The organism is Rhodococcus sp. YL-1 (assembly GCF_001942025.1).
In the GTDB taxonomy this organism is placed as follows: Bacteria; Actinomycetota; Actinomycetes; order Mycobacteriales; family Mycobacteriaceae; genus Rhodococcus_F; species Rhodococcus_F qingshengii.
Genome location: NZ_CP017299.1, coordinates 937,993 through 994,536, shown reverse-complemented (window position 1 = coordinate 994,536; position 56,544 = coordinate 937,993). Strand labels below are relative to the sequence as shown.

Below are 56,544 nucleotides of genomic sequence, written 5' to 3'. Positions count from 1 at the left end.
ACCCGATCCGTCACGGCCAGCAAGGCGGGGCTGCTGGTGATCAATACCGTCGTGTGGATGCCACTGGCACCCTCGTGCCGCAGTTCTGCGATTCCTTCGGCGATCGACGCCTCGGTCACCGCGTCCACCGCCGTCGTCGGATCGTGCAGGACCATCACGGGTGCCTGTGCCACCAAGGCGCGCGCGAGGGCGACGCGTTGCCGCTGGCCTCCCGACAAACTGGCGCCCCGATCGGTCACTTCGAGGTCGAGACCGTCCGGATGTGCATCGACGACATCCGCCGCTGCCGACGCCACCAGAGCGCTCTGGATGTCGAGAGCAGCGCCATCACCGGCGCCCGCGGTGACGTTCGACGCAAGCGACCCGGAGAACAGATCGGTGATGTGCGGCTCCACCAACACCGTCCGACGTGCCAATCGCAAGTCCATGTCGGACAGGCTGATTCCGCCAACCCTCACCACTCCGCGATACGCGTCCTGCGCCAGCTGACCGGACAGGACCGCGACAAGAGCATCGGCGTCCTGCGGCTGGTAAGCCACGACGCCCAGCAGTTCTCCGGCAGGCAGATGCAGATCGATGCCCTTGAGCGACTTGTACTCGACTCCGTCGAGAGTCAGGTCGGTGCCTTCGAGTTCGGTCTGCGAACCCGCGCCACGCAGTGGCTCCGCGTCCAAGACCAGTGCCAGTCGATCCGACGACGCTCGCGCCACCGCGAAGTATCCGGGAATGGACGCAAGCAAGCCGAGCGGTTCGATGATGAACTGCGCAAGCCCCACCACGGTGATCAGTTCACCGACCGTGATCCGGCCCTGCAACGCGAAGTATCCCGCGAAGCCCGCAACACCGACCGCGAGCAACGCACTGACGGTCGCGGCAACGCCGGTGTAGATACCGGTCGCCTTGGCCGTGCCGATCGTCGATGCGAGCGCTTGACGGCTGACCGTGCGGTAGCGCGCCGACGCGGTCTTCTCGCCGCCGATACCGCGCAGCGGACGCAATCCGCTGACCAGATCCGTAGCCATCGCCGACGCCCGAGCGATCGACGCCTGCTGGCCGGTGGCCCTCGACGTGATGAGAGGCGCCGCCAACTGCAGCAGACCGAGAATGACCGGCGTTCCGATCAGAACGGCCAGCCCCAGCCAGAGGTCGATCCACACCAACGCCACCGCCGACGCCACCGCAGCTGTCAGGGCCGCAGCGGCGCGCGGGACGATGTCCGCGATCCACGAAGTCTGCTCGGCATCGGATGTCGAGACTGTCAGCAATTCACCCGAACGCAGATCGGTGCGCACCCCACGCGGATCGAGGACGCGGTGCGCCACCTCGAGCCGGAGGCGATGAGCCTCCTGCTGCATCGCGGTGACGATGAAGCGTGCGCCGAAGCGCCACGCGGCCGTCAGAACGAGAAACAGAGCCGCGAGACCGACGATGGAGACGATCAGGGCCGTGGTGTCCGAAGTCTCCACCGCACGGTCGATGATCACACCGATGGAGATCGGCACCGCCGTCTCGGTCAGTTGGTGCAGACAGACCAGAACCGTGCCGATGGCGAGCGGGCCACGGTTACGGACGAGGACACGTCGCAAAATCGCAGCACCGCTGTGATTGCCACTATCCGGCTCGTCCGAGTCGACGGTCACACTCGAGGGGGTCGAACTCATGGAACTCCAAGCATCGATGGAAGCGATAAAGTTGAGTACAGGGATAAGTAAGTCGACCCTAATACATGAGCAACTAGCGTCGACACGCCCAGTTCTCATAGAGTCGCGAGTAAGAACCATTGCTTGCGCCGTGCAGGCAAGCACGAGAGGAACATGATGGCTGAGAACACGACCGTCGAAACCGAGATCGCGGACGAGGACCTCGAGCCCGTAGCGGACGAAACTGCTCGTCAGGCACAGCGCGTCGTCGCTGCCTACGCGGAAGATGCCGACGAGTGCAGGATGCTGCTCTCGATGCTCGGTATCTCCCCCGCCGCCAAGCTCGACTGAATCTTTCCCTCACCGACCGAGAAGGAACCACGTGCCTGTCAGTCCGGATTCGACCAGTTCAACCCTTTCTGACAGCGCACCTGCTTCTTCGACCGGTGAAGCCGTGTCCGGGCAGGCTGAGTTCGTTGTCGTAGCGAACCGCCTGCCCGTCGACTTGGAACGGCTTCCCGACGGCACCACCCGCTGGAAGCGAAGCCCCGGCGGACTGGTCACCGCTCTCGAGCCGATCCTGCGCAGCAATCAGGGCGCGTGGGTGGGCTGGGCGGGGGTGGCGGACGCCGAGCTCGACCCCATCGTCGAAGACGGACTCGAGCTCTACCCCGTGCCGCTGAGCGCCGAGGAGATCAACGAGTACTACGAGGGATTCTCCAACGCCACCCTCTGGCCGCTCTATCACGACGTCATCGTCAAACCCGAGTACCACCGCGAATGGTGGAACGCCTACGTCGAGGTGAACCGGCGATTCGCCGAAGCCACCTCCAAGGCAGCGGCACAGGGCGCGACAGTCTGGATCCAGGACTACCAGCTGCAGTTGGTACCGAAGATGCTGCGGATGCTGCGCCCCGACCTGACCATCGGCTTCTTCCTGCACATTCCGTTTCCCCCGGTCGAGCTGTTCATGCAGATGCCGTGGCGCACCGAGATCGTCGAAGGCCTCCTCGGCGCCGACCTCATCGGCTTCCACCTTCCGGGTGGCGCACAGAACTTCCTGTACCTGGCCAGACGCCTTGCCGGGCAACAGACTTCACGTGGAACCGTCGGCGTCCGCTCCAAACTCGGTGTGGTGCAAGTAGGTTTCCGTAGCGTCCGCGTCGGCGCCTTCCCTATCTCCATCGACTCCGGCAAGCTCGACGAGCTCTCGCGCACCAAGGCAATTCGAGACCGCGCCAAGCAGATTCGCAAAGAACTCGGAAACCCCAAGCACATCATGCTGGGCGTCGACCGCCTCGACTACACCAAAGGCATCGACGTCAGGCTCGCTGCGCTCCACGAACTTCTCATGGAGAAGCGCATCGACCCCGCCGACACCGTCATGGTGCAGTTGGCGACCCCGAGCCGCGAACGCGTCGAAAGCTACGTACAGATGCGCGGAGACATCGAGCAGAAGGTCTCCCGAATCAACGGCGAGTTCAGCGAAGTCGGCCGCCCCGTCGTCCATTACATCCATCGGCCGATCCCACGCGACGAACTGGTCGCGTTCTTCGTCGCCGCCGATCTCATGCTCGTCACGCCGCTGCGTGACGGCATGAACCTCGTCGCCAAGGAGTACGTCGCCTGCCGAAGCGATCTGGGTGGTGCATTGCTGCTCAGCGAATTCACCGGTGCCGCAGCAGAACTCCGCCAGGCATTTCTGTGCAATCCCCACGACCTCGACGACGTCAAGGATTCGATGGAGAAGGCCCTCAATCAACCGCGCGAGGACGGCCGGCGCCACATGCGTGCGCTACGTCGTCAGGTCCTGACGCACGACGTCGACCGCTGGGCGCGCTCGTTCCTCGACGCGCTCGCACACGGCGGTGCCGCAGGCCCGGCGCTGATCGCCCCGGCCGAAGCACAAGACCACTGAGGACAGTGCACAAAGGCTGGGGCCGCGGAGAGTGAATCTCCGCGGCCCCAGCCTCTTTCGTACCCGGCTCCAGCCTTCGTGTGTTTGATCAGAAGGGTTGGACGTTGTTCACGAGCCAACGTCCGTCCTGCTTCTCCAGACTCATCTTCACGCGACTGCCACTGGCAACGGCTTCGGGCGATTCCGAAGACGTGGTGATCTGATTGAGGAACAGCATCGTCGTCGCGCTGTCCGCCTCCGCGTCGAGAACCGCGGCGCCCTGGACGACGACCTGAACGGTCAGCGACTTTTCCTTGGCTCCCGGAATGATCACCGATTCGATCAGATTGGTGAACGTGCCTTGAAAATCGCCCGTCAAACCGTCTGTGGCTGCATGCAACTGCTGGTCGACGTTGTTGTAGTCGTACTGGAACATCGCTACCGCCTGATCGGAAGAGGCCTGTGCCACTTCGTCTCTGGTCTGATCGATCGCTGCGGTGTCACGCGTTCCGTCCGGACCGAAGTAGAGATACGCCGACACTGCCGCCAACGCGATGGCCACTGCACTGATGACGCACAGGATGATGGCGAGCGGTGAGGCGCGCTTCGGCTTCGGCGAAACTTGCTTGGACGTCTCGGGGTTCACTTCTGGGGTCATGGCACAAACTCCACATTCGAGGCAAGCAACTGCCCGTCGACGTCGCACATGGTGATTCGGAGTCGGTAGTTGCGTTCGGCGGGCGCTTCGTCGCCGTTCTTCTGCATCGCGCGCACCGCGACAAGAGAAGTCCCGCAATCACCGTCCGACTTCTCGAACCCGGCTTCGAGCACCTCGCCGTCGGTTTGAACTCCGGCCTGCCCGAGGACGTTGACGAACGAATCCTTGCGTCCGTCGAACTGCGACTTGAACTCGTCGGTGGTGCCGGCGAGGAACTTGTCGAGGTCGGCAGCCGCTGTATCCGCGTGCAGTGTCGTCAGATTCAGTGCGGTGGTCCGGGCACCGGCCACGTAGCGGGCTCGGTCCTCGTCGGCATTGGACGCCTTGTTCCGGTCGACGAGAAGAAACACCGTCAGGGCCGCAAGAGCAACAGCGATCACCGAAGCAATGGCGATCCCGACTACCAACCCGGCCTTGGGCTTCGAACGAACAGGGGTGTCCACAGCAGTTTCTGCGGGGGTTTCGGCGGTACCGGTCGGCTCAGCCTCGGTCGTGACCTGATCACCGCTGACGACCTTCTCAGGTGGAGTATCGGGCTTGCCCAAAGCAACTGGCGCCGCCGCCTTCTGCTCAGCCACCTTCTGCTCAGCCGCATTCTGCTCGGCTGGCTTCTGTTCGGCCGACTTCTTTTCGGTGGGCACTACTACCGCGGCAGCGTCTGCATCCGCACCCGTGGGTCCGGCGCTGCGGGACGCGCGACGGCGCACCCGCTGCCCGGCCTGTGGATCTTCGTCTGTCATCAACCCTGCTGACCCTTCATGAACTGTTCGAGACTGACGTCGCCGCCACCGAGGTTCGGTTGCGAGTACGTCCTTCCGTCCGGCCCGATGTACGTGCCTGTAATCGGATCGTACCGACGAGCCGAGACCGAAGGCGTCGACGTGTACGAGCTCGGGGTCGCGGTAATCGGTTCCGGAGGCCCGGATTGCGGGTTCGTGCCCATCGGTACGTAGCCGGAACGGCACTGTTCGACCGTCGGCGCACGACGTCCCGGATACTCCTCGCAGGGAAGGTTTCTCGCGCCGCGCACGGCGATCGGCGAATCCTGGGCAACCTGACAGAAGAGATCCGACGGCGTCTCGATTGGTGATTCGTCCTTCGGACTGCGCCACTGCTCTGCGGGCAGGAATCCTGTAGTGCACGGCGGCGGGTCGTTGACCTCCATGTGGAAGTCCACCAGTGCACCATCCGCAGCCGGGCCGGAGCCTGCCACCGTGACCAGCGCCGCGGCCAGCGGCGGGTAGATGACCAGAATCTGCTCGATCGCGTTGTTGTAGATCACGCCGACCTGTCCGACGGACACGAGGTTCGCCAGAAGAATCGGCAATGTCGGCTGCATGTCTTGCAGAAGAGCATTCGCCTCCGCCGCTGCGGCCGGACCCTTCTGGATGACGGCACGCAGATCAGGGTCGCTGGCGCGGAGCTGGTCGGTGAACGTCACCAGATTGCTTGTCCAGGAACGGATGGCGTCGCTGCTGACCACCTGGGTGTCCAGGAGTGGACCGGCCTGCTCGATCAGGGTCTTGGTCGCGTCGGAGTTGTTGTTCGCCTCTTCGACGAACAGCCGAGCCGAGTCGATCAGCTTCTGCAGATCCGGGCCGGCACCGTTGAACGCCTTGAAGGATTCGTCGATGACGGTCTTGAGCTTGGTGTCGGAAATGCTCTGCAGCAACAGATCTGCCTGATCGAGCATCGCGCCGACATCCTGGGGAATGCTGGTTCGGTCTTCGGGAATCACCGATCCGTTTTCCAGATGCCCGTCGACCACGATCGCTCCGGAGCTGTCGGTGTGCGGAATCAGATCGACGAACTGCTCGCCGATCGCCGACACACTCTTGACCGCAGCGTTGACGTCCGAGGGCACCTTGACGCCGCTCTCGAGAGACAGTCGCGCATTCACGCCCGTTTCCGACAACTCCACCGCGTTCACGACACCGATGGTCTGACCGCGGTAGGTGACGTTCGAGTTCTTGTACAGCCCACCGGTGGCGGGCAATTCGACAGTGACGTCGTAACGGCCGATACCGACCATCGCCGGAACACGCACGTACTGAGTGGCCATCACGATCAAACCGACAACCGTCAAGACGGCGAAGATGATGAGCTGGATACGGACGAACTTTGTGAGCATCATGGTGCCGGTGCCCCCTGAGGAAGTCCTGGAATGTTGATCGGCGGAAGTCCCGGAATCTGAATGGTATTCGGATCCGCTGCCGGGGCCTGCGCAGCGGGAGCCTGTCCGGCGGGAGCTTGTGCCGGCGGTGCGGCAGGCTTGAGCGGATCGCTCAACGGGTTGCCTGTCTGTCCGGCGAGCCCCGCCTGCTTACCCAACACGCCTTCTGGTCCGGAGAGTGTTCCGGCCAACGGAGTTCCGGTGAGGAAGTTCGCGTCGAGTCGGGGCAGCGAGATGTCGATGGTCATCGCCAGGTTGGCGTAGTCACCGCGGATGACGTTGTCGATTCCGTTCTGCGGGAACGGGAACGTCAAGAGGACTCCGAGAACCTGAGTGAGAGCGTTACCCGAATCCGCCAAGGCCTTCAGAGTCGGCGAAAGAGCCCGAACATTGGTCGCGAAATCGTCGCCGCTCTCCTGGATGACGCGACTGGCCACCTCGCTGAGACCACCGAGGGAGGTCAAGGCGTTGGTGATGTCCTGACGCTGAGCGACAAGAACCTCGAGTGCCGGCGGAATACCTTCGAGTGCTTTGTTCAGGGTGTCGTGCTGGGCCTGGACCGTCGAGGACAGTCGATCGAGTCCCTCCATCGCCGAAACGATGTCGCCCCGTTGCTTGTCCAGACTGCCGACCAGCTGATCGAGCTGAGGCAGGAGGTCGCGAACCGAATCTTCACGCCCACCGAGAGCGGCGTTGAGTTCCTTCGTGATGTCCTGAACCTGAGCGAGACCGCCGCCGTTCAGTACCACCGACAGCGACGACAGCGTCTGTTCCGTCGTCGGGTAAGCGCCCGCCCGCTCGATCGGAATCAGGTCACCGGCTTCGAGTCGGCCCTCGGGCTCCTCCCCTACCGGCGGCGCCAACTCGATGTGCTGAGAGCCGAGCAAGCTGGTCTGACCGATTTTTGCCGTCGCGTTGGCCGGCAACTGAACCTCGGGATTCAGCGACACCGTCACCAGAGCGTGCCAGCCTTGAACCTCGATGTTCGAAACGCTTCCCACTGCCACGTCATCCACCCGGACGGGCGAATTCTGCGACAGCGTAGTCACGTTCGGCATCTCGATCTGAACCTCGTATGCGCCTTCGCCCCGGCCTTGAGTGCCTGGCATCGGCACCGAGTTGAGACCGTTCCATTCACAACCGCTGGCGCCGAGTGCCACTGCCGTGGCCAACACGGCAACCGTGGTCTTGCGAGCTACCCGCATCAGTTCCCTCCGCCCATGTTGAAGAGTTCGGCGAGATCCTTGGGCACACTCGTCATGGGAGCACCCGACATCGGTCCTGCGACGGTTTCCGGCTGATTCTGACTTGCCGCTTCCAATCCCGGTTCGGTGTAGACGATCTGATCCGGGAAAGCCTGCACGCCCGCGACCGGGTTGAACAGGAATCCGGGGTAGTTGCCGATCATCGTGCTGAGCACCGGCCCGAGGTACTGCTTACACAGGTCGGCACTGTTCTGGGAGTTACCACTCTCGATACCTTCGATGGAACCACAGATCCACTGGATCGGATTCTTGAAGTTACTCAGTGCAATTGCGCCGGTCATACTGCCCTGAGCCGGCTTGTAGATCTGATAGAAGTTGGCAAGCGACGTCGGTCCGGAGTGCAGAACCTGCTCGATCTCCGGGCGCTTGTCAGTCAGTACCTGAGTGGCATCGGCGAGACGCGCAACCGATTCGCTCAGTCCCTCGCTGTTGTCCTTGACGAACCGCTGGACGTCGCCGACGGCCAGGTCGAGATCACTGAGGGCGGTACCCAACTCGTCGGAGCTGCTTGCGAGAACGCTTGTCACCGAAGCGAGGTGACCGCTGAACTGCACGATCTGCTCGTTACTCGAGGACAACGCAGTGACAAATGCCTGCAGGTTCCGAATGGTGGAGAACAAATCGGTCCGGCCTTCGGACAGCGTGTGCATCGTGGCCGAGAGTTCGCGCAGCGTCGACCGAATCGACTCACCGTTACCGTCGAGGTTCGTTCCCACGGTGTCGATGAATCGACCGAGGGAACCCTGATCGTCCAGACCCTCCGGTCCGAGTGCGTCCGACAGTTTGGTCAGTTCGGTCTTGATCTCGTCCCACTCCACCGGAACGGCGGTGCGCTCGATCGGGATTTCGCCGCCGTTGGGCATCTGTTCCCCGCCGGAGTACACGGGGGTCAATTGCACGAAGCGTGCGGACACGAGGCTTTGAGCAACGATGAGCGCCTTGGCATCTGCCGGAACGTCGACGCTCGAATCGATCTTCATCTCGACGTAGGTGTCCCGATCACGCGGTTCGATCTTGGTCACCTTGCCGACGTTGACACCGAGCACTCGCACGACATCGCCCTCGTAGAGACCGGTGGTCGAGACGAAGTGCGCGGAGATCTTGGTCTTGCCCAGGCCTGGGATGAAGAGGTAGGCCGCACCGGCGACGAGCAGCGCGACCAGCACACCCGCTCCGATCAGCACCCACTTCTTGCGTGGGTTGGTGGAGCCCTGTGGATCCTGTGAAGTCATGGTCTCGGTCATTCTCCCGGCCCCCTGATCGTCGGTGGAATACCGGGGAAGAAGTCTTCCAGGTCGCCCGGAACCTGCTCGGGCGCGACGCTGGTGTCCACCAGGGTCTTCCACCAGTTGCTCGGCAGAATGTTGATGATGAAGGCGTCGAAGAACGGGCCGCTGGCCACGGTCTCACCGAGCGCGGTGATGTACGGTCCGAGTCCGTCGAGCGCTCCCGCGATGTTGTCCTTGTTCTGCTGGAGAACCTCGGCGACCGAATTCAGCTTCTCGAGGGTCGGCCCCATCTGGGCCTCGTTCTCCTGCACCAGCGCTGACAGTTGACGTGAGACTGCGCCGGTGTTGACGATCAGTTCGCTGATCGCGTCACGCCGCAAGCTCAGCTCGGCAAACAACTTGTTGCCGTCGACCAGCAACGAATCGATCTGACCGCTTCTGTCGGAAAGGATCTTGGTGACATCTTCGGCCCGCGAGAGCAATTGGAGCAGGCTCTCGTCGCGTGAGTTGATGCTCTGCGAAAGCCGCGTCATTCCGTCCAATGCGGTGCGAAGTTCTGGCGGAGTATCGGCCAGGGTGTCCGAGATCGCGTTGAGCGAATCGTTGATCTGTTCCGTGTCGAGTTCGGACACCGTTGTCCCGAGGTCACCCAGAGCGTCGTTGAGCGAGTACGGGGAGTTGGTGCGTTCGACCGGAATCGGCGTGTCCGTCCGCAACAGTCCGGATCCTTCCGGCCGTACCGCCAACGACTTTCGCCCGAGAACCGTGTTGGTCTTGATATCAGCCGCTGTCTGCTCGCCCAGGGCGACACCGTCCTGAACGGTGAAGGTGACCAACACCTTCTGGTCGTCGAGTTCGACGTCGCTGACCTTGCCGACCTTCACGCCGGCCATGGTCACGTCGTCGCCGGTGACCAGGCCGCCGGCATCTTGGAAGTACGCCGAGTAGCGAATGCCACCGTTGATGAACTGGAGTTGATCGTATTGAAGCGCGGCACCGACGGTTGCCACCGCCAGGACGAGACCGATGACACCGATCTGTACCGGATTACGTTCACGGGTTGGGGTCATGAGACTTTTGCGCACCTTCCCGTGTCCTGAACTGCCGTGGGCAAGATGATCGTCGTCCCGTCGGGTCCGGAGAACTTGAAAGTGTTGGCGCACAGATAGAACTGGAAGAACGCTCCGTACGTGCCCACTCGGATCAGCTTCCGGTAGTCGGACGGCAGACGATCGAGAGCGGTGTTGATGTCGTCCTTGCCCAGGTCCAGCTGCGTCATCGTTCGGTTGGTCTCCCCGATCAGCGTCTGGATGTCCGGACGTGTCGCCTGCAGCAACGACGCGAGATCTCCCGTGGCACCGGCGATCTCGGTGATCGAATTACCGATCGGGCCACTGTCCTTCGCCAATCCACTGACCAACTGCTGGAGCTGATCGATCGTGGTGGAGAACTGATCGCCCTTGTCGTTGATGGTGCCGAGTACGTCGTTGAGATTGGTGATGACGTCCCCGATCAGCTGGTCTCGGTCCGCCAACGTGCTGGTGAACGAACTGGTGTTTCCCAGCAACGAAACCAGCGTTCCGCCCTGGCCCTGGAGTACCTGCAGCAGGGCCCCGGAGAGGTCGTTGACCTGCTGCGGGTCGAGCGAACGAAGCAGCGGCTTGAATCCGCCGAGCAGCAGATCCAGATCGAGAGCGGGCGACGTCTGATCGACCGGAATGGATCCTCCCGACGGAAGCGTCTCGGTGGAACCGGCGCCCTCGAGCAGTTCCATGTAGCGATCGCCCACCAGGTTCTCGTAGCGCACAGTCGCTTTGGTGCTCTTCATCAGCGAGTACTTGGTGTCGACGTCGAACTCGACCTCGGCCTGGTTGGAGTCACCGATGGACACTCCGGTGACCGACCCGACCGGAACACCGGCGATGCGGACCTTGTCGCCGGACTTGAGTCCCGAGACGTCCGAGAAGGTGGCGTGAAATCCGTTGCTGCTGCTGAAGCGCACCTGACTGAAGACGATCGCCAGTCCGGCGAAGATGACCGCCATGACGACGGTGAAAATCAGCAGCTTGACCGTGGTCGGTCTCATCACTTCCCGTCTTCCTGCTCGTAGGAGTCACCGAAGAGATACTGGAAAATGGTCGGCACGGTAACGCGCAGTTCGGTGTTGGGAACGAAGGGCACGTTGCCGGTGTTGGTGACTGCGAACGGTGCATGCCCGTCGACCTTCGGATCGAATTCGGGCAGACCATAACAATTGGGTCCGCCGGAGGCCGCGACCTTGGGGAGAGATTGCGGATTCTGGTACGCCTCGGCGCCGTACATGAAGCTCGCACTCAGCATCAGCGCCGCTTTGTCCCCGGTGCCTGCCAGTGGCTCGAACTTGATCCGACCGTCGTTCAACCCGACGATGAAGCACGTCAGACCCGACGAGTACTTGTCGAGCAGGGTCGTCGTCGCGGTCAGAGTGTCGAGGGCGGTGGTCAGGTTCTGCTCGTTGTCGGTCAACAACGCGTTGCCGGTGTCCGCGAGGCCGGTGACGTTGAGCAACAGCAAGTCGAGGTTTGCCTGCTCGGCCACGATCGATCCGCTTGTCGCGGTGGCATTGTCGAGGATGCGCATCAGATCCGGTGCCACGTCGGCGTACAGATTGGTGACATCGGCGGCGCCGACCAAGTCTTCCTGGAGCTGCGGTAGAACCGGATTCATCTTCTTCAGATAGGTGTCACCGAGCTCGAGAACCTCACCCAGCGACTCGCCGCGCCCGTTGAGTGCGGTGGAGATCGCGCCGAGTGTGGCGTTGAGCTTTTCCGGTTCGATCTTCGCGAGCACGTCCGAAAGATGTTCGAAGACACTGTTGAACTCGACGGTGACGCTGTCCGAAGCGATGACAGCACCCTCCTGGATCGGTTGGGTCGACGGATCGTCGGGAATCACGATGTTGACGTACTTCGCACCGAACACCGTGGTGGTCTTGATCTCCACCCGGGCGTTCGACGGAATCTTCGACATCTGGCCCGGATCCATCGCCAACTTCAGGTTTGCCTGGTCCCCGACGAGGGAGATCGACTCGACGCGGCCGACCTGCACTCCGCGCAACTTCACCTTGGCATTGGGTTCCATGACGAGGCCGGCACGCGTGGACGTCACGGTGATGGGCGTGCTCTTGGTGAACCCACCCGAGAACATGGTGAGAGCAACGGCGACGATCGCCACGAGTCCGAGGACCAGGCCGGCTGCGGCCAACTTCTTGTGCCATCTGGGTACGGTCATCGCTTGCCCGCCTATCCCGACAGGTTGAAGTTGCCGGACCCGCCGTAGATGGCGAGTGAGATGAGCAGGGTGACCGTGACGACCGCGATCAACGAGGCGCGCACTGCGTTACCCACCGCGACACCGACGCCGACCGGGCCACCGGTTGCGTTGAAGCCGTAGTAGGTGTGGATGAGCATGACGGCCAGCGCCATGACTATCGCCTGGGCGAACGACCACAGTATGTCCGTGGGTATCAGGAAGGTCGTGAAGTAGTGGTCGTACACGCCGCCGGACTGGTTGTAGAGGAACACCGTCGCAAAGCGGCTGGCGACGAACGACGCGATCACCGCCAGTGAGTACAGCGGGATGATCGCGATCATGCCGGCCATGACGCGGGTGCTGACCAGATACGGAATCGACGGGATCGCCATCGTCTCCAGCGCGTCGATCTCTTCGGAGACGCGCATCGCACCGAGCTGCGCGGTGGAGCCGGCGCCGATGGTCGCGGCGAGGCCGATTCCGGCGATGACCGGCGCTGCGATGCGAACGTTGATGAAGGCGGCGAAGAAGCCCGTCAGTGCCTCGACGCCGATGTTGCCCAGCGAGCTGTAGCCCTGAACGGCGATGGTGCCACCGGTGAACAGTGTCAGGAATCCGACGATCACGACGGTGCCACCGATGACGGCGAGCGCACCGGTGCCCATGCTGATCTCGGCGATCAGTCGCAGAGTTTCACGTGGATAGCGCATCAGCGCTTTGGGAGCGTGACCGAGAGCCTTCGCGAAGAACAGCGCTTGATCACCGATGCTGTCGATACTGCGAGAGAGCGAACCGATCTGTCGACGTGTGCGCGGGAAGCGTCCCGCTGCGGCCAACGCCATCAGATCTCCTCCCGTCTGTCGTTTGTCGTTCTGTCCACTTCGATCTCTCCGACTGCCGTGGGCCTCATCCGGCCGTCAACTTGATACCGATGGTCGTGATGAGCACGTTGACGACGAAGAGCGCCATGAACGCGAACACGACGGTCTGGTTGACCGCGTCACCGACGCTCTTGGCGCCGCCTTTGACGTTGAGTCCGAGGTAGGCCGCAACCAGGCCGGCGATCATGCCGAACAGCCCTGCTTTGACCATGGAGAGCATGAGCTCACCGAATCCGGTGAGCAGTGTGATGCCGTTGACGAAGGCGCCGGGGTTCACGTCCTGGATGAACACGGAGAAGACGAAACCGCCGAGGATGCCGATGGTGCAGACCAGTCCGTTGAGGAGCAGCGCCACACCTGTCGACGCGAGCACTCGGGGAACGACCAACCGGTGGATGGGATTGATCCCGAGCACCTTCATGGCGTCGATCTCTTCGCGGATGGTTCGGGCCGAAAGATCCGCGCAGATGGCGGTTGCGCCGGCGCCGGCGACGATCAGCACGGTGACGATGGGGCCGACCTGCGTGACGGTGCCGAGGGCAGCTCCGGCACCACTGAGGTCGGCTGCACCGATCTCGCGCAAGAGAATGTTGATGGTGAAGCTGACCAGCACCGTGAACGGGATTGCGACCAGCACCGTCGGCACCATCGAGACTCGGGCCACGAACCAGGCCTGATCGATGAACTCTTGCCGCTGGAAAGGGCGGGAGAAGACTGCCCTCAAGGTTTGGGCGGACATCTGAAAGAAGCCACCGACCGCTCGTAATGGCACCTCGACGAGGTCTACCATTCGCCCTCCTCGTCCTTGGTTGCCGCAGTACTGTCTGTTCTCATAGTCCAGCCCCCGACAGCTTGTGACTCAGGTCATATTAACTAGAACGTGTTCACCTGTCAAAAACAAGTGTCCAACTCTAAGGAGTAGCCTCACGGCGCCGATCCGAAACCGGAAGATCGGAGACATGGGAAGCATCCCTTTTCGATGCGATTTTCGCCGAAATATCCTGGAAATTAATACTTTTGAATGATCGGCGCCTTTCGGCGCCAGGTTCGAAATTCAGCCATGCGAGAGCCTTGACTGGGCACGCCGATCGAATATCGCATCGTTCGCAGGAATGCAAAATTGGAACACAGTCCAGTTTTTTCGAGACCGTTGGTCTCGTTACAGAACGCAGGCAAACTGCCGCGCCCACCGACTCGTGAACACGCTATTTCTACCAGGAAGTGGACACGTAGACCGTCTGAGTGTGAACAACGGTTCTACGTGTCGCGCACCCGAGAATCAGCGCCGTCGATCAGCCCAACGCGCGCAGGGCCGCCGATGCCGAGAACATCTTTGCCGGGTCACGGTCAGCGAAGTAGTCACCCATCACTGCGGACAGCGTTTCCGGCGACCAGGAATCTCCCTCGGCGTCGAACCTCTGCTCGACGACGGGCGCCGCCATCAGCGCAACCATCGGTCCGTACACCACGAATACCTGACCGTTGACGGCGTCGGCCGCTGGTGATGCCAGGTACGAGACGAGCGAAGCCACGTGCTCGGGCGAGAGCGGATCCATGCCGTCGGCCGGCGCGTCGCCGAACACGCCTTCGGTCATCGACGTCCGTGCCCGCGGGCAGATCGCGTTGGCCCGTACGCCGTAGCGCGAGAGCCCACGTGCGGCCGACAACGTCAGCGCCGTGATTCCGGCTTTTGCAGCGCCATAGTTGGGCTGCCCTTCCGGTCCGAGGAGACCCGCCTCCGAAGAAGTGTTGACGATGCGCCCGTACACCGGCGCCCCGGCTTCCTTGGATTTCGCCCGCCAGTAGGCAGCGGCGTTGCGGCACAAGAGGAAATGGCCGCGAAGGTGCACTTCGAGTACGAGATCCCAGTCTTCGTCGGACATGTTGAACAGCATCCGGTCGCGTACGACCCCTGCATTGTTGACGACGATGTCGACACTGCCGAACTGACCCTGCGCTGCTTCCATCAGTGCGTCGGCAGTAGAACGCTCACCGACGTTGCCTGCCACGAATTCGACCTTGGCACCGAGACCACGGATTTCCTCGAGCGTCGCTTCGACGGCCTCGTTCGGGGCCAGATCGTTGACGACCAACGAAGCACCGGCCTTCGCCAGACCGATGGCCTCGAACTTTCCAAGCCCCGATCCGGCACCGGTCACGATGGCGACCTTGCCTTCGAGACTGGTTTCTGGGCTGTTCACAGCATTCATCGAAGCGCTCTCCCGGTTCTCTGCGGTCGTGTGTCGAGTTACCCGGCTCGATTGCCGTGACCCACGAGTTCGCAACTTTAGAACGTGTTCTTGTTTTGGGCAACCATCGTCACGGATGTTCGGTCAGTGCCGCGCGCGGGCACTGAGCGATCGCGGAACGGACATCCTCCCAGCGATCCTCCGGTGGGCGCACAGAACTGATCACGAGCTCCTCGTTGTCGTCGAGGTCGAAAATATCGGGCGCGATCCCGACGCACACACCGTTTGCCTCGCAACGGTCCAGATCAACCCTGACCTCCATGGCGATTCCTCTTCTCTACTCACAACTGCTCACACGAACACGGATACGAAACGAGTGCCGCAGGGCTGTGCCGCACACCGTTCCTGGCGATAACACTAGAACCTGTTTCAGTCGTGTGCAATGATTCGAAAAAGTACCGAGAACGGACGTCGAACGATCCGCCGGAGACGGCGAGGGCGCCCCTTGTCGCCGATGAACGCATCGATAGAACCTGTGTCAATCGAATGGTTGACGCTTTGATTCGTATCTCTATGGAGAGGTAACCATGCACATCACCTACACCCCTGAGCAGCAACAGCTCCAGGAGGAGTTGCGTGCCTACTTCGCACAACTGATGACTCCCGAGCGGCGTGAAGCGCTCGCCGCCACGACGGGTGAGTACGGCGAAGGCAATGTGTACCGCGAAGTCGTCGCGCAGATGGGCCAGGACGGCTGGCTCACCCTGGGTTGGCCGAAAGAGTACGGCGGACAGGAACGCTCCGCGATGGACCAGCTGATCTTCACCGACGAAGCCGCCATCGCCGGTGCGCCGGTGCCTTTCCTGACGATCAATTCGGTAGCGCCGACAATCATGCATTTCGGTACGGACGAGCAGAAGGCCTTCTTCCTGCCCAAGATCTCTCGCGGTGAGCTCCACTTCGCGATCGGCTACTCCGAGCCCGAGGCCGGCACCGACCTGGCCTCTCTGCGCACGTCGGCGGTCCGTGACGGTGACGATTACGTCATCAACGGGCAGAAGATGTGGACCAGCCTGATCCAGTACGCCGACTACGTGTGGTTGGCGTGCCGCACCGATCCGGAAGCCAAGAAGCACAAGGGAATCAGCATGCTGATCGTCCCCACCACGGCAGAAGGCTTCTCCTACACACCGGTTCACACCATGGCCGGCCCCGACACCAGCGCCACCTACTACCAGGACGTACGGGTCCCGGCGTCGTCGATCGTGGGTCAGGAACACGGCGGCTGGGCACTGATCACCAATCAGCTCAACCACGAGCGCGTTGCCCTCACCTCGGCCGGACCGATTCTGACCGCGCAGCGTGAGGTCCGTGAGTGGGCACAGAACACCAAGCTGCCCGACGGCCGACGCATGATCGACCAGGAATGGGTGCAGATCAATCTGGCTCGCGTGCATGCCAAAGCCGAGTACCTGAAGTTGATGAACTGGGAAATCGCCTCCGCAACCGATCACGCTCCCGGCCCCGAAGCTGCGTCCGCCAACAAGGTGTTCGGTACCGAATTCGCCACCGAGGCTTACCGCTTGCTGATGGAAATCCTCGGATCCTCCGCCACGATCAGGCAGAACTCCCCCGGCGCCCTTCTGCGCGGCCGCATCGAACGTATGCATCGTTCTTCGCTGATCCTGACGTTCGGCGGCGGTACCAACGAAGTGCAACGCGACATCATCGGAATGACAGCTCTGCGGCTTCCCGCATCGAAGCGATAAGGACCCACGATCATGGAATTCACCCTTACCGAGGCCCAGCAGGACCTGTCCGGCCTGACACGATCCGTAGTCACCGAACTGGTCACCAACGATCGCCTTCGTGAACTCGACGCCGCGGAAGACCGCTTCGACGCCATCTTGTGGAACGCTCTGGCCTCGGCCGGCGTCCTCGGTGCGGCCCTTCCGGAGTCGGTCGGCGGAGACGGATTCGGGGTCCTCGAGCAGTGCAGCATCCTGGCCGAACTCGGACGCGGTGTTGCAGCCGTTCCGTTCCTGACGTCCATCGTCGGATCCGCCGCAGCGATAGCGGAATTCGGCTCGGACAAGCAGCGAGACGAATGGGCGAGCGCCGCCGCCGCCGGCGAGAAGATACTCACCGCGGCCCTCGCCGAGGAATACAACGACGACCCGGCCCACCCCGTCACGCGTGCCGAGAAGACCGCCGAAGGTTGGCGCATCGACGGAGCCAAGATCACCGTCGACAGTGCACCGCTCGCAGATCTGTTCCTCGTCCCCGCCATCACCGAGGACGGCGTCGCGGTCTTCCTCGTCGAACCGTCGGACGCGGGCGTGAGCATTACCAGGCAATCGACCACAGATTTCTCGAGCGCGGGTCTCGTCGAATTCGATTCGGTGCAGATCCCGGCCGATCGTGTTCTCGGCTCGGTTGCCCAGGGATCGGACATCGCGGCGTGGATCGTCGAGCGAATTCAGCTCGGTTCGACCGCCTACCAGTACGGAGTGCTCGATCAAGCGTTGAAGCTGACCGCCGAATATGCCACCGAGCGTGTGCAGTTCGGTCGACCGATCGGTAGTTTCCAGGCAGTGGCCCAGCGCCTCGCAGACGGATACATCGACGTCAAGGGTGTTCGTCTGACTCTGTGGGCTGCCGCGTGGCGTCTGAGCGAAGGACTTCCTTCCGACGGCGCTGTACAGACGGCCAAGTTCTGGGCTGCAGATGCGGGACACCGTGTCGGGCACACCGCTGTTCACGTTCACGGCGGTGTCGGTCTGGACGAGGACCATCCGGTTCACCGCTACTTCCTCGCGGCCAAGCATCACGAGTTCCTGCTCGGCAACGCAACGGATCAGCTTCGCGCGCTCGGCAAGGTACTTGCCGCAGTCCCTGCCTGAGTGCGTCCCACCGAGTGGAAATCCATGACCTGGTCCGAGACGAATCGATGATGATGCAGCTATGAGTCAGAGCCCCACTGTTTCCGATCTACTCCTCGGAGTCAGCGAGATCGACGACCGCGGTATCCGTTTCGAGGACCAGGTCATCACCTGGCGCGAGCACGTTCAAGGCTCGTTCGATCGAGCAGCGCTGCTGGACACGCTGCTCGATCGAACGCGCCCCAGGCATTTCGGACTTCTGATGGAGAACGTCCCCGAGTTCTCGCTGCTGCTCGGAGCGGCATCGTTCTCGGGTTCGGTCGCCGCCGGGCTGAACACGACCAGGCGCGGCCCGGCATTGGCGCGAGACATTGCGCTCTCCGACTGCCAGGTCATCTTCACCGAGAACAACCAGGCACATCTACTCGACGACATCGATCTCGGCGACGTCCGGGTGATCAACGTGGATTCTCCGGCCTGGGCGGAATTGTTGGCGCCCTTCGCCGATACGCCGGCCTACGCGTCGACGGCGCAGCCCGACGATCTGTTGATGCTCATCTTCACTTCCGGAACCAGCGGTGATCCCAAAGCGGTTCGGTGCACGCACCACAAGTTGGCCTCTCCCGGGGTCATGCTTGCCGATCGTTTCGGGCTCGGCGCCGACGACGTCGTCTACATGGCGATGCCCATGTTCCATTCCAACGCGATGATGGCGGCGTGGACGGTCGCGCTGCACGCTCGTGCGGGAATTGCCATGCGACGCAAGTTCTCCGCTTCGGGTTTTCTACCCGACGTTCACAAGTACGGAATCACGTACTCCAACTACGTCGGAAAGCCGTTGTCCTTCATCGCTTCCACCCCCGAGGTGCCGAACGAGCGGGACAACACCTTGAAGATCATGTACGGCAACGAGGGTTCGGCGCCCGCCGTCGCCACCTTCGTCCGGCGCTTCGACGCTCGCGTCATCGACGGCTTCGGTTCCACCGAGGGCGGCATTTCGATCTCCGCGGCACCGGTTCCCCGGCCCGGCGCCCTCGGACTGCTCCCGGACGGCGTCAAGATCCTCGATCCCGAGACCGGAGCGCCATGCCCGCCTGCAGTCTTCGATGCCGACGGCCGGATCACCAACGCCGACCAGGCAACTGGTGAACTGGTCAATGTCACCGGCCCAGGCACGTTCGCCGGGTACTACAAGAACCCGGAAGCCGACGCCGAGCGAATGCGCAACGGCCAGTACTGGAGTGGCGATCTGGCGTACACCGACGTCGACGGTTACGTCTACTTCGCGGGACGCAGTTCCGGTTGGCTGCGAGTGGACGGCGAGAACATCGGTGCCGCACCCATCGAACGCTCCCTGGTCGGTTACCCGGGCTTCGCGCAGGTGTCCGTGTACGCAGTCCCCGACAGCGACGTCGGCGACCGCGTCATGGCGTCGGTGATTCCGGTCGGCGATGTCGACAACTTCGACCCGGCAGCCGTAGCCGAATACATCGATTCCCGGCCGGAACTCGGGCCGAAGCAGAAGCCGACCTTGATCCGAGTGTGCAGTGAGTTCCCGAGAACGGCGACGTTCAAGGTGGTCACTCGAACGCAGAGCGCCGAACGCTGGAACACCTCCGATCCGGTGTGGATCCGACGGCGTGGAGAATCCGACTTCCAATTACTCACTCCCGAAATGGCACTCGGCCTCGAGAAGACGCGAGAGCGCGTCTAGCCCGATATCTCAGTAGTGCTGAGCAAGCGGTTTGTGCGCCGACACCGTTTTGTAGAACTCGGTGAGCCGAAGCTGTGATGCCGCTGCATCGTCGATCACCACCGTCGCGTGTGGATGCAGTTGGAGGACCGATGCCGGGCACACCGCGGCCAGCGGCCCCTCGACGGCAGCGGCAATCGCAGCGGCCTTGTGCTCGCCGGTCGCGATCATCACCAGATGCTTTGCTTCGCAGATAGTTCCGAGGCCCTGGGTGATCACGTGCCGTGGTACGTCGTCCGGACTCTCGAAGAATCGGGCGTTGTCGGTTCGAGTCTGTTCCGTCAGCGTCTTGACCCTGGTCCTCGAATTCAGTGAGGACGTCGGTTCGTTGAAACCGATGTGACCGTTGCCGCCGATGCCCAGAAGTTGAACGTCCACCGGACCATTCGACGCAATCGCCCGGTCGTAGGCCGCCGCGGCGGCAAATGGATCCGGCGCGGTTCCGTCGGGGCTGAATACCCTTGCCGCGTCCAGGTCCAGGTGATTCACCAGCTCCGTTCGGATAACCTGGGCATACGACTCAGGGTGGCCTTCCGGCAGGCCGACGTATTCGTCCAACAGGAACGCCTGCACGCCGGCAAAACTCAACCCTTCCTCGCGGTGACGGCGCGCGAGTTCGCGGTACACCGAGAGCGGTGAAGATCCTGTCGCCAGGCCCAAAGTCCGTGCACCTGAATGCACCGCGTGTTCGAAGATGTCGGCAACAACGGTGCCGGCCGCCTCCGCACTGTCGACAATGACAATTTCCATCGGTTGATTCCTCAGCTTTCGGTGTAGTTCATGAGCCAGTTCCCAGCGGTCATGACGGCGCGGGTTTCGAGTTCTGGACCGGTGACGATCAGATCGGCGCGGCAACCCGGCACGAGATCGCCGACCATTCCGGCCAGCCCCATCAGCGAAGCAGGCGTTGCCGTCGCTGCGATGACAGCCGAAAGCAGATCGACGCCGGCGTGATTAACAGCCCGGCGGACTATGTCCATCAACCGACTCGTCCCGCCGGCAATGGCCGTTTCCCCCTGGCCGGCCAATCGCGCCACGCCACCGACCACGTCTACGTCGAGAGGCCCGAGTGGGTAACGGCCGTCGGGCATTCCGGCGGCAGCCATCGCGTCGGAGACCAACGCGATCTGATGCGGACCGACCAGATCGAACACCGTCGCCACCGTCTCGTCGGCGAGATGTACTCCGTCCCCGACCAACTCGACCACCATCTGTCCTTTCGCAGCCGCGGCAAGACATGCCGCCACTGCGCCGGGAGCACGGTGATGCATCGGAGCCATACCGTTGAACAGGTGAGTGGCACTGAGCGGTGCATGCGCCGAGTGTGCGATCGAACGTGTCGCAATCGGGTTGGACGCATCGGTGTGTCCGATACTCACGACGGCACCGTGACGCTCCAGCAATGAGGCAAGTTCGCCGAAGTGTGCTGTCTCCGGAGCGATCGTCATCGAGCGGATGTGCCCGCGGCCGGCTTCGAGCAGCGACTCGAGCAGAGCCGGGTCGCCGTCGAGAATGCTGTCGGGATCCTGGGCGCCACAACGGAGTACCGACAGGAATGGACCTTCCAGGTGAATTCCGGCCAGCGTGCCCTCGTCCACCAGTCCTGCCAGGAGCTCGATGCGACTGCGCAGGATCTGCGGCGGCGCGGAGACGAGCGAGCCGATCACCGAGGTCGTGCCGTTCGTCCGGTGGTGATCGGCAGCCACGGTGGATCCGAACTCGTCTGCCTCGGGGAAACCGAATCCGCCGGCGCCGTGGCAGTGAACGTCCACCAACCCCGGGATGATCGTTGTCCCCGCAGCTGCCCGTTCGGGTAACGGGTCGGTTCGCTGCGACGCGGGCCCGGCCCACACCACACGATCACCGGAGATCTCGACGACCCCGTCCGGAAGCAGTTGCCCACCGGTCACCAGTTGTCCACGAAGAATTTGTCCACGATGTATCACGACATCACCTGCGGTACAACGGGAACTTCGGTATCCGCGATCGACAACTCACGGAGCACGGCGTCCGCGAGCACGTAGTGCCCTTGTTCGTTCGGATGGAATGCGTCAGCCAGGAGAGCCGGCGGTGGGCCCTCGGGAGAATGGGCCGTCCACTGCGCGTAGTGGTCGACGAACACCACGCGCGTCGAGGCGGCAACCTGCCGCACGACCTCGACGTACTGAACCAATCCCGCTCTGGTGGGCGCATTCTCGACGTCGATCGGTGGCGGCGTCTGCAGGATCGGCACCGCACCGATCGCTCGTGTCCGGAAGATCGTGTCCAAGAGGTCGTCTCGAAACCGCTCCAGTCCTTCTTCGCCATCCAATGCGTCATTCGTACCGAGCATGATCAACACCACCGAGGGTTCGAACACCTCGATGCGGTGTGCGAAACCCGCACGCACATCGGAGGATCGATTGCCGCTCACCCCGGTGTTGACAAGGACGTGGTTGAACAAGGAAAGCTCACCACGGATGCGCTCGGCGCAGTGTTCGACGTAACTTCGATGACCGTCGGTGTGCGTCAATCCCTGAGTGATGCTGTCGCCGGTGAAGACCCACCGTATCGGCGTCGAGGAGTCTACGAGCAAAGGCTCCAGTCGAATCCGTTCAGCAGTGCTGGACTTCAAAGCCTTCGACGTCGGGGTCACACCCTCGACCTTTCGGCGCCCGATACTGCGGCTGCGAATTTCGACGTGATGAACGCCGGATCCGTGATTGCGGTTCCGACAACCACCGAGTCTGCACCCAGGGCGATGGCGCGTGCCGCATCCTCCGGGCTGTGGTACCGCCCCTCGGCGATGAGGACTGCATCTGGAAGTGCCTGCCGCAGTTCCGAGATCAGTTCCAGGTCCGGGCCGGCCAGCCGTCGGCTGTTCTCGGTGTATCCCGCCAGTGTGCTGGAGATGACGTCGGCGCCCGCCGCGGCGGCAGCGACGCCGTCCTCGAGTGTTCCACAGTCGGCCATGACGAGGCCGCCGCGATCATGGACCGCGTCGACGGTGTCGGCAAAGGTCAGCCCATCCGGACGAGGTCGCAGCGTGGCGTCGGCAGCCACGATCTGCGCACCCGAATCCACGACTTCGAGGGCTGATTCCCTTGTCGGCGTGATGAACACGCCCTCCGAGCCGATCTTCGTCAAACCGATCACCGGTACCTTCACTGCCGACACGACTGCTGCGACATCCGGGGTTCCGCCCACACCGCCGCAGCGGATAGCCACCGCTCCCCCGTCGACCGCAGCGCGGGCCATCCTCTCGATGGTCCCGGTGTCGCGCAGGGCATGGCCGTGTCCGGCCTGACAGGACACGATCAGCTTCCCGCTGATGATCGTGAGCAATTCTTCGACAGTCACGGTGTTACCTCGATTCGTGTTGCGGCGGCCAGGAGCGCAGCGCCGACGAGCGGCGCATCGGTGCCCAAACGAGCAGGAAGAATGGCGGTTTCGGCAATGGGGCCCATCGCTTCCACCCGGAAAGCGGACGTCAGCGGAGACAGGAGGTCGGCTCCGATCTGGGCTGCGCCGCCGCCGATGACGATCACCTCGGGATCGAATGCAGTCGCGATGCCGGCCAGGACGCGGCCCAGCAGAGTACCGGCGTCGGAAACCACGGCACGGGCGATCGGATCGCCCGAGTGCATGAGCGCCACCACTGCCTGTAACGGTTGAGTGGGCACACCCGCCCGCGCTGCGTACTCGGCTGCCATCGCCGGGCCAGACGCGACTGCCTCGAGGTGATCGGTTCTGCCGCAACCGCAACCTATCGCCCCGGAGACCGGAACCAACAGATGCGCGAGCTCGCCGGCTGTTCCGTGGGCACCGTGGTACAGCTGACCGCCCACGGTCAACGCGCCACCGATTCCGGTACCGATCGAGACGAACAGTGCAGAGGTTCGACCGCGACCGGCGCCGATCATGTTCTCGCCGTGAGCCATCGCGCGCACGTCGTTGTCCACCGTCACCGGTAGGCCTGAGTGTGCCTCGAGTTCTCCGCGAACCTCGGCGCCACTCCATCCAGACAGAATGTCGGAGGCGAAGACGACGCGGCCACGCACCCGATCGATGATTCCCGGTGCACCGACTCCGATTCCGGCTACCGTGTGATTCGCCCTCAGACGGTCGATCAACGCGGTAGCGGTCCCGAGAACGGCTTCCCTACCCGCCGTCGGTGTTGCCGCACGAACGGTGTCGATCACGTCTCCGTCGGACGTCACCACCGCGGCAGCCACTTTGGTGCCGCCGATGTCGATACCGATCCATCGCTTCTGCCCAGATGTCATGTCAGAGGAGCCCGGCCTGTTCCAGAACGACCTTGATCGTTGCGGTCTCGGACTCGTCGAGCGAGAGCATCGGCGCGCACATCGTGTTGCCGGTGATGACGCCGCGCAGGGCCAGAGCCGTCTTGAACGCGCCCAGACCCGCGGCACCGGCACTGACGCGACCCGGTGTCGGCGCCTCGACGATGGAGAACAGATCGGTGAGTCGATCCTGCTCGGCCTTCGCTGCGGCCCAGTCTCCTGCCTGCGCAGCGCGCCACAGTCGTACGTAGCCGTGCGGGTCCACGTTGGCCAGGCCGGGCACTGCGCCCGAAGCACCCATCAGCAGGCATCCGTCGACGACTACCTCGTGCCCGGTGAAGACGGCGAAGTTTTCGAGCCCGGCCGACTGACGGAGCAACATACGGAAACTGACGTCGTCGCCGCTCGAATCCTTCACGCCGGCGATGACTCCCTCGCGACCGAGCTCGACCAGCATTGCCGGGCTGAGCTTGCTGTGGACACGAACCGGGACGTCGTAGGCGAACAACGGAAGATCCACTGCGGCGTGGATGGAGCGGAAATGCGTTGCCGTCTCGGCTGCATCGGTGATCGCGTAGAACGGCGCCGTCGCGACGATGGCATCCGCACCAGCCTCGCGCGCCTGCTCGGCGACGGCGATGACCCGGTTGGTGGTCATGTCGTTCACTCCGACGAGGACCGGTACCTGGCCGCCGACGTGACCGATGGCCGTCTGCACCACCTGGGCGCGCTGAGCGTCGGTGAGGTAACCGACCTCACCCGAGGAACCGAGGACGAACAAGCCGTCGACTCCGGCTTCGATCTGCAGTGAGAGCAGGCGTTCGAGCGACGTGGTGTCGACCTCGCCCTCGAGCGTCAGTGGTGTGACGATCGGCGGGACGATTCCGCTGAAGGTGGTGGTTTCCGTGCTCATGGGGTCTCCATATGTTGGTTGTCGGATTGAGTTGTGGGTGCGGCTGTCAGGGAGAAACGGAGACCGGCTGACCGCTCGAGGCGGACAGATAGGCAGCATCGATCACGCGCATCGACGCGCGGGCGTCTGCCACGGTGTAGTCGGGTTCGGTCCGTGTGGGAAGTCGATCGAGCACGTGAGAGAGAAAGCTCGACACCGCGTTGTCCGAACCGAAGCCGCCGATGGGTAGTGCGGTCACGTCTCCCGAGGCCGCGAAGTGGGTCACCGCGGGTTTGTCGTCGTCGGAACTCGCGTATCCGTGGGATCCGAGGACGCGAACCGTCGCGGTATTCGCGCCGAAACCCGGTGCTGCGGGGATTCTTCCGACGGTCACCGTCGCGGTGACGCCGTTTTCCAGGGCGAGCGAGATCAACGCCGTGTCTTCGACTCCGAACTGCTGGTGGGCCCCGCCGTAGAGTGTGCTCGTCTCGGCGTACACCTCGGTGACGTCCAGGCCGGTGAGGTATCGGAGGTAGTCGGCGGCGTAACCGGCGAAGTTCACTACTTCTCCCCCGCCGGAAAGCGCGGGATCCACCACCAGTTCGGGACGCTCGACGGACGTCGCGAAATGTGTTCCGCTTGCGAGGAACTCGATGTCCATGTGGCGCGGCAGTCCGAGATTTCCGGCGTCGATCCATCGGCGCAGTCGCCGGAGCGCAGGTGAATGAGTGCGGTTCACCACCGTGCAGATTCGCCCGTTCGACCGTGCGGCTTGCTGAACCGCCGCGGCCTCCGCCTCGTCGACGCCCACCGGCTTGTCCACCAGGACGTCGAGTCCCGCGTTCAGTGCGGAAATCGCAAGCCGTGCATGCCTGGTCGGCTCACTGCAGATGATCGCCAGGTCTATCCGTTCGGGGTCGAGCAGCTCGCCGAGTTCGTCGATCCACTCGATGTCTGCGGCCTTTGCCATCGCGATTCCGTCCTCACGAATCCAATCGGGGACCGAGGATTCGTCGGAGGCCCCGACCAGGCTCACTCGAGGATCGGAACGCAACAGGTCTGCATAGGAGCCGGCATGCCTTACGCCGCTGACAAATCCGACGCGGATCGAAGCGGTGCCGGTCATTGGTGTTCTCCGATCGAGATCGCGCGGCCGGTGTCGAGTGATTGCTGTGCAGCGATGGCCGTAGCGAGAGCTGCACGCACCTGCCAGTTCTCGACTATCGGGGTCGCTGAACCGTCGAGAGTGGCGATCCAGTGGCGCATCTGATGCGACATCGCGTCCTCGATCGACGACGGCGGCGCGTTGGTCGTGTCCGTCATCAGTCCCGGGTCGTCGCCGGTGTCGTGCGCGAGCGTGCCGGAAGTCCCCGACACCACGATCCGGCGTACCATCTTTCCCGATTGTGGTAGCGCGTAGGCCAATTCGATGAGAGCCAGCGATCCGTCCTCGAAGCGAACGGTCAGATGGAAGCTGTCGTGCACGGGCATTCCCGCCGCGAAGGTGGGGAAACTACGAGCGAACACACGGGTCGGACGACGACCGATCAGCCACGTCACCAGATCGAGTGCGTGGGTTCCGTTGTGAACGGGGTGACCACCCGAACGTTCCTTGTCGTGTTGCCAGCCTCGCCAGCCCCCTGGCCAGACATGGCCGGTGTACCAACTGAGATGGATCAACCGGGGGTCGCCGATGGCACCTTGTGCAACCGAGTTTCCGATCGAGGTGATCGACGGCTGGAATCGTACGGTCTGTCCGACCATCAGTGAGGTGCCGCCACCTTCGGTGGCCTCGACCATGGCGTCGAAGTCCGCGACTGTCAGCGCGGCCGGCTTCTCCACGTGCACATGCTTTCCCGCGCGGCCCGCGGCTATCGTCACGGGTGCGTGGTCGGGAGTGGCCCCGACGACGTTGACCGCCTGCACGCTCGGGTCGGCGAGAATCTTCGCCAGATCGGTACTGGCCTTCGCGCCCGGCGCCAACGCCGCAACCGATGCGGCCCGGTCCAAGTCACTGCCGAATACGTAGGCGACTTCGACCGACGGGATGCGCGCCAAGGCGCTGACGTGGTCCCGCGCGATTCCGCCGCTACCGATGACGGCTACACGCACCGTCACTTGGCACTTCCCGAGAGCACTGCCGGTTCGCCGCCACCGAGTCGCACCTGTTCGGCGACGACGAGTGCGCGTTCACGTGCGTACGTCAACGGCGAGTCGGGATCAGCCTTGCCGTCGAGAACTGCTGCCATCTCGTCGATTTCGTGACGAATCGCAGCCTGCATCCACAGCGAGGATCCTCCGTTGCCCGAGTTGTACTTCTGCGTCCTGCTCGCAGCGTCGATCAACGATTGGTTCTCGGCGTCGACGTCGAAGATCGGCCACGACTCTACGACCTGTCCCCCGCGCAGTCGGCTGACCCGGCCGGTGTGGAAGTCCGCGTGGACCGAACCTTCGGTGGCATCGACGGTCAGCTGCCACGACGAAGTGTGTGACCGCGTCGAAATGGTGTGTCTGCCGATCGCGCCGCCGGCGAACGACACCACTGTATTGCGGAAGCCGTCGTCCGCGGTGGCGATGCTCGACACGGCAGTCACCTCGCCGCCGAGCCAGCACATCAGGTCCAGTTCGTGAATCTCGTGAGTCAGTTCTCCACCCGTTCGGCTCTTGTCGAGCTTCCACCACTGTGGATCTGCGCCGTCGGTGTCGATCCAGCGTGAGCGAGACGTTTCGATCGCAGCGACCTCGCCGAGCTCCCCCGACGCCAGCAGGTCCGCCAGACGTCGTACACCCGGCATCATCCGCATGATGTGCCCGACCATCAACGGCGAACCGCTCGCGTCGGCGCTCGCGATCATGTTCTGCGCATCGACCAGTTCGACGGCGAGTGGCTTCTCGACAAAAACTGCCTTGCCGTGTTCGAGCGCCGCGATGGCAGGTTCGGCGTGCGCGTGATTGGGCGTCGCGACGACGACGAGGGCCAACTCCGGGTGAGCGGCCACCGCGTCGTGATCGTCTGTCGGGGTTGCCGAGAACTCTGCGGCGACGTCCTTGGCCCGCTCGAAGTCACGGTCGCACAGCATCGTCAGTTCGAAACGTGGATGGGCAGCCAGCTCGCGAGCGAGGGAACTACCGAAGAATCCGCAACCGACCACACCGACTTTGTATCGGGTCATGAAGTCTCCAAAGATTGGATGAGGGATGTCCTATGTTATACGGCCGGCGTCATCGCTCGTCAATTCGACGCCGGTAACACAGTCTTCATCTATGCAGGTGAGCGCACTATTTTTGGCTCGAATCCGGCGAAACGTCGAAGTTCGGCGCCGCCAGTTCCGAAGATTCTCTAGACGCTTTCTGATCCACAATGTAAGTTACGCAACATCGGACGTCGAACATAGGACATCCCCTATCCACTCCCTTGATGTCCCGCTCCCCGCCTTGGAGGCCGCCTTGAAGAACGAACGACCGCTGAGCTCCGCGTTCACCCGCCGAGACCTGTTCCGGTACACCGGGCTACTGGGAGCTGCAGCAGGTATCACCGCGACTCTCGCGGCCTGTGGCGGCGGGCCGTCGTCGACCTCGGTTGTCGGCGGTTCCGCGAGCACCGGCGATCTGACCACCGCCATCGGATACGGAAACGACCAGAGCTTCGACCCGATGCAGACTGCATCCGGTTTCCTCATGGCAGCGGTCAACCACGTCTACGAGGGACTGCTCGAAAACGATCCAGGCACCGGTGAGACGTATGCGGCGCTCGCACAGGCCGTCCCGACCGACGCCACCGCCTCGAGCTGGACCATGAAAATCCGCGAGGGAGCAACCTGGCACGACGGCACTCCGGTCACCTCGGACGACGTCGTCTTCACCTTCGATCGCATCCTCGATCCACAGCAGAACGTACTGATCCGCTCCTTCTTCTCCTCCTGGCTGCAGTCCGTCACCAAGGTCGACGACCAAACGGTGACCCTGAACTTCAACTACCCGTTCAGCGCTGCCGCACAGCGTCTCTCGATCGCCAAGATCATGCCCAAGCACGTCTTCGACGGCCACTGGGACGAGGCCAAGTCCGGAGCGCTGGTCGTCGGTTCCGGTCCGTACAAGCTCAAGAGCCACACCCCCAAGAGCAACACAGCTTTCGAGGCCTTCGAGGCGTACAACGGGCCGCGTCCGGCCAACTTCGCGACCATGAACTGGCTCTCCATCGTCGACACCTCCTCACGCATCGCGCGCGTCTCGGGCAACAATGCCGGTGCACAACTCGCCGACAACATCCCCGTCGCCAACGTCCCCACTCTGACCTCCGGTGGGCGCACCGTCGAGGGCAACCCGGGCATGAACCTCATGTACCTGCTCTTCGACACCACTCAGGCACCGTTCGACGACGTTCGTGTTCGCCAGGCGATGTTCTACGCGATCAACACCCCGAAGATGATCGAGATCGCCCTCGGCGGCAAGGCAGCACCGGCCACGAGCTACCTGTACGAGCGCAACCCCGACTACGCGCGAGCGTCCACCGTCTACTCGTACGATCCGGACAAGGCCCGCTCACTCCTTGCTGCCGCCGGCGTCAGTGGCCTCGACCTGACACTGCTCTCCACCAACGTCAGCTGGCTGGGCGACTGCTTGCCGACCATCAAAGAGTCTTGGGACGCAGTCGGATTCAACACGACGCTCGAACCGCAGGACACCAGCGCCATGGTGAGCAAGCTCAACAGCGGCCAGAAGTTCCAGATCGCCGCCGGTACGTCCAACCCGCAGGCATTCGGCAGCGACGTCGACCTTCTCGTCCGCTACACGTACAGCAAGGGCGGCTTGTGGACGAAGACCTACGCCAAGTGGGACGACACCCCCGAAGCGCAGAAGATCTACGCCACCATGGACGAAGCCACCCGAGAGACCGACCCGGCAAAGCGCAGCACCCTCGTGCAGTCGTACCTGAACCAGATCGCCGAAAATGCTGTCTACTACCCGGTTCTCCATCAGGAGCTCCTGACTGCGTGGGATCCGAAGAAGATCGCCGACGTCACTCCGCTGCCGTACCCCGGCGTCAACCTGCTTCAGGCGAAGCCGGCCTGATACCCGCCCGCTCGGCCGTTTCCCACAACTGAGAGATCCCCCGATGGCAAGAGTCCTCCCCATGCTGATCAGGCGATTACTGATACTGATCCCCCTGATCCTCGGCATCATCGCGTTCGTCTTCATCGTGATGCAGTTCGCGCCCACCGATCCCGCAACCGCGGCGTTCAACGGTGGCAACCCGACTGCGGAACAGCTGCAGCAGTTCAAGGAAGAGAACGGACTGCTCGATCCGCTTCCGCTGCAATACGTTCACTTCGTGACCGATCTGGTCAGCGGCAACATGGGTGACAGTCTGATTTCCGGTACCCCGGTGTTGGATTCGATCTCCACCGCTCTGCCACTGACCATTCAGCTCACGGTTCTCGGACTGGTGATCGCCATCGTGCTCTCGCTGATCTTCGGCGTCACCAGCGCACTGTTCCGCGATCGCTGGCCGGATCAGGTCATCCGAGTGATCTCCCTCGGTGGTGTGGCGGCACCGTCATTCTGGTTGGCACTGCTGATGATTCAGTATCTGGCTGTTCAACTCGGATGGTTCCCTACCGGTGGCTACGTCAATCCGAGCGACTCCGTCAGCGACTGGCTCTGGTACATGGCGCTCCCGGCGCTGTCCCTGTCACTGCCCGTCGCAGCACAACTCACGCGCATCATCCGCACGTCGATGGTCGAGGAGTTGGACAAGGACTACGTCCGGACCGCGATCGGCAGCGGCCTGCCCTATCACGTGGTGATCGGACGGAATGTGTTGCGTAACGCGCTGATCAACCCGCTCACCGTCCTGGGCCTCCGTGTCGGTTACCTCCTCGGTGGCGCTGTGGTCATCGAGCAGATCTTCGGCCTGCCCGGCATGGGTCAGCTCATGATCAACGGCGTCACCAACGGTGACCCCGCAGTCGTTCAGGGAGTTGTCATCGTCATCGCGGTCGGCTTCGTCGTCGTCAACCTCGCCGTCGACATCCTCTACCTGCTCGTCAATCCACGACTTCGGAGCGCAGCATGATGAGAAGAAAACTCACCGAGAAGCTTTCGCGACCCGGCATCACCTTTTCTCGCTTCCCCCTCTCGGCCTGGCTGTCGATGGCGGTTCTCGCGATCATCGTGCTCGCCTGCCTCTTCGCGCCGCTGATCACGCAGTACACCCCGCTCGAACAGGCGGTGGGTACCGCGGGCCCCAGCGCCGACCACTGGTTCGGTCAGGACAGTCTCGGTCGAGATCTGTTCAGCCGCTTGCTCTACGGCGGACGCTGGTCGCTGACCATCGGTCTCGGTTCCACCTTCCTCGCACTGTGCGCCGGCGCTCTCATCGGATCGGTGGCCGCAACGAGCCGAAAAGGCGTCGACGAGACCATCATGCGTGTGCTCGACGTGGTCATGGCGTTCCCGGGCATCGCGCTCGCTGCCGTACTCGTCGCAGCCTTCGGTGGTTCGATTCCAGTTCTGATCGTCACTATCGCGTTCCTCTACACACCGATGGTGGCTCGCGTCGTTCGCGCGAACGTTCTCGCTCAGTACGGCGAGGACTACGTCGCGGCCGAAAAGGTTATCGGCGCAAGAACTTCACACATCGTCGTCAAGCACGTCGTAGCCAACTGTGCTGCGCCCGTTCTCGTCTTCTGCACTGTCATGGTCGCCGACGCCATCGTGCTCGAGGCCAGCCTGTCGTTCATCGGCGCCGGTGTGCGTCCCCCGGATCCGTCGTGGGGATCGGTGATCGCCGACGGCAAGAACATGGTGCTTCTCGGTGGTTGGTGGGCAACGGTGTTCCCCGGCCTGCTCATTCTGCTGACGGTGCTCTCCCTCAACGTGCTCGCCGAGGGCCTGACGGACGCGATGGCAGATCCGAGTCTGAAGAAGACCAAGAAGACGCCCTCCGCGCTCCAAGCAGCGCAGACCGCTGCAGCGGAGGAGACCTCCAACGAACTCATTCTGGAGGACGAAGCCGCATCGGTCACCGACACTCCGGAGTTGATAGACGACTTCGCCGATCCGAGCGTCGTGAAAGATGTTCTCGAGCCGGCCGCCGAGCCGACTCCTCTCGAAACGCACCTGAAGATCCTGGCGGAAACCGAGCGGTCCCGCTCCGATCGTCTTGTGTACGAGGGCGATGCCGCGCCACTCCTCGAGGTCCGCAATCTCACGATCCGGTTCCCGGAACGCTACGGAGACACGGCGATTGTCGACAACGTGAGCTTCACCGTCCGCCCGAACGAGACGATGGCACTCGTCGGCGAGTCCGGTTGCGGAAAGTCGCTCACCTCGCTGGCGATCATGGGTCTGCTACCCAAGACGGCAGTGGTGACCGGCGAGATCCTGTTCGACGGAGTCAACGTCCTCGAGCTGAACAACCGGGAGCGAAACAAGCTGCGCGGGCACGACATGGCCATGATCTACCAGGATGCGCTGAGTTCACTGAATCCGGCGATGCTGATCCGCGCGCAGTTCAAGCAGCTCACCAAGCGCGGCGGTACCCGCACAGCCGAGGAACTGCTCGAACTCGTCGGACTCGATCCGGTGCGCACTCTCTCCAGCTACCCACACGAGCTTTCCGGTGGTCAGCGTCAGCGCGTTCTGATCGCCATGTCGCTCACCCGCAGTCCGCGGTTGATCGTCGCGGACGAGCCCACCACCGCTCTCGACGTCACCGTCCAGGCCCAGGTCGTGGACTTGCTCAACGACCTTCGGGAAAAGCTGGGGTTTGCCATGGTTTTCGTGAGCCACGATCTTGCACTCGTTGCTTCACTCGCTCACAAGATCACGGTGATGTACGCCGGTCAGGTCGTCGAGTCGGCGCCCACGAGTGATCTGCTCGTCGATCCCCGCCACGAATACACCCAGGGCCTTCTCGGGGCCGTTCTCTCGATCGAGGACGAAGCGCCGCGGCTGCATCAGATTCAGGGAACTGTTCCCTCGCCCGGAAACTTCGCGCCGGGTGACCGTTTCGCCGAGCGTTCCACTCGCCCGGACTCCGACCCCCTCCGCAAGCCGGAGATGGTCCGGGTCGACGGGACCGAGCATTGGTTCGCCAGCCAGTCCGCGACTCCCGTACGTACAGAATCGGAATTGGAGAGCGTGCGATGACTACAGCTGAAGCACCCATCCTGGAACTGAAGAACATTCACGTCGTCCACAAGACCCGTTCGGGATCACTGTTCAAACCGGGCACGGTTCACGCGGTCAACGATGTCAGTATCGACGTACGACGAGGGACGACGATCGGCATCGTGGGCGAGTCGGGTTGTGGCAAGTCCACTCTGGCCAAAGTCATGGTCGGACTGCAGAAGCCGACGTCGGGCGACGTGGTCTTTCGCGGCCGAAGCGCTCTGACCCGGTCGGCCGGCGTGCGCAAGGAGTTCGGCCGAGCGATCTCGATCGTCTTCCAGGATCCGGCTACCGCGCTCAATCCCCGAATGACGGTGGCCGACATCCTCACCGATCCACTCGACGTCCACGGCATCGGCAACCGCGCGAGCCGAACCGCCCGAGTTCGCGAGCTGGTCGGTTTGGTCGGACTCCCCCAATCTGCGCTCGAAGTCATCCCGAGCCAGATCTCCGGCGGTCAGCGGCAACGTGTCGCGATCGCGCGTGCACTCGCGCTCGAACCTGACGTCATCGTGGCCGACGAGCCGACGTCGGCGCTCGACGTCTCGGTGCGAGCGCAGATCCTGAATCTGCTCAGCGACATCAAGGCTCGGTTGGGGCTCGGCATGGTGTTCATCTCGCACGACATACAGACGGTGCGGTACGTCTCCGACACCATCGTCGTCATGAACGCCGGGCGGATCGTCGAGCAGGGAACGGCCCAGGAAGTATTCGACAGCCCGTCCGATGCGTACACGGCCAAACTGCTGGGTGCGGCGCCCAGCCTCCTGCAACGCACCGTTGACGTGGGTTGACCAATGGAGCGGATGACCGGACATAGGATGAAGGACGTTCGTATCAGAAAAGGGGAATCGATGTCTGTCCGGAGTGGCACACAGGGCGCTCGTTTCAGCGCGCAAAACCGCATGCGCGCACTTCAGACGGACATCATGAACTTGATCCTCGAACGCAGGCTCTCCCCCGGCGACCCGATGCCCACCGAGGCCGAACTGTCCGAGGAATTGGGTATCGGCCGAAACACGCTCCGGGAGGCGCTCAAGGTTCTGCAGGCCTTGGGCGTCGTCGAGATCCGTCACGGCTTCGGAATGTTCGTCGCCCCTAGCAACTTCGACGCTCTCGCCGACGGCCTGACCTTCCGTGGCCGGTTGTCCTTGCAGGGCACCGGGCACGAGGCGATGGAACTGGTCGACATTCGTCAGGCACTCGAGACCGGACTGATCGGTGCGGCGATGGCCGAGATGACGTCGGCCGACCACGCCGACCTCGACGAACTCGTCACCGGCATGGAGGTCCGTGCCGCTGCCGGGAAGAACTTCTCCGACATCGATGCGACCTTCCACTCCCGCCTGTACTCCCCTCTCGACAACCAGGTCCTCGGTCAGTTGATGGACGTCTTCTGGCAGGTGTACAGCGAGATACAGCAGGCCATCGGGCATTCGGATACGCCACTGATCGACATCGCGTCGAAGCACCGTGCGATTCTCGATGCGATCCGTACGGGTGATGCAGTCGAGGCGGCGCACACTCTCGATGTGCACTTCGGTGGCCTGCGCGAGCGGATCGCCAGTCTCCATGCGTCCGAAGCGCAGTAATTTCGAAACACGTGATTTTGCTCCGCTGGCTCACCATCGCGCCCGTTCTTCCGGCAAAATTACGGGTATGAAGAACCCGAACCTGACGCCTTCGCGCGTTCTCGCAGTTGTCCTCGCTGCCGCCCTGGTCATTTTCGTGATCGCACGCCGCCGCGACGACGGCGCCCTCAGCCGCGGAGAATGGTTGTCGGACACCGTCGGACCGGACGACCTCGCCGGCTGAAACGACGTGTGCCCTCGGCCGAAACTCGGCCGAGGGCACACGCACGTGTCATCTACTACTTCATCGAATCCAGTCGGGTTCGCGCGTCCTCGAACCCGGATACCAGCTCTGCCATGACCTCGCCGACCGGGCGGATCTCGTTCATCCGTCCCACGATCTGACCGACGGGCATTGCCACAACTTCCGGGTTCTCCGATGCAGCGATTCTCTGATGAGCGTCGCTGACCAGAAGGTTCTGCAGCGGCATCGGCAAGGGCGCCGGTGCTCCCGGGTTCGACCAGGCTTCCGTCCACTTGGTCTTGAGCAACCGAGCGGGCTTACCCGAGTAGATGCGCGAACGAACGGTGTCGGCCGACGTCGCGCCCAACAGTGCACGCTGAATAGCGGACGGGCCCTCGCCCGATGCACTGCCGAGTTTGTATTCGGACGTGGTGAGCCAGTACGAGCCCATCCACACTCCGGACGCACCGAGTGCAAGTGCGGCAGCCACCTGACGGCCGCTGCCGATACCCCCGGCAGCCAGCACAGCAGCTGAATCACCCAGTGCATCAACGATTTCCGGAACGAGAACCATCGACGCAATTTCGCCGGTGTGACCGCCTGCCTCGTAGCCCTGCGCGATCACGATGTCGACACCGTTCTCGACGTGACGACGCGCATGCTCGACGGCGCCGGCCAGCGCTGCTACCGGTACGCCCTTCTCGTGTGCCTGATCGATGACGTCCTTCGGCGGTGATCCCAGTGCATTCGCAATCAACGCAATCCGGTGTCCCAGAGCAACATCGACGTGTGACCGCGCCACCGAGTGAAGCCATCCCAGTACGCCGGTCGCATGCTCGACGTCGTCGGAAAGCGGCGGCACACCGAGCTCGTCGAGCGTGCGGTTGACGAAAGCGCGGTGCTCCTCCGGAATCAGCTTGTCGAGATCGACGGCGCCGCCCTCGGTCGGCACCTTGGCCGGCATGACGATGTCGACGCCGTACGGCTTACCGTCGGTGTTCTCGTCCATCCACGTCAGTGCGGCTTCGAGCTCTTCCGGGTCGTTGAACCGGACGCAACCGAGCACGCCCAGACCTCCCGCGCGGCTGATCGCGGCCGCGACGTGCTCGGAAGGAGTGAATCCGAAAATCGGGTATTCGATGCCGAACTTGTCGGCGAGATCCGAACGCATCAGGCTTCCACGCTTTCGTTTGCGGACGCCACAGGAGCGCCGTTTCCGTTGTGATCATCAGCCTCGCGCGATTCCGTTTCGGCCTTCGCCCAGCGGTAGTCGGGCTTGCCTGCCGGGTTGCGCTTGATCTGGTCCACGAACCACACGCTGCGCGGAACCTTGTATCCGGCAATCTCTTTGCGTGCTGCGGTGGCGATGTCGTGCAGCGTCGGCGACGTGCCTTCGCGTACCTGGACCACTGCGGCAACGCGCTGACCGAAGCGCTCGTCGGGGATACCGACCACCAGGACGTCGAAGATGTCCGGGTGCGCCTTCAAAGCGCCCTCGACCTCTTCCGGGTACACCTTCTCGCCGCCGCTGTTGATCGACACCGAACCGCGGCCGAGCATCGTGACCGTGCCGTCGGCTTCGACCTGCGCATAGTCGCCGGGGATCGAGTAGCGAACGCCGTTGATGGTGCGGAAGGTTTCGGCCGTCTTGACCTCGTCCTTGTAGTAGCCGAGCGGGATGTTGCCCTTGCGAGCGAGCATGCCGCGCTTGCCCGATCCGGGTTCGACCTCGTTGCCGTCGTCGTCGAGAACCGTTGTGGAGGCGTCGATCTTGACCGTCGGACCGCCAGTGTGCTTCTGGCCCTTGCTCAGCACGGCGAGTCCACCGAAGCCGGTCTCGGATGCTCCGATGGAGTCCGTCAGCAGGCGGTTGGGCAACAGTTCGAGGAACTGCTCCTGGATACTCGGCGAGAAGAGTGCAGCACTGCTGGCCATCACGTAGAGCGTCGAAAGATCGTACGGCTCACCGGTCTCCGGGTTTCCGGCGATGAGTGCGTCGAGCATCGGACGGCCCATCGCGTCACCCGTGATGAAGATCAGGTTGACCTTGTGCTTGTCGATGTTCTGCCACACCTCGTGGGCGTCGAATTCCGGGTGCATCAAACAGGTTCCGCCGCCGAAGAGGCTGTGGAATACCGCCGACTGCGAACCGCCGTGAATCATCGGGGGGATCGGGTAGCGGATCATGCTCGGGTTGGCGGCGCCGACCTTCGCCATCTCGTACTCGTCCTCGACCGGAACTCCGGTGACGAAGTTGATGCCTCCGCCGAGAACACGCCACCAGTCCTCGTGACGCCACATGACGCCCTTGGGACTTCCGGTGGTGCCGCCGGTGTAGAGCATGAAGATGTCGTCGTTGCTGCGCTCTTCGAAATCACGCTCACCCGAACTCTGCGCGAGTGCGTCCTCGTAGCCGATGCCGAAAGCACTGAAGTCCAGATCGGTGCCGTCCTCGACCACGATGACGGACTTGACCTTGGGAGTGTTCGGCAGGACGTTCGCGACCTTGTCCGAGTAGCGGCGCTCGTGAATGAGGGCAACCATGTCGGAGTTGTCGAAGATGTACTGCAACTCGTTCTCGACGTACCGGTAATTGATGTTGACCATCACGGCCCGGATCTTGAAAACCGCGACCATGGCCTCGATCGCCTCGATGACGTTCCGGCAGTAGATGCCGACCTTGTCACCCGGCTGAACGCCATGTTCACGCAGGTAGTGACCGAGGCGGTTTGCTCGGTCCTCCAACTGTGCATAAGTCATCTCGCGGTTGTCCGAGACCAGCGCAACGCGGTCCGGAACGAGGTCGATTGCGTGCTCTACGAAGTCTGCGATGTTAAGGGCCACGAGTTCAAAGTAGAACGTGTTACCGTTTCTGGCAAGACCCAATTTGAGAGCCAGCTCACAGACCCGCCAGGAGCCATCAGTGTCCACTTCGACGACCGAAAAATCAGACATTTCGGAAACCGCGCCGCATTGCCTCGTGGAGAAGCGTGGCCACGTTCTCATCGTGACCATGAATCGCCCCGAGCGTAAGAACGCCATCACCGGCGAGATGATGGCGATCATGGTCGACGCCTGGGATCAGGTCGACAACGACCCCGAGATCCGTGTCGCCATCCTCACCGGTGCGGGCGGCGACTTCTGCGCCGGCGCCGACCTCAAGAACATGTCCGCCAAGCCGCCGGGAGATTCCTTCGCGGGCGGTGGCGTCGACATGTCCAAGATCGAAGGCCTCCTCAAGGGCCGTCGGTTGACCAAGCCGCTGATCGCCGCCGTCGAGGGTGCAGCCATCGCCGGCGGAACCGAAATCCTGCAGGGCACCGACATCCGCGTCGCGGGTGAGAGCGCCAAGTTCGGCGTCTCCGAAGCCAAGTGGGGGCTCTTCCCGCTCGGCGGTTCCGCAGTGCGTCTGGTGCGACAGATTCCGTACACGATCGCGGCGGACATCCTGCTGACCGGTCGTCACATCAAGGCTCCGGAGGCCAAGGAGATCGGGCTCATCGGCCACGTGGTCCCGGACGGCCAGGCCCTCGACAAGGCGCTGGAGCTCGCGGACCTGATCAGTGCCAACGGCCCTCTCGCCGTGCAGGCGATTCTCAAGACCATCCGCGACACCGAGGGCATGCATGAGGAAGAGGCCTTCCAGATCGACGCACAGCTGGGCATGAAGGTGTTCATGAGCGCCGACGCCAAGGAGGGCCCGCGGGCTTTCGGTGAGAAGCGGGCGCCCCAGTTCAAGGGTGTCTGACCCACCCCTGTCTGAGCCACCCCCGTCTGACCGACCCGCGCCTGAGCCCCCTTTCCCGTCCGCTCTCGGTCCCACCCACCCCCTTTTCGAGCGAACGTACCTTTCGGCGCCTTCAGTGCGCCGAAAGGCACTTTCGCTCAGCCGGTTTCGTCCAATTTCACCCATCTCGACCTCGCGAACACCTGCGGCCGGGGACGTGACTGCGCCAATCTGTAGTGCGCACGCAGGTCCTCGATCACGCGATCAGGGTCCGTTCGCAGTGCACTGGGCACCGTCGGCAACACGATGATTCCCGCATTCTGCATACGCGTCCGACGCTCCACCGTGCGCTTGTAGTCCGTCGGCGCGGCATGCCATTCCAAGGAGTCGATGTCCCACGCGAAGGCAACCGAATCGATCCATCCGTCCGGAACTGCGATGAAGTCCCCGTTGGCATCCCGGATCTCATGGTTGAACAACATTTCCGGCAGCCCGCTCCGCTGCCACAATTTTCGCGCGTGAACCTCCGGAACCGAGTGGACGTTCGCGTTCACTTCGCGCAACACGACCCGAGGTAGCGCGGAACCCCGACTGCTACCCGCTTCGAGTTCCTTCGCAAGTTCGCGCACCGAGACATCGCCGCGCTGAACAGCCTCAGCGATGAGTGCCCGTGTGGGATCGAGCGCCTTGTACCGCCTCGCAGCGTCGAGTAACGCTCGCGGCAGCGGAGCACAGCGCAGACCGTTCCGAATCTCCGGCTCGGGCAGTCGAACAGTGCGCTCCACCGTGACGAACCCAACCGATTGAACTCGACGGTCGATGGGGATGAGCACCTGCACATCCCCCGAGTGCGTTCGATATCCGTACTCCGACATGGCTGATCGCCCGGTCAGCAGGGAATCGTCACCGCTCAACATGAGCGCAGCGATCGAGCGTTGACGTGGCGTCGGTTGACCGTTTCTGAGCAGAATGACCCCCGGCAATATGCGCTGCCACGGTCCACCTACCCGACACCGGGTGTGCACTGCGGAGTTGGACACGCCCAATCGCGCCAACTCCGCCGTTCGGATCACTCCGCTTCGACTGACGCGGTAAATCGCGTCCAGATCATCGCCCCACGTTCCTCGCCGCATGGTTGCAGCATGACTCGAGCATCAGCGCGGGCCCCGGCGGCGAACTGGGGTTTCGGTGCGCCTGTGGATAACTTTGGGCGAGCGAAAGGTACGTTCAGCGCCTCAGATGCGCTGAACGTGCCGTTCGCTCGAAAAAAGGGGGGTACCGCTCGAAAATGGGGGGTGCCCCGCTCAACCGCCCACCGCGGCCGCGAGCTCTCGCACATGGTCGGCGTCGCGGCAGGTCACCAGCAGCATCGTGACTCCGGCTTCCTCCCAACGCTTCACGTCTGCGCGCACCTCGTCGACGTTGCCGATGATCATGGTCTCGGTGACCATCTCGTCGGGGACGACGGCAGCAGCTTCGTCCTTGCGGCCCGACATGAAGAGGCGACCGATCTCGTCGACCTCCTTCTCGTAGCCCATCCGCTTGTAGACCTGCGCGTGAAAGTTCAACTCCGGGGCGCCCATTCCGCCCACGTAGAGGGCGGTCATCGGCTTGAGAGCGGCGATGGCAGCGGCGCGATCGTCAGTCACGATGACCTGGCACGTGGCGGCCACCTCGAAGTCTTCGCGACTGCGACGGGCCCCGGCGCGCGCGAACCCTTCGTCGAGCCACTTGTTGTACATCGGGGCCAGGCGCGGGGTGTAGTAGATCGCCAGCCAGCCGTCGGCGATTTCACCGGCGAGCGCGACGTTCTTCGGCCCTTCGGCGCCGAGCCAGATCGGGATGTCCGCACGCAGCGGGTGCGTAATGGGCTTGAGCGGCTTGCCAAGTCCCGAACTACCCGGTCCCGCATACGGCAGAGGGTAGTGGGGACCGGGACTGGTGACGGGCGCTTCACGGGCGAGGACCTGGCGCACGATCGAGACGTATTCGCGGGTGCGTGCGAGCGGCTTCTCGAACGGCTGGCCGTACCAACCTTCGACGACCTGCGGGCCGGATACGCCGAGCCCGAGGATCGTTCGCCCACCGTTGAGGTGATCGAGAGTGAGCGCGTGCATGGCACAGCTGGTCGGTGTTCGCGCCGAAATCTGTACGACGGAAGTACCGAGCCGAACCGTCTCGGTGCGCGATCCCCACCAGGCGAGCGGGGTGAAAGCGTCCGAGCCCCACGACTCCGCCGCGAAGACCGCGTCGAATCCGGCGCCTTCCGCGGCCTCGATCAGTTCCGGGGCGTTTGCCGGCGGCTGTGCGCCCCAGTATCCGAGTTGCAACCCAAGCTTCATCGCAGGCCTCCACATTGCCGGTGATCAGAAGTGACTCTTGCCACAATCTCTAGAACCTGTTCTACTCGATCTTGTGACCATCGGAAAGAGCGGGGTGGCCGACAAGCCCCTGAGCGCACCATTGAATCTCCATTTCGACTACACCAGATCGACGGGACCGACCATCGGCGCGTTCGTGACTGCCCTGCGTGATCGCAAGGTGATCGGCGCACGTGGGTCGAACGGTCGTGTCTTCGTGCCGCCACCGGAATTCGATCCGGATACGGCCGAACCACTGACCGACTTCGTCGGAGTCTCCGACGGCGGAACGGTCGTGAGTTGGACGTGGATGCCCGAACCCATCGAGGGTCAACCACTGACGAAGCCTTTCGCGTGGGCCCTGATCAAACTCGACGGCGCGGACACGTCCATGCTCCACGCAGTCGACGTCGACTCCCCCGACGACATCAGCACCGGCCTGCGGGTTCGTGCTCGCTGGGCGTCGGAGCGGATCGGGCAGATCAAGGACATCGAGTGCTTCGAACCAGGTGAGAGCGAAAATGGAATCGCGACAGTCGATTCCAGCGCCGATCCTGTCACCATGATCACGACGCCTGTCGACCTGCACTTCATGCATTCCGCTTCGGCCGAGGAGAGCTTCTACCTACGCGGTCTCGCAGAGGGCAAGCTCATCGGTGGTCGCAGCGGACCCGAAGACAAGATCTACATCCCTCCGCGCGGCGCCAATCCCACCAACGGAAAGCCGACGAGCGAGCAGATCGAACTGCCGGACAAGGGAATTGTCACCACCTTCTGCATCGTCAACGTCCCATTCCTCGGGCAGCGAATCAAACCTCCCTACGTTGCCGCCTACGTGCTTCTCGACGGGGCTGACATTCCGTTCCTGCACTTGATTCTCGAATGTGATGCCGCGGACGTACGCATGGGCATGCGCGTCGAAGCCAAGTGGAAGCCTCGCGAAGAGTGGGGTTACACCCTCGAGAACATCGAATACTTCCGGCCGACAGGTGAACCCGACGCCGAGTACTCCACCTTCCAACACCACCTGTGAGGCTCCTGAAATGACTTCTGCAGACATCGCAGTCGTGGGCTTTGCTCAGGCACCCCACGTCCGCGAAACCAACGGCACCACCAACGGCGTCGAGATGCTCGTCCCGTGCTTCCAGCAGCTCTACAGCGATCTGGGAATCACCAAGTCAGACATCGGCTTCTGGTGCTCCGGATCTTCCGACTACCTGGCCGGACGAGCGTTCTCCTTCATCTCGGCCATCGACTCCATCGGAGCGGTCCCGCCGATCAACGAATCTCACGTCGAGATGGACGCTGCGTGGGCCTTCTACGAAGCGTGGATCAAGATCTTGACCGGTGAGGTCGAGACCGCGCTGGTGTACGGATTCGGCAAGTCCTCCGCCGGGCACCTGCGCAAGATCCTGTCCATGCAGCTCGATCCGTACCTCGTCACTCCGCTGTGGCCGGACTCCGTCTCGATCGCCGGACTTCAAGCCCGACTCGGACTCGACGCGGGTAAGTGGACGCACGAGGACATGGCGGAGGTTGCCGCTCGTAGCCGTCGTCACGCGCTGAGCAATCCGAAGGCTCAGCTCGCAGGCGAGGTCGACATCGAGGCCCTTCTCGCCAGCCCCTTCCTCGCAGATCCGTTGCGCGCACACGATTGTGCGCCCATCACCGACGGCGCGGCAGCAATCGTCCTGGCCTCGGGTAACCGCGCCCGCGATCTCTGCGAGCGGCCGGCGTGGATCACCGGACTCGAGCATCGCATCGACTCCCCCAACCTGGGTGCACGTGACCTGACCACCTCACCGTCCACTACGTCCGCAGCCAAGGCGGCAACGGGCGGCGAGGTCGGCAACATCGACGTCGCCGAACTGCACGCACCGTTCACTCACCAGGAATTGATCTTGAAGGAAGCGATCGGCCTGACCGACGCCACCACGATCAATCCGTCCGGCGGTCCGCTCAGCGGCAACCCACTGTTCGCCGGTGGTCTGGAACGAATCGGCCACGCCGCCAAGGCAATCTTCGACGGCCAGGCGAATCGCGCTCTGGCCCATGCAACAAGCGGCCCTGTGCTGCAGCAGAACCTGGTAGCAGTCTTGGAGGGACGGAACTGATGGCCGGAACGCCTCAACTCGCGGCCGTGCTCGGCACTGGCCAAACTCACTACGTCGCAAAGCGTCACGATGTCTCGATGGCGGGCTTGGTTCGTGAAGCCATCGACGCCGCGATGCTCGACGCCAACGTCGGCTGGGACGACATCGACGCCGTCGTCATCGGAAAGGCCCCCGATTTGTTCGAGGGTTCGATGATGCCCGAACTCGCCATGTCGGATGCTCTGGGCGCAAACGGAAAGCCGTTGCTGCGTGTTCACACTGCCGGATCGGTGGGCGGTTCGACGGCTATCGTCGCCTCCAGCCTGGTCAAATCCGGTGTCCACAAGCGGGTTCTGACGGTTTCCTGGGAGAAGCAGTCCGAGTCGAACGCCATGTGGGCGCTGTCCGTACCGGTTCCGTTCAACATGCCTGTCGGCGCCGGTGCCGGTGGATACTTCGCCCCGCACGTCCGTTCGTACATTCGTCGATCGGGCGCACCGGAGCACATCGGCTACCTCGTCGCGGTGAAGGATCGACTCAACGGCAGCCTCAATCCGTATGCGCACTTGCGGCAGCCGGACATCACTCTCGAATCGGTACAGGCATCTCAGATGCTCTGGGATCCGATCCGATACGACGAGACCTGCCCGTCCTCTGACGGCGCGTGCGCTCTGGTGATCGGCAACGAGGAAGCGGCCGCACGGGTCGAGGCCGAGGGTCGTTCGGTCGCGTGGATCCACGCGACGGCCATGCGCACCGAGCCGACCTTCTATGCCGGACGCGATCAGGTCAATCCGCAAGCCGGCCGTGACGCTGCAGCAGCACTGTGGAAGTCAGCGGGAATCACCGATCCGTTGAACGAGATCGACTGCGCCGAAATCTATGTCCCGTTCTCGTGGTTCGAGCCGATGTGGCTCGAGAACCTCGGCTTCGCGGAGGAAGGCCAGGGCTGGAAGCTGACCGAGGCAGGTGAAACCGCGATCGGCGGCAAGCTCCCGGTCAATGCCTCGGGCGGTGTTCTCTCCTCCAACCCGATCGGCGCGTCGGGCATGATCCGTTTTGCCGAGTCGGCGATGCAGGTCATGCACCGCGCCGGCGATCACCAGGTGGCCGACGCGCGCAAGGCTCTCGGCCATGCCTACGGCGGTGGCTCGCAGTACTTCTCGATGTGGGTCGTCGGCTCCGAACGTCCCACCACGTAAGCAGCAGCACACACGCCGATCAGGAAGAGGCCGAAGATGAAGTACACCGTCGGGGTTGCTATGAACCCCTTGGACCAGTTAGCCGGTATCGCCAAAACTGCCGAGGAATGCGGCTTTTCGTCGATCGCTCTCCCCGATTCACTGTTCTTCATGGAAACGCAGGCGGCGGATTACCCGTACACCCCGGACGGGTCTCGGATGTGGAATGCCGAGACCCCCTGGGTCGATCCGCTGATCGCCGCGGCTGCAATGGGCGCGGTGACCGAGAAGATCGAGTTCTACACCCAGGTGCTCAAGCTGGGTAGCCGCAATCCCGTCCTGCTCGCGCGGCAGGTCGGTTCGGTGGCGGCATTGACGAACAACCGTTTCGGCTTCGGCGTCGGAATCGGTTGGGCTCCGGAAGAGTTCGAGTGGTGCGGCGCTCCGTACAAGCGTCGGGGCGCACGTGTGGACGAGATGATCGACGTCCTCAAACTGATCCTCGGCGGCGGCATGGTCGAGTATCACGGTGAGTTCTTCGATTTCGATCGCCTGCAGATGAGCCCGGCCCCCACCAGGCCGGTTCCGTTCTACGTCGGCGGCCACACCGAGGTCGCACTCAAGCGTGCTGCGCGAGTCGGCGACGGTTGGACCTCGGCGATGATCAAGTTCGACGACCTGGTGGGTGTGATCGCACGACTACGCGAACTGCGCGCCGAGTACGGCCGCGAGAACGAGCCGTTCGAAATCCAGACGGTGTGCATCGACCGTTTCGGCAAGGACGGTTACGCAGAGCTCGAAGATGCCGGCGTCACGGACATCATTACCGTGCCTTGGGTTTTCGACGGAATCGGATTCGATGCCCCGCTGGAGGCAAAGCAGGATTCGATGCGTAAGTTCGCCGAGCAGTACATCAACTGAGGAGTCGCGATGACTGACGAACACCCCGCCCGCGTCGCGGGTAACGCTTCGCGCGCCGCAGCGAGTGGGAAGAACAAGGAAGCCTGGCTGGACCTCTTCGCCGAGGACGGTTGGGTGGAGGATCCGGTCGGGCCTTCGGGCTTCGATCCCGAAGGCAAAGGCCATCACGGGCGCGAAGCGATCTCCAAGTTCTACGACATGACGATCGCGAACGCGGACAAGCTCGAATTTCTGATCGACGATTCACTGGTGTGCGGCAACGAGAACGTCAACATCGGCAAGATCCGGACCACCATCGGCGGCTCGATCATCGACGCCGAGGGCGTGTTCGTCTATCGCGTGAACGACGACGGCAAGATCGCGTCGCTTCGAGCATTCTGGGAAGTGGACCGTGCGATGAAGACGGCACGCAAAGCCTGAGAACCCACAGTACGAGCGCGGCCCCGGTCATCGACCGGGGCCGCGCTCGTCGTATTCGAATCAGCCTGTCGTACTTGCACCGAGAACCTCGAAATGGTTTCCTGGTTCCCAACGTCGCGTGTCGATGACGGACTGCGTCAGGCATGGAGGCGTCGTACCGCAAGGGGTCACTCATGACCATTTCGTTCAATCACACCATCATCGCCGCAAAAGACCGACAAGAGTCTGCGTGGTTCTTCACTCACATGTTCGGTCTTCCAGGCCCAGTCGAAGCCGGCTACTTTCTCGGCGTTGAACTCGAGCACGGCGTGACGTTGGACTTCGCACAGGTGGAAGAAGGCGCCGAGGTTGCGTCTCAGCACTATGCCTTCCTCGTCTCCGAGGATGACTTCGACGGCATCTACCAGCGGATACAGGCGTTGAAACTGGATCACTGGGCCGATCCGCGCCAGTCGAGTACCGGCTTCAACACCAACGACGGTGGGCGTGGGGTCTACTTCCTCGACCCGTCGGGACATTTCCTGGAAGCCATCACCAAACCGTACGGCGGCTGAATTGGAGATTGAACTACAAACGGCGGCGCCTACGGGAGATGAGGGATCCCGCAGACGCCGCCGCAGTTCCAGGTTGCCAACAAGTGGCTTCCCGGAACGTCTACTGTAGTTCTGCGTGTTCGAGAGTGCAGAGGCAACTCCCGAAAACCTACACAGAACCTACTCGCCGGTTACCGGGTCAGTATATGTCCGGATCAGTGTTTGACCGGGCAGCCCGATGTCTTGTAATCAACCTGAAACTCTTTGATGCCGTTGAGCCAGCCCGAGCGAAGGCGTCGGGGATCCCCGAGCCTGGTGATGTCGGGTAGGTGATCGGCGATCGCATTGAAGATCAGATCGATTTCCAGACGGGCCAAGTTGGCGCCGATGCAGTAGTGCGCACCGGTGCCGCCGAATCCGAGGTGCGGATTGGGGTCACGCATGATGTCGAACTTCGTCGGGTTCTCGAAGACGTCCTCGTCGAAGTTGGCCGACGCGTACATCATCACGACGCGATCGCCCTTCTTGATCTTCTGTCCGCCGAGTTCGGTGTCTTCGAGCGCGGTGCGCTGGAAGGAAGTCACCGGGGTCGCCCAACGAACGATCTCGTCGGCCGCCGTCTTGGGGCGTTCCTTCTTGTACAGCTCCCACTGGTCGGGATTGTCGAGGAAGGCAACCATGCCGTGTGTGATGGCATTGCGAGTGGTCTCGTTACCCGCGACCGCAAGCAGGATCACGAAGAAGCCGAATTCCTCTGGGGAGAGCTCATTTCCGTCGATGTCAGCTTCGATGAGCTTGGTGACGATGTCATCGGCGGGACACTTCTTGCGCTGATCCGCCATCTGGTACGCGTATCCCAGAATCTCCATCGACGCTGCCTGCGGGTCGATGTCGAACTCGGGATCGTCGTACGACGTCATCTGGTTGGACCAGTCGAAGAGCTTCATTCGATCTTCCTGCGGCACACCGAGAAGCTCGGCGATTGCCTGCAGCGGAAGTTCGGACGCGACCTGAACCACGAAGTCACCGGCACCGCCGGCAGCCGCGGTCGTGACGATCTTTTCGGCACGCTCGGTCAGTTCCTCGCGCAGGCTGTTGATGGCGCGCGGGGTGAATCCACGAGATACCAGCTTGCGCAGCTTGGTGTGCTCCGGAGCGTCCTTGTTGATGAGAATGAATCGCTGCATCTCGACGTTCTCACGCGGGATGTCGTCGGCGAAGCGAGGAATCGCAGTGTTCTCGTGGGTCGAGAAGATGTCGCTTCGCTGCGAAACTTCCTTGACCTCTTCATGACGGGTGACCACCCAGAAGCCCTCGTCCTGGAATCCACCGATTTCCGGGGGCTGCGGATTCCACCACACGGGGGCCGTCTTCCGGAGTTCGGCGAACTCCTCGAACGGCATGCGTTCCGCGTAGATGTCGGGGTCCGTGAAGTCGATTCCCTCGGGGAATGCGGGCTGTGCCACTGATGTCTCCTGCCCTAAGCCTTTTCATCACAGGGGTGATGGGGATCCGTGATGTGTAACACGTTCTACTCTCATTGAAACACAAGCCTGCTTACTAGGAAAGGAAACGTCGGCAGGTCTTGCTTCCCGCAGAGAACCTGTTCTACTTTTTCATTACAAGGAAAGGAGCCCGCTGTGGGCACACCAGTAATCGTCGAGGCTGTCCGTACACCGATCGGCAAGCGCGGAGGTTGGCTCGCCGGTCTGCACGCCGCCGAGATCCTCGGAGCTGCACAAAAGGGAGTTCTCGACCGGTCGGGAATCGACCCGTTGCTGATCGAGCAGGTGATCGGCGGCTGCGTCACCCAGGCCGGCGCTCAGTCCAACAACATCACGCGCACGGCCTGGCTGCACGCCGGACTTCCGTGGCAGACCGGCGCAACCACCGTGGACTGCCAGTGCGGTTCGGCCCAGCAGGCGAACCATCTGATCGCCGGTCTGATCGCCACCGGCGCCATCGACGCCGGTATCGCCTGCGGCATCGAAGCCATGAGCCAGGTTCCCCTCGGCGCCAACGTCGGCGATCAGGCCGGACCGCGCCGACCCGCGACGTGGGACATCGACATGCCCAACCAGTTCGAAGCTGCAGAACGCATCGCGCGTCGACGCGGACTGACCCGCGACGACGTCGAAGCCCTCGGCGTCCGCTCGCAGGCGCTGGCCAAGCAGGCTTGGGAGGAAGGACGTTTCGACCGCGAGGTTCTCGAACTCTCGGCACCCCAGGTCGACAAGGAAGGAAACCTCACGGGCGAGACCAAGGTCGTCAATCGCGATCAGGGCCTGCGCGATACGACGGCGGAGTCCCTTGCCCGACTGAAGCCCGTCCTCGAAGGCGGGATTCACACGGCCGGAACGTCTTCCCAGATCTCCGACGGCGCGGCCGCAGTCCTGCTCATGGACGAGGACAAGGCTCGCGCGCTCGGATTGAAGCCGCGAGCCCGCATCATCGCCCAGGCGCTGGTCGGCTCGGAACCGGAATTCCACCTCGACGGACCGGTGCAGGCAACCGGCCGTGTCCTGGAGAAGAGCGGAATGAAGATCGGCGATCTCGATCTGTTCGAGATCAACGAAGCATTCGCATCCGTCGCACTGTCCTGGGCTCAGGTTCACGAACCTGACTTCGACAACGTCAATGTCAACGGCGGCGCGCTCGCTCTCGGCCATCCGGTCGGCAGCACGGGATCTCGCCTGATCACCACCGCACTGCACGAACTCGAGCGTCGCAACGGCTCGACGGCTCTGATCACGATGTGCGCCGGCGGCGCACTGGCCACCGGAACCATCATCGAGCGTATCTGAGATGACTACTCCCCCAGCCAAACCCAAGGGACTCGACGCTCCAGCGACGGTCAAGATCATCAAGTGGATGTCGAAGGCGAACGTCGCGATGTATCGCGCCACCGACGGGCGGCTGGGTAGCAAGTGGCGGGTCGGCAGCGCGTTCCCTCGCGGGCTGCCGATCTGCCTGCTGACCACCACCGGTCGCAAATCCGGCGAGGAGCGGATCAGCCCGCTGCTATTCCTCGAGGACGGCGAGAACGTGATTCTGGTGGCGTCGCAAGGCGGTCTTCCGAAGAACCCGATGTGGTACCTCAACATCAAGGCAGACCCGGTGGTGACGGTGCAGATCAAGTCTCGGATCCGCTCGATGAAAGCCCGCGTCGCGACCGAGGACGAGCGCGCTCGGCTGTGGCCGAAATTGACGGCGATGTATCCGGATTTCGACAACTATCAGGCCTGGACCGACCGGGTCATTCCCGTCATCGTGTGCGAGCCACTGAAGAATTAAACGGACTGTTTACAACAAAACGTTTACATCGACCCGGGTTCGTGCCACCCTGGGTTCATGACCGATGACCAGTTCAGACCGATCGATTCCGGCCGCGAACGCGCACATCGCGAGTACGCCGGACTCTTTCGAATCAGCGAGCGCCACGGCGCGACCCCAAGCCAGCGCGCGCGGCAATCTCATCCGGAGATGCTCGAGCCCTACGGCGCGGTGCGCGTCGTGGCTCGTCTTGCGGGCGGAACCGACATACCTGAGCCGAACGAACCCGAGGTCGACGATGCCGACGTCATGGCTGCGTTGACTCTGATCCCCAAGGCCCGAGCCGAAATGGAACAGCTGGAAGCACTGTTCCTCGGGATTGCCCGCGAACGGGGCATGACCTGGCAGGACATCGCTTTCGGGCTGGGACTCGGAAGCACTCAAGCCGCCCGCCAGCGCTACGAACGGCTCGTTCGCCGCACCGGAGGCTGAACGCGTGCCATAACCGGCGAGTTGGAGCACTATTGACTCGTACGGTCCGCACGGCGTTTCGGCAGAGCCTCGAACACAGCAAGGAGTCGCATATATGACGACGCATATTCAAGATCAAATCCTGGACCGACGCGAGATCACCTCAGCCCTCGTGCGTGCGCTGGAGCGTCGCCACGAGGTGCTGGACGCAGTGGTCGACAGCAAGGACCACCAGGAGGCACTGACCACCGTCGCGGAACTCCTCGGCACGTCGGAAGCAAATGCCGAAGCAGTTCTGAGCCTCAAGTTCAGCGCACTGACCAAGGCAGCGCGCGATCGCATCCAGGGCGAGCTGGAGAATCTCGACGCCACTCTCGAATGGACGACGCTCGATCGTCCCGCGAGCAGCGGGCAGAACTTCACCCTGCGTCCGTTCAGCGACAGCGCAGAAGACAAGGCACTGTTCACGATTCGCTCGGCCGAGCAGCTCGGCGAAGACGGCAAGCCGTGGAGCGAGGATCGGATCGAAGCCGAGCGCGTCGGCGGTCTCGGTCGGATCGACGACGAGAGCGCTGCCTGGTTCGTCGCCGAGGACGTCTCCGGTGACGGCCCGAAGAGCGTCGGCCTGGTATTCGGCGAACTCGACGGCCAAGAGGTGAACGTGGCGATCTGGATCGCGCCGGAATCTCGCAAGAAGGGCTACGGCACCGCCTGCGTGAAGCATTCGCGGCGCGAACTCGCAGCTGAGTTCCCCGGCACCGTGTTGGTGGTTCGGGCGCCCGCGTAGGCGGCACGCCGCCTGTGAGTGGTTGAGGAGTTCCTGCACTCCTTAACCACTCACAGGGCCGGAGGCCCTACGCCCCGTACACCGGCGTCGGAATCTCCGCCTTCTCCAACAGCGTTGCCACGACGGGCCCGATCTCCTTCGGGTCCCAGCGATCTCCCTTGTCCTCGCTCGGGCCGTGACGCCAGCCCTCCGCGACGGTGATCTTTCCGCCCTCTACCTCGAACACCCGGCCCGTGACGTCCTTGGACTCGGCGCTACCGAGCCAGACGACCAGCGGCGAGATGTTCTCGGGAGCCATGGCGTCGAAGCCCTCTTCCGGAGCTGCCATCGCTTCTGCCATCGCCCCGCCCGCGCCGACAGTCATGCGTGTGCGCGCAGCAGGCGCGATCGCGTTGACACTGACTCCGTAATTCTTGAGCTCGGCGGCGGCCTGGATGGTCATCTCGGCGATGCCGGCCTTGGCCGCGGCGTAGTTGCCCTGGCCGATCGAACCCTGCAGTCCTGCACCCGAACTGGTGTTGATGATGCGTGCGTCGACGGTCTTGCCTGCCTTGGCCTCGGCGCGCCAGTAGGCAGCAGCGTGACGGAGCGGCGCGAAGTGCCCCTTGAGGTGCACGCGAATCACCGCGTCCCACTCGCCTTCGCTCATGCCGACCAGCATGCGGTCCCGCAGGAAGCCTGCGTTGTTCACGAGTACGTCCATACCACCGAAGGTGTCGATCGCGGTCTTGATCAGATTCTCGGCGCCCGCCCAGTCGGCGACGTCGTCTCCGTTGACCACTGCTTGGCCACCGGCGGCGATGATCTCCGCGACAACCTGCTCGGCCGGACTCTCACCGGTCGCGGAACCGTCGGCACCCGCACCGATGTCGTTGACGACGACCTTGGCGCCCTCGGCAGCAAATGCCAATGCATGCGCACGTCCGATACCGCGGCCAGCCCCGGTGATGATGACTACGCGTCCGTCGACCAATCCACTCATATTTGTCTCCTAATGCACTCTGCTCGGGCTTGTCGGCTCCGCTTGTGTGCTAACTTACCAAGCAATCGCTTGGTTTGGTACACAGACGTAAGGAATCCCGATATGGGCATCAGCACCTCCTCCGACGGAACCGGCATCACCACGGTCACCATCGACTACGCGCCGGTCAATGCAATCCCGTCCAAGGGATGGTTCGAGCTTGCCGACGCCATCCTCGACGCGGGCAAGGATCTCAACACTCACGTAGTGATCCTGCGAGCCGAGGGACGCGGATTCAACGCCGGCGTCGACATCAAGGAGATGCAGGCCACCGAGGGATTCGACGCGCTGGTCGCCGCCAACCGCGGTTGCGCCGCGGCCTTCGCGGCCGTCTACGACTGTGCTGTACCCGTCGTCGTGGCCGTCAACGGATTCTGTGTCGGCGGCGGCATCGGACTCGTCGGCAACGCGGACGTGATCGTCGCTTCCGACGACGCGATCTTCTCCCTCCCCGAGGTCGACCGCGGCGCACTCGGCGCTGCCACACACCTGTCGAGGCTGGTGCCACAGCACATGATGCGCACGCTCTACTACACCGCACAGAGCGTCGACGCGCACACACTCAAGCAGTTCGGCAGCGTCTACGACGTGGTCCCACGCGAGAAGCTCGACGAGTGCGCTCGCGAGATCGCCGCGAAGATCGCCGCCAAGGACACCCGCATCATCCGGTGCGCCAAGGAAGCCATCAACGGCATCGACCCGGTGGACGTCAAGGGCAGCTACCGCCTCGAGCAGGGCTACACCTTCGAACTCAACCTCCTCGGCGTGTCCGACGAACACCGCGACGAGTTCGTCGCCACCGGCAAGCCGCGCGAGAACGCAACCCAGAAGGAAGGCTGAGACAAACATGGCTAGCAAGCGTGACAAGACGAAGTCGCTCGACGAGGTAGTCGGCGAACTCCGCAGCGGAATGACGATCGGCTTGGGCGGCTGGGGATCTCGCCGCAAGCCGATGGCCTTCGTGCGTGCGATTCTGCGTTCGGACATCAAGGACCTGACCGTGGTCACCTACGGCGGACCGGATCTCGGACTGCTGTGCTCGGCCGGCAAGGTCAAGAAGGCGTACTACGGTTTCGTGTCCCTCGACTCCGCGCCGTTCTACGACCCGTGGTTTGCCAAGGCACGCACCGCCGGTGAGATCGAAGTCCGCGAGATGGACGAGGGCATGGTCAAGTGCGGCCTCGAAGCAGCTGCCGCTCGCCTTCCCTTCCTCCCGATCCGCGCCGGCCTGGGTTCGGATGTCCGCAACTTCTGGGGCGACGAACTCAAGACCGTCACCTCCCCGTACCCCGAGGCCGACGGCCGCTCCGAGACCTTGATCGCGATGCCTGCGCTCAACCTCGATGCGTCGTTCGTTCATCTCAATCTCGGTGACAAGCACGGCAATGCCGCGTACAACGGCGTCGACCCGTACTTCGACGACCTGTACTGCATGGCGGCCGAAAAGCGTTACGTCTCCGTCGAACGCATCGTCGAGACCGAGGAACTGGTCAAATCCGTTCCACTGCAGAACCTTCTGCTCAACCGCATGATGGTCGACGCCGTCGTCGAGGCACCCAATGGTGCGCACTTCACGTTGGCCGGCGAAAGCTACGGCCGCGACGAGAAGTTCCAGCGTCACTACGCCGAGTCCGCCAAGACCCCCGAGTCGTGGCAGGCGTTCGTCGACACCTTCCTCTCCGGCAGCGAAGAGGACTACCAAGCCGCAGTAAAGAAGTTTGCCGATTCATCAAAGGCAGGGGAGCAGGCAAAATGAGCGAATCCACCGTCACCCGCGCAGAGTACGTTGTTCTCGCTTGCGCTGAAATCTTCTCCGGTGCAGGCGAAATCATGGCCAGCCCGATGTCGACGTCGTCCACCATCGGCGCTCGCCTGGCTCGACTCACCACCGAGCCCGACCTGCTGATCACCGATGGTGAAGCCCTCATTCTCGAGGACACTCCGGCCGTCGGAACGAAGGGCCCCGTCGAAGGATGGATGCCGTTCCGCAAGGTGTTCGACGTCGTCGCTTCCGGCCGCCGTCACGTAGTCATGGGCGCCAATCAGCTCGATCGCCACGGCAACCAGAACCTCTCCGCCTTCGGCCCGCTTCAGCAGCCGACGCGTCAGATGTTCGGTGTGCGCGGCGCCCCGGGTAACACCATCAACCACGCGACGAGCTACTTCGTCCCCAAGCACTCCAAGCGAGTGTTCGTCGACAAGGTCGACGTGGTGTGCGGTGTCGGCTACGACCAGATCGATCCCGAGAATCCGGCTTACAAGTACCTGAACATCCCCCGCGTTGTCACCAACCTCGGTGTCTTCGACTTCGGCGGACCGGGAAACACCTTCCGCGCGTTGAGCCTTCACCCCGGCGTCACCGCCGAAGAGGTAGCCGAGAACACCTCGTTCGAGGTTGCCGGACTCGCCGAGGCCGGTATCACCCGTGACCCCACCGCCGAAGAACTTCACCTCATCCGCGAAACCCTCGATCCGCGCAACCTCCGGGACCGTGAGGTCTCGGCATGACCCCCACCCTGAAGACCGCGCTGACCGAACTGGTCGGTGTCGAGTACCCGATCGTGCAGACGGGTATGGGCTGGGTTTCCGGTCCCGCTCTCACGTCGGCAACGGCTAACGCCGGTGGTCTCGGCATCCTGGCTTCGGCCACGATGACGTACGACGAGCTCGAGCACGCGATCAAGAAGACGAAGCAGCTCACGGACAAGCCGTTCGGCGTCAACATGCGTGCCGACGCCACTGACGCCCCGCAACGCGCGGATCTGCTGATCCGTGAAGGCGTCAAGGTCGCGTCGTTTGCCTTGGCTCCCAAGAAGGAACTGATCGCCAAGCTCAAGGACCACGGCATCGTCGTCGTACCGTCGATCGGTGCCGCGAAGCATGCGGTCAAGGTTGCGTCCTGGGGCGCGGACGCCGTCATCGTCCAGGGCGGCGAAGGTGGTGGTCACACCGGCGGTGTGGCCACGACATTGCTTCTCCCCTCGGTTCTCGACGCGGTCGATATTCCGGTCATCGCCGGTGGCGGATTCTTCGACGGCCGCGGGCTGGCTGCCGCATTGGCGTACGGCGCTGCCGGTGTCGCAATGGGAACGCGATTCCTTCTCACCAGCGACTCTTCGGTTCCCGATTCCGTCAAGCAGGAGTATCTCAAGCGCGGACTGACGGATACAACAGTCTCCCGCAAGGTCGACGGCATGCCTCATCGTGTGCTCAACACCGACCTGGTCAACAGCCTCGAAGGTTCCAGCTATGCAACCGGTTTGATCGCAGCGGCCAAGAATGCCACGAAGTTCAAGGCCATGACGGGCATGAAGTGGTCGACCCTCGCCAAGGACGGTCTCGCGATGAAGCGGTCGGGTGACCGCACGCTGATGCAGATCATCATGGCGGCCAACACCCCGATGTTGCTCAAGGCCGGACTGGTCGAGGGCAACACGGAAGCCGGTGTTCTTGCTTCGGGTCAGGTTGTCGGCATGATCAACGATCTGCCCAGCTGCAAGGAACTGATCGAAAGCATCATGGAAGGTGCCGTGGGGCGTATCGACGCGCTCGCGGCTCTTCGCTGACACAGCTCTATCCGAGTGCGTCTCCCCCACTGCGCTTTACGCGTAGTGGGCGAGGCGCACTCGTTGCGTTTGTCGGACTATCCTGTCTTCTCCTCCCCGAACCCGTCGACCATTCCGAAATACTGCGAGATCGCTACTGCGGCCATCTGTACTGGAGCGGCGTTCCTCTTGTCTATCGTGCCGCGAATCAAAGGCCCACAAATCGAAAGACCTATCTGCATGTGGTCGAGCACCCCGATTCGCGCACCGATACAACCCATCCCGGAACTGCACATTCCGAACGCAACTGCGTGTTGGCGAACGTCATTGGCGTTGTGTAACGACGCCACCGATCTGTGACCGGCGCTCAACAGTGACTTCCCGATGGTCGACGCTTGCGCCGGGATACGTGAGCCGACGCGAGTCTGAAGGTCGGGGACCATCAGGCTCCCGATCTTCTGGATGTAGCGCACATGGTTTCCTTCCAACACCCCGAGGTGCACAGCGTGTCCAGTCACGAAATGCAATTGCTGAAGTAGGGGCGTAACCACTCGATCCAACTTGTTTCGATACAGCGAGAGCGCGCCCAGATCTCCTAGCTTGTCGCCTATTTCGTACTCGAGCCCTTCGCGGCGTAGCCAGTTCATCCTCACGAGTTTCAGTAGCATCCGGTGCACAGACGATCGCGGATTTCCGGTTCGGCGCGCCACCTCCCCCAGCGTCAGCCGCGGCGCGTCACGAAAGCAGTCCACCACCACCGACAGTCTGTCGAGAGTTGACATGGGGATGGACTCTTCGGTGATCGGTCCGACCAAAATCGATGTCTCCGTTCCGGTGGCCCACCGCTTCGGCAGCCAACATTCGTTCCGCCCATCTGAGCTTCCGTGGACTCACGACGCCAGTACGTTTCCCACGCAGCGGGAGATGCATCTGCATGGGCATTCACCAGCATCGATACCGATGATCGGTCATGTTCGTTGAGCCCGAATCCATCCCTCGTCACAGTGATGACCGGAGCCCATCCGATCATGCGGCGCCGAGCAGAACGCTTCAAAATCAGGAGGAAACATGAATTCTTCATCCCCGTCGACAGGTGTGATCATCACCGGCGGCGCATCCGGAATCGGAT

Annotated in this window: 56 protein-coding genes (2 of these 56 cut by a window edge); 27 read left to right on the top strand and 29 right to left on the bottom strand. The window is 62.9% G+C overall.

Going from position 1 to position 56,544, the window contains the following annotated elements:
• A protein-coding gene (locus BH682_RS04685) for an ABC transporter ATP-binding protein (protein WP_080726624.1) crosses the window boundary here: on the bottom strand, positions 1 to 1,661 show its 5' portion. The gene continues 94 nt to the left of window position 1, outside the view; the window shows 1,661 of its 1,755 coding nt (coding positions 1–1,661); the start codon lies at positions 1,659 to 1,661; the stop codon falls past the left edge of the window.
• Positions 1,662 to 1,817: 156 nt separating this feature from the next.
• Between BH682_RS04685 and BH682_RS36310 the strand changes: the two genes are divergently transcribed.
• Both BH682_RS36310 and BH682_RS04680 read left to right on the top strand, forming a co-directional pair.
• Positions 1,818 to 1,991, top strand: a complete 174-nt coding sequence (locus BH682_RS36310) for a hypothetical protein (RefSeq protein WP_164490548.1) — start codon at positions 1,818 to 1,820, stop codon at positions 1,989 to 1,991.
• Between the two features lie 103 nt (positions 1,992 to 2,094).
• Complete coding sequence (locus BH682_RS04680; RefSeq protein WP_085989962.1) at positions 2,095 to 3,558, top strand: alpha,alpha-trehalose-phosphate synthase (UDP-forming); 1,464 nt, start codon at positions 2,095 to 2,097, stop codon at positions 3,556 to 3,558.
• 88 nt (positions 3,559 to 3,646) lie between these two features.
• On the opposite strand, the gene BH682_RS04675 is transcribed toward BH682_RS04680, so the two are convergent.
• The 12 genes from BH682_RS04675 to BH682_RS04620 all read right to left on the bottom strand — a co-directional run bounded on the left by BH682_RS04675 (position 3,647) and on the right by BH682_RS04620 (position 15,605).
• A complete protein-coding gene (locus BH682_RS04675; RefSeq protein ID WP_007734345.1) occupies positions 3,647 to 4,195 on the bottom strand; it encodes a hypothetical protein in 549 nt (182 codons plus the stop codon).
• A complete protein-coding gene (locus BH682_RS35665) occupies positions 4,192 to 4,995 on the bottom strand; it encodes a hypothetical protein (protein ID WP_083954648.1) in 804 nt (267 codons plus the stop codon). Before BH682_RS35665 ends, BH682_RS04675 begins: the two co-directional genes overlap by 4 nt.
• Positions 4,995 to 6,389 (bottom strand): MCE family protein, encoded by a 1,395-nt coding sequence (locus tag BH682_RS04665; protein ID WP_075832240.1) that lies wholly within the window; start codon positions 6,387 to 6,389, stop codon positions 4,995 to 4,997. The genes BH682_RS35665 and BH682_RS04665 overlap by 1 nt, the downstream gene beginning before the upstream one ends.
• Entirely contained in the window at positions 6,386 to 7,633 is a 1,248-nt protein-coding gene (locus BH682_RS04660; RefSeq protein ID WP_020968506.1) for an MCE family protein, read from the bottom strand. The genes BH682_RS04665 and BH682_RS04660 overlap by 4 nt, the downstream gene beginning before the upstream one ends.
• Entirely contained in the window at positions 7,633 to 8,937 is a 1,305-nt protein-coding gene (locus tag BH682_RS04655; RefSeq protein WP_007734341.1) for an MCE family protein, read from the bottom strand. The genes BH682_RS04660 and BH682_RS04655 overlap by 1 nt, the downstream gene beginning before the upstream one ends.
• Positions 8,934 to 9,992 (bottom strand): MCE family protein, encoded by a 1,059-nt coding sequence (locus tag BH682_RS04650; protein ID WP_003945728.1) that lies wholly within the window; start codon positions 9,990 to 9,992, stop codon positions 8,934 to 8,936. Before BH682_RS04650 ends, BH682_RS04655 begins: the two co-directional genes overlap by 4 nt.
• Entirely contained in the window at positions 9,989 to 11,008 is a 1,020-nt protein-coding gene (locus tag BH682_RS04645; protein ID WP_007734337.1) for an MCE family protein, read from the bottom strand. Before BH682_RS04645 ends, BH682_RS04650 begins: the two co-directional genes overlap by 4 nt.
• Positions 11,008 to 12,192 carry an MCE family protein gene (locus tag BH682_RS04640; RefSeq protein ID WP_003945815.1) on the bottom strand — a complete coding sequence of 395 codons (1,185 nt, stop codon included), beginning with the start codon at positions 12,190 to 12,192 and terminating at the stop codon, positions 11,008 to 11,010. The genes BH682_RS04645 and BH682_RS04640 overlap by 1 nt, the downstream gene beginning before the upstream one ends.
• Positions 12,193 to 12,203: 11 nt before the next feature.
• Positions 12,204 to 13,055 (bottom strand): MlaE family ABC transporter permease, encoded by an 852-nt coding sequence (locus BH682_RS04635; RefSeq protein ID WP_042920421.1) that lies wholly within the window; start codon positions 13,053 to 13,055, stop codon positions 12,204 to 12,206.
• 64 nt (positions 13,056 to 13,119) lie between these two features.
• Entirely contained in the window at positions 13,120 to 13,884 is a 765-nt protein-coding gene (locus tag BH682_RS04630; RefSeq protein ID WP_003945687.1) for an MlaE family ABC transporter permease, read from the bottom strand.
• Positions 13,885 to 14,386: 502 nt separating this feature from the next.
• Positions 14,387 to 15,304 carry a 3-oxoacyl-ACP reductase gene (locus BH682_RS04625; RefSeq protein ID WP_054188083.1) on the bottom strand — a complete coding sequence of 306 codons (918 nt, stop codon included), beginning with the start codon at positions 15,302 to 15,304 and terminating at the stop codon, positions 14,387 to 14,389.
• Between the two features lie 109 nt (positions 15,305 to 15,413).
• Positions 15,414 to 15,605, bottom strand: coding sequence for a ferredoxin (locus BH682_RS04620; protein ID WP_007734330.1), 192 nt, complete (start codon positions 15,603 to 15,605; stop codon positions 15,414 to 15,416).
• Between the two features lie 265 nt (positions 15,606 to 15,870).
• Between BH682_RS04620 and BH682_RS04615 the strand changes: the two genes are divergently transcribed.
• From BH682_RS04615 to BH682_RS04605, 3 genes are all read left to right on the top strand, one after another.
• Positions 15,871 to 17,052 (top strand): acyl-CoA dehydrogenase family protein, encoded by a 1,182-nt coding sequence (locus BH682_RS04615; RefSeq protein WP_003945878.1) that lies wholly within the window; start codon positions 15,871 to 15,873, stop codon positions 17,050 to 17,052.
• 12 nt (positions 17,053 to 17,064) lie between these two features.
• Complete coding sequence (locus BH682_RS04610) at positions 17,065 to 18,186, top strand: acyl-CoA dehydrogenase family protein (RefSeq protein WP_064688568.1); 1,122 nt, start codon at positions 17,065 to 17,067, stop codon at positions 18,184 to 18,186.
• A gap of 61 nt (positions 18,187 to 18,247) precedes the next feature.
• On the top strand, positions 18,248 to 19,879 hold the full coding sequence (locus BH682_RS04605) for a long-chain-fatty-acid--CoA ligase (RefSeq protein WP_075832238.1): 1,632 nt from the start codon (positions 18,248 to 18,250) through the stop codon (positions 19,877 to 19,879).
• 9 nt (positions 19,880 to 19,888) lie between these two features.
• Here BH682_RS04605 and nagB read toward each other — a convergent pair whose 3' ends face one another.
• Genes nagB through BH682_RS04560 form a run of 9 tightly spaced genes read right to left on the bottom strand, consistent with a single transcriptional unit; the run spans position 19,889 to position 28,266 of the window.
• Positions 19,889 to 20,668 carry a glucosamine-6-phosphate deaminase gene (gene nagB / locus BH682_RS04600; RefSeq protein ID WP_054827937.1) on the bottom strand — a complete coding sequence of 260 codons (780 nt, stop codon included), beginning with the start codon at positions 20,666 to 20,668 and terminating at the stop codon, positions 19,889 to 19,891.
• 11 nt (positions 20,669 to 20,679) lie between these two features.
• Complete coding sequence (locus BH682_RS04595; RefSeq protein WP_075832236.1) at positions 20,680 to 21,864, bottom strand: N-acetylglucosamine-6-phosphate deacetylase; 1,185 nt, start codon at positions 21,862 to 21,864, stop codon at positions 20,680 to 20,682.
• Entirely contained in the window at positions 21,861 to 22,553 is a 693-nt protein-coding gene (locus tag BH682_RS04590; protein WP_075832234.1) for an SGNH/GDSL hydrolase family protein, read from the bottom strand. The genes BH682_RS04595 and BH682_RS04590 overlap by 4 nt, the downstream gene beginning before the upstream one ends.
• Positions 22,550 to 23,257 (bottom strand): N-acetylmannosamine-6-phosphate 2-epimerase, encoded by a 708-nt coding sequence (locus BH682_RS04585; RefSeq protein WP_063315004.1) that lies wholly within the window; start codon positions 23,255 to 23,257, stop codon positions 22,550 to 22,552. The genes BH682_RS04590 and BH682_RS04585 overlap by 4 nt, the downstream gene beginning before the upstream one ends.
• Positions 23,254 to 24,183, bottom strand: coding sequence for an ROK family protein (locus tag BH682_RS04580; protein ID WP_007734314.1), 930 nt, complete (start codon positions 24,181 to 24,183; stop codon positions 23,254 to 23,256). The genes BH682_RS04585 and BH682_RS04580 overlap by 4 nt, the downstream gene beginning before the upstream one ends.
• A 1-nt stretch (position 24,184) precedes the next feature.
• Entirely contained in the window at positions 24,185 to 25,114 is a 930-nt protein-coding gene (locus BH682_RS04575) for a dihydrodipicolinate synthase family protein (RefSeq protein WP_007734313.1), read from the bottom strand.
• Positions 25,115 to 25,160: 46 nt separating this feature from the next.
• Entirely contained in the window at positions 25,161 to 26,219 is a 1,059-nt protein-coding gene (locus tag BH682_RS04570) for a Gfo/Idh/MocA family protein (protein ID WP_042449503.1), read from the bottom strand.
• Positions 26,216 to 27,211: a Gfo/Idh/MocA family protein gene (locus BH682_RS04565; RefSeq protein ID WP_042449501.1), complete on the bottom strand. Its 996-nt coding sequence runs from the start codon at positions 27,209 to 27,211 to the stop codon at positions 26,216 to 26,218. The genes BH682_RS04570 and BH682_RS04565 overlap by 4 nt, the downstream gene beginning before the upstream one ends.
• Entirely contained in the window at positions 27,208 to 28,266 is a 1,059-nt protein-coding gene (locus BH682_RS04560) for a Gfo/Idh/MocA family protein (RefSeq protein ID WP_054827933.1), read from the bottom strand. Before BH682_RS04560 ends, BH682_RS04565 begins: the two co-directional genes overlap by 4 nt.
• 274 nt (positions 28,267 to 28,540) lie before the next feature.
• Here BH682_RS04560 and BH682_RS04555 point away from each other — a divergent pair, with 274 nt between their 5' ends.
• From BH682_RS04555 to BH682_RS36305, 6 genes are all read left to right on the top strand, one after another.
• On the top strand, positions 28,541 to 30,166 hold the full coding sequence (locus BH682_RS04555; RefSeq protein ID WP_075835150.1) for an ABC transporter substrate-binding protein: 1,626 nt from the start codon (positions 28,541 to 28,543) through the stop codon (positions 30,164 to 30,166).
• A gap of 43 nt (positions 30,167 to 30,209) precedes the next feature.
• Positions 30,210 to 31,169, top strand: coding sequence for an ABC transporter permease (locus tag BH682_RS04550; RefSeq protein ID WP_003945671.1), 960 nt, complete (start codon positions 30,210 to 30,212; stop codon positions 31,167 to 31,169).
• Positions 31,169 to 33,247: a dipeptide/oligopeptide/nickel ABC transporter permease/ATP-binding protein gene (locus BH682_RS04545; protein WP_075832232.1), complete on the top strand. Its 2,079-nt coding sequence runs from the start codon at positions 31,169 to 31,171 to the stop codon at positions 33,245 to 33,247. The genes BH682_RS04550 and BH682_RS04545 overlap by 1 nt, the downstream gene beginning before the upstream one ends.
• The gene (locus BH682_RS04540) at positions 33,244 to 34,062 is read left to right on the top strand and encodes an ABC transporter ATP-binding protein (protein ID WP_003945888.1); all 819 of its coding nucleotides are present in this window, start codon (positions 33,244 to 33,246) and stop codon (positions 34,060 to 34,062) included. Before BH682_RS04545 ends, BH682_RS04540 begins: the two co-directional genes overlap by 4 nt.
• A 60-nt stretch (positions 34,063 to 34,122) precedes the next feature.
• A complete protein-coding gene (locus BH682_RS04535) occupies positions 34,123 to 34,860 on the top strand; it encodes a FadR/GntR family transcriptional regulator (protein WP_050655749.1) in 738 nt (245 codons plus the stop codon).
• 67 nt (positions 34,861 to 34,927) lie between these two features.
• Positions 34,928 to 35,083: a hypothetical protein gene (locus BH682_RS36305; protein ID WP_003945810.1), complete on the top strand. Its 156-nt coding sequence runs from the start codon at positions 34,928 to 34,930 to the stop codon at positions 35,081 to 35,083.
• 55 nt (positions 35,084 to 35,138) lie between these two features.
• On the opposite strand, the gene BH682_RS04530 is transcribed toward BH682_RS36305, so the two are convergent.
• Positions 35,139 to 36,254 carry an NAD(P)H-dependent flavin oxidoreductase gene (locus BH682_RS04530; protein ID WP_075832231.1) on the bottom strand — a complete coding sequence of 372 codons (1,116 nt, stop codon included), beginning with the start codon at positions 36,252 to 36,254 and terminating at the stop codon, positions 35,139 to 35,141.
• Positions 36,254 to 37,927 carry an acyl-CoA synthetase gene (locus BH682_RS04525; RefSeq protein WP_039973409.1) on the bottom strand — a complete coding sequence of 558 codons (1,674 nt, stop codon included), beginning with the start codon at positions 37,925 to 37,927 and terminating at the stop codon, positions 36,254 to 36,256. The genes BH682_RS04530 and BH682_RS04525 overlap by 1 nt, the downstream gene beginning before the upstream one ends.
• A 79-nt stretch (positions 37,928 to 38,006) precedes the next feature.
• Between BH682_RS04525 and BH682_RS04520 the strand changes: the two genes are divergently transcribed.
• On the top strand, positions 38,007 to 38,831 hold the full coding sequence (locus tag BH682_RS04520) for a crotonase/enoyl-CoA hydratase family protein (RefSeq protein ID WP_007734275.1): 825 nt from the start codon (positions 38,007 to 38,009) through the stop codon (positions 38,829 to 38,831).
• A gap of 137 nt (positions 38,832 to 38,968) precedes the next feature.
• Here BH682_RS04520 and BH682_RS04515 read toward each other — a convergent pair whose 3' ends face one another.
• Positions 38,969 to 39,943: a hypothetical protein gene (locus BH682_RS04515; protein WP_042920440.1), complete on the bottom strand. Its 975-nt coding sequence runs from the start codon at positions 39,941 to 39,943 to the stop codon at positions 38,969 to 38,971.
• 171 nt (positions 39,944 to 40,114) lie between these two features.
• A complete protein-coding gene (locus BH682_RS04510; RefSeq protein WP_047269595.1) occupies positions 40,115 to 41,152 on the bottom strand; it encodes an LLM class F420-dependent oxidoreductase in 1,038 nt (345 codons plus the stop codon).
• Positions 41,153 to 41,225: 73 nt separating this feature from the next.
• Here BH682_RS04510 and BH682_RS04505 point away from each other — a divergent pair, with 73 nt between their 5' ends.
• From BH682_RS04505 to BH682_RS04480, 6 genes are all read left to right on the top strand, one after another.
• Positions 41,226 to 42,203 (top strand): Zn-ribbon domain-containing OB-fold protein, encoded by a 978-nt coding sequence (locus tag BH682_RS04505; protein WP_019746979.1) that lies wholly within the window; start codon positions 41,226 to 41,228, stop codon positions 42,201 to 42,203.
• A 10-nt stretch (positions 42,204 to 42,213) separates the two neighbouring features.
• Complete coding sequence (locus BH682_RS04500) at positions 42,214 to 43,284, top strand: thiolase domain-containing protein (RefSeq protein WP_007734273.1); 1,071 nt, start codon at positions 42,214 to 42,216, stop codon at positions 43,282 to 43,284.
• Entirely contained in the window at positions 43,284 to 44,465 is a 1,182-nt protein-coding gene (locus BH682_RS04495) for a thiolase domain-containing protein (RefSeq protein ID WP_075832229.1), read from the top strand. Before BH682_RS04500 ends, BH682_RS04495 begins: the two co-directional genes overlap by 1 nt.
• 36 nt (positions 44,466 to 44,501) lie before the next feature.
• Positions 44,502 to 45,365, top strand: a complete 864-nt coding sequence (locus BH682_RS04490; RefSeq protein WP_075832227.1) for a TIGR03619 family F420-dependent LLM class oxidoreductase — start codon at positions 44,502 to 44,504, stop codon at positions 45,363 to 45,365.
• Positions 45,366 to 45,374: 9 nt separating this feature from the next.
• Complete coding sequence (locus BH682_RS04485) at positions 45,375 to 45,785, top strand: nuclear transport factor 2 family protein (protein WP_007734269.1); 411 nt, start codon at positions 45,375 to 45,377, stop codon at positions 45,783 to 45,785.
• A gap of 173 nt (positions 45,786 to 45,958) precedes the next feature.
• Positions 45,959 to 46,339, top strand: a complete 381-nt coding sequence (locus BH682_RS04480; RefSeq protein ID WP_020906296.1) for a VOC family protein — start codon at positions 45,959 to 45,961, stop codon at positions 46,337 to 46,339.
• Between the two features lie 194 nt (positions 46,340 to 46,533).
• Here BH682_RS04480 and BH682_RS04475 read toward each other — a convergent pair whose 3' ends face one another.
• The gene (locus BH682_RS04475) at positions 46,534 to 47,784 is read right to left on the bottom strand and encodes a cytochrome P450 (protein WP_007734267.1); all 1,251 of its coding nucleotides are present in this window, start codon (positions 47,782 to 47,784) and stop codon (positions 46,534 to 46,536) included.
• A 174-nt stretch (positions 47,785 to 47,958) separates the two neighbouring features.
• On the opposite strand from BH682_RS04475, the gene BH682_RS04470 reads away from it, so the two are divergent.
• From BH682_RS04470 to BH682_RS04455, 4 genes are all read left to right on the top strand, one after another.
• Complete coding sequence (locus tag BH682_RS04470) at positions 47,959 to 49,122, top strand: steroid 3-ketoacyl-CoA thiolase (RefSeq protein ID WP_075832225.1); 1,164 nt, start codon at positions 47,959 to 47,961, stop codon at positions 49,120 to 49,122.
• 1 nt (position 49,123) lies between these two features.
• On the top strand, positions 49,124 to 49,612 hold the full coding sequence (locus tag BH682_RS04465; RefSeq protein ID WP_058039197.1) for a nitroreductase family deazaflavin-dependent oxidoreductase: 489 nt from the start codon (positions 49,124 to 49,126) through the stop codon (positions 49,610 to 49,612).
• Positions 49,613 to 49,669: 57 nt separating this feature from the next.
• Positions 49,670 to 50,083 (top strand): hypothetical protein, encoded by a 414-nt coding sequence (locus BH682_RS04460; protein ID WP_042449485.1) that lies wholly within the window; start codon positions 49,670 to 49,672, stop codon positions 50,081 to 50,083.
• 94 nt (positions 50,084 to 50,177) lie between these two features.
• Positions 50,178 to 50,849: a GNAT family N-acetyltransferase gene (locus tag BH682_RS04455; protein WP_003945460.1), complete on the top strand. Its 672-nt coding sequence runs from the start codon at positions 50,178 to 50,180 to the stop codon at positions 50,847 to 50,849.
• Between the two features lie 67 nt (positions 50,850 to 50,916).
• Here the strand turns inward: BH682_RS04455 and BH682_RS04450 are convergent, their stop codons facing one another.
• Positions 50,917 to 51,831, bottom strand: coding sequence for an SDR family oxidoreductase (locus tag BH682_RS04450; RefSeq protein ID WP_075832224.1), 915 nt, complete (start codon positions 51,829 to 51,831; stop codon positions 50,917 to 50,919).
• A gap of 102 nt (positions 51,832 to 51,933) precedes the next feature.
• Between BH682_RS04450 and echA20 the strand changes: the two genes are divergently transcribed.
• From echA20 to BH682_RS04430, 4 genes are read left to right on the top strand one after another with little or no spacing between them, the layout of a single operon-like run.
• Entirely contained in the window at positions 51,934 to 52,710 is a 777-nt protein-coding gene (gene echA20 / locus BH682_RS04445; RefSeq protein ID WP_003945611.1) for a (7aS)-7a-methyl-1,5-dioxo-2,3,5,6,7,7a-hexahydro-1H-indene-carboxyl-CoA hydrolase, read from the top strand.
• Between the two features lie 7 nt (positions 52,711 to 52,717).
• Complete coding sequence (ipdA, locus tag BH682_RS04440) at positions 52,718 to 53,626, top strand: cholesterol ring-cleaving hydrolase subunit IpdA (RefSeq protein ID WP_003945662.1); 909 nt, start codon at positions 52,718 to 52,720, stop codon at positions 53,624 to 53,626.
• Complete coding sequence (locus BH682_RS04435; protein ID WP_003945796.1) at positions 53,623 to 54,378, top strand: CoA-transferase subunit beta; 756 nt, start codon at positions 53,623 to 53,625, stop codon at positions 54,376 to 54,378. Before ipdA ends, BH682_RS04435 begins: the two co-directional genes overlap by 4 nt.
• Positions 54,375 to 55,436 carry an NAD(P)H-dependent flavin oxidoreductase gene (locus tag BH682_RS04430; protein WP_075832222.1) on the top strand — a complete coding sequence of 354 codons (1,062 nt, stop codon included), beginning with the start codon at positions 54,375 to 54,377 and terminating at the stop codon, positions 55,434 to 55,436. Before BH682_RS04435 ends, BH682_RS04430 begins: the two co-directional genes overlap by 4 nt.
• A gap of 77 nt (positions 55,437 to 55,513) precedes the next feature.
• On the opposite strand, the gene BH682_RS04425 is transcribed toward BH682_RS04430, so the two are convergent.
• Positions 55,514 to 56,197: an IclR family transcriptional regulator gene (locus BH682_RS04425; RefSeq protein ID WP_223304660.1), complete on the bottom strand. Its 684-nt coding sequence runs from the start codon at positions 56,195 to 56,197 to the stop codon at positions 55,514 to 55,516.
• A gap of 286 nt (positions 56,198 to 56,483) precedes the next feature.
• Between BH682_RS04425 and BH682_RS04420 the strand changes: the two genes are divergently transcribed.
• A protein-coding gene (locus tag BH682_RS04420; RefSeq protein WP_075832218.1) for an SDR family NAD(P)-dependent oxidoreductase crosses the window boundary here: on the top strand, positions 56,484 to 56,544 show its 5' end (the start). The gene runs 704 nt beyond the window's last position; 61 of the gene's 765 nt are visible here — the first part of the coding sequence; the start codon lies at positions 56,484 to 56,486; its stop codon lies off the right edge, out of view.

Excerpts from the sequence above, each read along its gene's own strand:
- BH682_RS36305 (WP_003945810.1), top strand. The coding sequence starts at position 34,928 with ATGAAGAACCCGAACCTGACGCCTTCGCGCGTTCTCGCAGTTGTCCTC.
- BH682_RS04655 (WP_007734341.1), bottom strand. The coding sequence starts at position 8,937 with ATGACCGAGACCATGACTTCACAGGATCCACAGGGCTCCACCAACCCA.
- BH682_RS36310 (WP_164490548.1), top strand. The coding sequence starts at position 1,818 with ATGGCTGAGAACACGACCGTCGAAACCGAGATCGCGGACGAGGACCTC.
- BH682_RS04645 (WP_007734337.1), bottom strand. The coding sequence starts at position 11,008 with ATGAGACCGACCACGGTCAAGCTGCTGATTTTCACCGTCGTCATGGCG.
- BH682_RS04625 (WP_054188083.1), bottom strand. The coding sequence starts at position 15,304 with ATGAATGCTGTGAACAGCCCAGAAACCAGTCTCGAAGGCAAGGTCGCC.
- BH682_RS04635 (WP_042920421.1), bottom strand. The coding sequence starts at position 13,055 with ATGGCGTTGGCCGCAGCGGGACGCTTCCCGCGCACACGTCGACAGATC.
- BH682_RS04485 (WP_007734269.1), top strand. The coding sequence starts at position 45,375 with ATGACTGACGAACACCCCGCCCGCGTCGCGGGTAACGCTTCGCGCGCC.
- BH682_RS04495 (WP_075832229.1), top strand. The coding sequence starts at position 43,284 with ATGGCCGGAACGCCTCAACTCGCGGCCGTGCTCGGCACTGGCCAAACT.
- BH682_RS04450 (WP_075832224.1), bottom strand. The coding sequence starts at position 51,831 with ATGAGTGGATTGGTCGACGGACGCGTAGTCATCATCACCGGGGCTGGC.
- BH682_RS04640 (WP_003945815.1), bottom strand. The coding sequence starts at position 12,192 with ATGACCGTACCCAGATGGCACAAGAAGTTGGCCGCAGCCGGCCTGGTC.
- BH682_RS35665 (WP_083954648.1), bottom strand. The coding sequence starts at position 4,995 with ATGACAGACGAAGATCCACAGGCCGGGCAGCGGGTGCGCCGTCGCGCG.
- BH682_RS04455 (WP_003945460.1), top strand. The coding sequence starts at position 50,178 with ATGACGACGCATATTCAAGATCAAATCCTGGACCGACGCGAGATCACC.
- BH682_RS04545 (WP_075832232.1), top strand. The coding sequence starts at position 31,169 with ATGAGAAGAAAACTCACCGAGAAGCTTTCGCGACCCGGCATCACCTTT.
- BH682_RS04430 (WP_075832222.1), top strand. The coding sequence starts at position 54,375 with ATGACCCCCACCCTGAAGACCGCGCTGACCGAACTGGTCGGTGTCGAG.
- nagB (WP_054827937.1), bottom strand. The coding sequence starts at position 20,668 with ATGGAAATTGTCATTGTCGACAGTGCGGAGGCGGCCGGCACCGTTGTT.
- BH682_RS04575 (WP_007734313.1), bottom strand. The coding sequence starts at position 25,114 with ATGAGCACGGAAACCACCACCTTCAGCGGAATCGTCCCGCCGATCGTC.
- echA20 (WP_003945611.1), top strand. The coding sequence starts at position 51,934 with ATGGGCATCAGCACCTCCTCCGACGGAACCGGCATCACCACGGTCACC.
- BH682_RS04615 (WP_003945878.1), top strand. The coding sequence starts at position 15,871 with ATGCACATCACCTACACCCCTGAGCAGCAACAGCTCCAGGAGGAGTTG.
- BH682_RS04610 (WP_064688568.1), top strand. The coding sequence starts at position 17,065 with ATGGAATTCACCCTTACCGAGGCCCAGCAGGACCTGTCCGGCCTGACA.
- BH682_RS04540 (WP_003945888.1), top strand. The coding sequence starts at position 33,244 with ATGACTACAGCTGAAGCACCCATCCTGGAACTGAAGAACATTCACGTC.
- BH682_RS04480 (WP_020906296.1), top strand. The coding sequence starts at position 45,959 with ATGACCATTTCGTTCAATCACACCATCATCGCCGCAAAAGACCGACAA.
- BH682_RS04620 (WP_007734330.1), bottom strand. The coding sequence starts at position 15,605 with ATGGAGGTCAGGGTTGATCTGGACCGTTGCGAGGCAAACGGTGTGTGC.
- BH682_RS04435 (WP_003945796.1), top strand. The coding sequence starts at position 53,623 with ATGAGCGAATCCACCGTCACCCGCGCAGAGTACGTTGTTCTCGCTTGC.
- BH682_RS04490 (WP_075832227.1), top strand. The coding sequence starts at position 44,502 with ATGAAGTACACCGTCGGGGTTGCTATGAACCCCTTGGACCAGTTAGCC.
- BH682_RS04535 (WP_050655749.1), top strand. The coding sequence starts at position 34,123 with ATGTCTGTCCGGAGTGGCACACAGGGCGCTCGTTTCAGCGCGCAAAAC.
- BH682_RS04580 (WP_007734314.1), bottom strand. The coding sequence starts at position 24,183 with ATGACATCTGGGCAGAAGCGATGGATCGGTATCGACATCGGCGGCACC.
- BH682_RS04500 (WP_007734273.1), top strand. The coding sequence starts at position 42,214 with ATGACTTCTGCAGACATCGCAGTCGTGGGCTTTGCTCAGGCACCCCAC.
- BH682_RS04570 (WP_042449503.1), bottom strand. The coding sequence starts at position 26,219 with ATGACCGGCACCGCTTCGATCCGCGTCGGATTTGTCAGCGGCGTAAGG.
- BH682_RS04665 (WP_075832240.1), bottom strand. The coding sequence starts at position 6,389 with ATGATGCTCACAAAGTTCGTCCGTATCCAGCTCATCATCTTCGCCGTC.
- BH682_RS04605 (WP_075832238.1), top strand. The coding sequence starts at position 18,248 with ATGAGTCAGAGCCCCACTGTTTCCGATCTACTCCTCGGAGTCAGCGAG.
- BH682_RS04510 (WP_047269595.1), bottom strand. The coding sequence starts at position 41,152 with ATGAAGCTTGGGTTGCAACTCGGATACTGGGGCGCACAGCCGCCGGCA.
- BH682_RS04425 (WP_223304660.1), bottom strand. The coding sequence starts at position 56,197 with ATGTCAACTCTCGACAGACTGTCGGTGGTGGTGGACTGCTTTCGTGAC.
- BH682_RS04675 (WP_007734345.1), bottom strand. The coding sequence starts at position 4,195 with ATGACCCCAGAAGTGAACCCCGAGACGTCCAAGCAAGTTTCGCCGAAG.
- BH682_RS04460 (WP_042449485.1), top strand. The coding sequence starts at position 49,670 with ATGACCGATGACCAGTTCAGACCGATCGATTCCGGCCGCGAACGCGCA.
- BH682_RS04560 (WP_054827933.1), bottom strand. The coding sequence starts at position 28,266 with ATGACCCGATACAAAGTCGGTGTGGTCGGTTGCGGATTCTTCGGTAGT.
- BH682_RS04465 (WP_058039197.1), top strand. The coding sequence starts at position 49,124 with ATGACTACTCCCCCAGCCAAACCCAAGGGACTCGACGCTCCAGCGACG.
- BH682_RS04550 (WP_003945671.1), top strand. The coding sequence starts at position 30,210 with ATGGCAAGAGTCCTCCCCATGCTGATCAGGCGATTACTGATACTGATC.
- BH682_RS04660 (WP_020968506.1), bottom strand. The coding sequence starts at position 7,633 with ATGCGGGTAGCTCGCAAGACCACGGTTGCCGTGTTGGCCACGGCAGTG.
- BH682_RS04515 (WP_042920440.1), bottom strand. The coding sequence starts at position 39,943 with ATGCGGCGAGGAACGTGGGGCGATGATCTGGACGCGATTTACCGCGTC.
- BH682_RS04650 (WP_003945728.1), bottom strand. The coding sequence starts at position 9,992 with ATGACCCCAACCCGTGAACGTAATCCGGTACAGATCGGTGTCATCGGT.
- BH682_RS04530 (WP_075832231.1), bottom strand. The coding sequence starts at position 36,254 with ATGCGTTCGGATCTCGCCGACAAGTTCGGCATCGAATACCCGATTTTC.
- ipdA (WP_003945662.1), top strand. The coding sequence starts at position 52,718 with ATGGCTAGCAAGCGTGACAAGACGAAGTCGCTCGACGAGGTAGTCGGC.
- BH682_RS04630 (WP_003945687.1), bottom strand. The coding sequence starts at position 13,884 with ATGGTAGACCTCGTCGAGGTGCCATTACGAGCGGTCGGTGGCTTCTTT.